Origin of the sequence: Scytonema sp. PRP1, assembly GCF_036697665.2 — a bacterium.
GTDB lineage: Bacteria > Cyanobacteriota > Cyanobacteriia > Cyanobacteriales > Nostocaceae > Kalymmatonema > Kalymmatonema gypsitolerans.
The window spans coordinates 1-57,671 of record NZ_JBAHYJ020000012.1 but is presented as its reverse complement, the minus strand read 5'-3'; the positions used below and the strand labels follow the sequence as shown (position 1 = coordinate 57,671).

Sequence of the window (57,671 nt, the reverse complement as noted above, 5' to 3'; positions counted from 1 at the left end):
ATTGCTCAAAATCCAGCTTGTGAAAAAATTATAAAGCCATTAGCTGTTGGTAAAGATATTCGTAAATGGCAAGTAAATTATCAAGATAAATGGCTTTTATATATGCATCATAATATTGATGTGAAGGAATTATCGCCTGTTCTTGAACATCTGAAACTTTACAAGACACAACTAGAAAATAGAGCTACCAAGCAGAAATGGTATGAATTACAACAGCCTCAAGCACGTTATACTCCTGCATTTGAGAAACCCAAGATTGTATATCAACGTTTTCAGGTGAAACCATGTTTTGCTTACGATGATAAAGGGATGTATATCAATGATGCTGTTTGGGTCATTGCTCTTGACGACCTTTATTTATTAGGAGTGCTAAATTCACAAGCATTTTGGCTAGAAATATCTCGTCATTGTACGAAAATACAAAATGGTTATCAATTACTGCGAGGTAATATCGAGAAAGCTATTATCCCCAACGCCTCTACGACAGAACGCGAAGCAATATCTCAACTAGTCCAAAAATGCCTAGATGCAAAAGGGGTTAACTGTGAAGCATGGGAGAAAGAAATAAGCGATCGCGTCGCCGCCCTCTATGGACTGTAGGACAATATAGAAGAGAACAATCTTGCCTACAGTATTAAGAAATTTTGAGGGAAAAACCATGCAATCAGCTTTACGTATCACAACCAAAGTTTTACCGGGAAACAAAATAGAAATTGAAATTCCCGAAGCTGAAATAGGCGATAGTGTTGATGTATTTGTGATTTTACCAGAAAAAGCTGAACCAAAACGCCGTTCAGCAGTAGATATTCTTAACGAGTTACCAGGGAGACAGCTTTTCAAAACTACCGAAGAAGTAGACAAGTATCTGAAAGAGGAACGGGAATCATGGGAACGCTAAATATTCCCGCTTCTAGCTTGGTATATGTAGATACATCAACTGTTATCTATAGCGTTGAGAAGTTTCCTGAGTATGTTCCACTGCTTGCACCTCTATGGTTAAAACTACAAGCAGGAGAAATTGAAATTGTTAGCAGTGAATTAATTTTGATGGAAACTTTGGTTCTACCTGTGCGAAATTCTAACTCAATTTTAATTAACGCTTATGAACAGCTTTTGATTTCATCTGAAATGCGACTAATTCCTATAAGCCAATCAATACTGCGACAAGCTGCTAATCTTCGGGCTACAAGTAACCTCAAAACACCCGATGCTATTCATGCTGCAACAGGTTTATCTGTTAGTTGTAACCAATTTATTACCAACGATAAAGGCTTTCGTAATGTTCCTGGCTTACCTGTTGTTATCCTCAGTGAAGTTTTAGCATCTTGAACTTAATACAAACCTAACCCCCAACCCATTTCCTACAAGGGAAGGGGAGTAAGAATTAAAGCCTCTCTCAGTATAAAAGCTGCTCCTCTTCCCTCCCCTTTTAGGGGAGGGTTAGGGAGAGGTGGAGAGAGGAATGCAAGTAGATTTTCCTATTTAATAAAAAAATAATGCCTACCCACGATATTATAGACAACCGTAATCAAAAGTTAGTAGACCAAATTAAACGCATTCTCGATTCAACAGAAGCGGCACATTTTGCGGTAGGTTATTTCTTCCTTTCCGGCTTCACCGCCATTGCAGAACGCCTAACGAGTATTAAAGAATTACGCTTGCTCATTGGCAATACTAGCAACCGCGAAACCATCGAACAAATCGCCCAAGGATACCGAAGATTAGAATTAATTGAAGATAAAATCGAAGCGCAAAAATATCATAAGCGCAGTGAAGAAAAACAGATGACGAATGAAACAGCAGCCAATGTCCGTTCCAGTATTGAATTAATGGATCAGACAGATGAAGCCGAGACGCTGGTTAAAAACCTAGTGCAAATGATAGAAGAAAAACGGCTTCACGTCCGCGTTTACACCAAAGGAACCTTACACGCTAAGGCTTATATTTTTGACTACGGTACTGTTTATGATAACAAAGGTAGAGCTTTAGAGCGTCAAGAAAAAGGCATTGCGATAGTAGGTTCATCTAATCTTACCCTTTCCGGCATTAACCATAATACCGAACTGAATGTAACCATCCACGGAAACGATAACCATACAGAATTAACTCATTGGTTTAATGAATTATGGGACGAAGCAGAAGATTTTAATGAAGCGTTAATGAGAGAAATGAAACAATCTTGGGCGGGTTTACCTGTCCGTCCTTATGATGTTTACATGAAAAGTCTCTACGCTTTAGTCAAAGATAGATTAGAAGATACTGCACCAAAAGATTTAATTATAGAAGACGAAATTAGTAAACAATTAGCAGATTTTCAAACAGTAGCTGTTAATAATGCCGTACAAAATATCAGAGATTATGGCGGTGCTTTTGTCAGTGATGTAGTAGGGCTTGGCAAGAGTTTTATTGGTGCTGCAATTGTTAAAAGATTTGAACAAGTAGAACGCGCACGTCCTTTAATTATTTGCCCTGCACCACTAAAAGAAATGTGGGATAGATATGATGAAGTTTACCAGCTAAATGCTCGCATTCTTTCAATGGGGATGTTAAAAGAAGATGACGATGGAGATGTGAAAACATTATTAAATGATTTTAGATTTAAAGATAGAGATTTTGTACTTATAGATGAAAGCCATAACCTACGGAATAATAGCACTCAAAGATACAAAGTAGTCGAAGCCTTTTTAGGTGCTGGTAAACGTTGTTGCTTTTTAACAGCTACTCCTCGGAATAAAACTGCTTGGGATATTTATCACCAACTAAAATTATTCCATCAAGATGATAAAACTGATTTACCAATAGACCCACCTAATTTAAAAGAATATTTTCAATTAGTAGAAAAGGGTGAGAAAAAATTACCAGAATTACTATCCCATATTCTCATCCGCCGTACCCGCAACCACATCTTACGTTTTTACGGTTTTGACTCAAAAACTCATCAAAAAGTTGACCCAGCTAACTTTAAAGAGTACCTAGACGGAACCCGACGCGCTTATGTCATCGTTGGTGGTAAGCATCGGTTTTTCCCCAAACGCGAACTAGAAACAATCGAGTACAGCATTGAGGACACATACCAAGGACTATATCAGGATTTACGTCAATACATGGGTAAACCTCGCAAGCGTCAACTGGTTAAACCACCCACAAACGAACTTAGCTATGCGCGTTATGGACTATGGAATTATGTTTTGAAAGACAAACAAAAGCAAGAACCTTACAACACTCTGCAACGTGCAGGTGCTAATCTACGGGGTTTAATGCGAGTGCTATTGTTTAAGCGCTTTGAGTCAAGTGTTTACGCTTTTCAAGAAACTCTCAAAAAATTATTGATAGTGCATGAAAGATTTTTAAAAGCACTGTCTCAAGGATTTGTTCCCGCAGGAGAAGAAGCACAAACTCTGCTATCGGAAGATTATAACCAAGCAGAAGAACAAGACTTGATGGATGCATTGCAGAAGGTATCTAATAAATATGACCTAGCTGATTTTAACGCAGAAAAATTACAACAACATATTGATCATGATATTAAACTGCTAAAAAATATTTTGGCATTAGTTGAACCAATTACTCCTGATAAAGACGCCAAATTACAGACTCTTATCAATTGGTTATCTAAACCAAATTTAAAAAATAAAAAACGGCTTATTTTTACACAGTACGCCGATACAGCAAAGTATTTATACGAGAATTTAAACCCAGACGGTAAGAATAATGACATTGATGTAATTTATAGCGGTAACAACAAAAATAAAGCACGTGTAGTCGGAAGATTTGCACCTAACGCTAATAAAGAATATAAATTTAAACCAGGAGAATCAGAGCTTAATACGTTGATTGCTACCGATGTTTTGGCAGAAGGTTTAAACCTGCAAGATGGCGACTTAATAATTAATTATGACTTACACTGGAACCCAGTTAAACTAATTCAGCGTTTTGGTCGTATTGACCGTATTGGCAGTGATAAAGATGTCATTTATGGATATAACTTTTTACCTGAACTAGGTATTGAGCGCAATTTAGGTTTGAAACAAAAGCTTAAAAACAGAATACAAGAAATTCACGATACTATCGGTGAAGATGCTGCCATTCTTGATAAAACAGAACAACTGAACGAAGAAGCAATGTATGCCATTTACGAACAAAATGGTAAACAGTTGAGCTTATTTGATATTGAGGATGAAGATAATTTCTTAGATTTAAATGAGGCTGAGGAAATCTTGAGAAAATTACAAAAAGAAGACCCAGGCGAATTCGATCGCATCGCCAATTTACCACATGGTATTCGCACTGCTAAATTCTCCATGCTGAAGGGCACATACATTTTCTGCGAAGCTTCTGACCCTAATCGACCTGATATTAAAGGCTACCAGCAATTATTTTTATTAGATGACAAGGGGAATATAGTCTCTAGGGACATTCCCCGTATCCTGGGTGCAATTAAAGCTGACGATACCACGCCCACTTTGACACTCCCCAAAGATCATAATTCTGCTGTAATGCACGTCAAGCGTCAATTTGCGGAGCAAGTAAAGCATCGCCAAGCGGAAAGGGAATTTAACCAGCGGTTGACTCAAGGACAAAAGTATATTATGCGGGAACTAAGGATATTTTTTAAATCAACTACAGATGAGGAAATAAAAGGTCAGATCAATATTTTAGAAAAAGCGTTTCGCGCTTCAGTGAACCAAGCAATTAACCGAGAGTTAAATAAATTGCGGCGTGATGGTTTCACTAGTCAGGAATTATTCAATCAACTGAGACAAATTTATCGTCAACATAATATGCACGAGTGGCAAGATAATAGTTTGCCTACACTATCTCAACCAATACCCGTAATTGTTTGTAGTGAGGCTTTAGTATGACTTCATCAAATCAGGAGTTGCTTGTGATACTTCACCATTTCCGCAAAACTAAACCATAGTTTTCCCCATTCCTAACCACTCTTTAATCTCCTCAATCAACCAATGGCGTTCCACCGTAGCCAGAGGACTGGAGGTAAATTTCCGTGTCCCAGAATATTCAATTGTCACTCCTCGCGGTGCGGAACCCTGCTGAACTATCTCTTCGTGGACTCTAGTAATCAGTGAAGTTTTTCCCCGACGCCACCAATAGCATAAACCAAACAACTTCCAGCGGATTTCAAAATTTTCCTGGTCAAAGTACAAGTCCGTGTGTCTAAAAGCAGGTAGCACTGTTGCTTGGAATAAGACAAGCAGCAAAGCTAAAAAGGGGAAAATATACAATATCGCAGAATAGCTGAGTCCTGTTGTCGCGAGATTCAGCCACTGGGGCAGCTGCCAGACAAAAGGAGTTATCAACCCGATGAGATAAAATAATTTGAAGGCTTTGGCACCGCGTCTGGGAATTTTAATTTCTATCTTATGAGCAGACTTTTTGATTTGAATCCGACTACCTGTAGGCTTGGGGCTAGTCTGCGGTGGGCTGAGTGCGTGTCTGTTCTTGAGTGCGTCTAGTGCTTGGCGAGCAGTACTGAGCCGTTCTGTAACATTTGGTTCTGTAAGTTTACCAATCCAATTCACAAAACCCGCATCGATACTCACCCTGTCAGCAAATTGGATGCGGGAATCTCGATACGGTAAATCAGCAGGCGGCGTCCCTGTGAGGAGATGAATCAAGGTTGCGCCCACAGCATACAAGTCAGAAGCGGGAACAGCACGACCTCCAAACTGTTCCATTGGCACATAGCCGTAAGTTCCCACAACTGTGAAGGTAGCACCTTCTAATACGGCTTGGTCTTGCACTGCGCCAAAGTCTACCAGGTAAACCCGCTCATCCTGACCCCAAATTAAATTGCTGGGTTTGATATCTCGATGCAGTACAGGAGGGTCGAGTTCGTGCAGGTAGACGAGAATGCTCAAAATTTCCACTGCTATCTTTTCTACCTGTGACTCCCAAAAGCGATGACCCTTATCCAGCAGTTCCTGGAATGATCTTCCGGGAATGTAACTCTGCACCAACCCAAACCAGGGAAATCTCGAATCTGGCTGCTCTTCCAAGACAAAGTAATCTCGATACTTGGGAATTCGGGGATGATCAAGATTTTTTAGCACTTGAGCCTCACGCTCAAACAGCTTGCTTTCATCCCAATGCATCTGCGGGCTGAGAGTGAGCAGCTTGACAACAACTTGTTCTTGGAATTGTGTACCCAAATCTACTGCTAACCAAGTTTGACGACTAGCATCTTGCCCTAATTTTTCTTGAAGTTGATAGCGCTTGCAGAGTAACTGTCCCGCTTCTGCCATAACCTTTGAGCCTAAAACCTAAAGTCCCAACCAATGTTTGATTTCATCCACCAGCCAACGACATGCGTCGTGAGAAAGAGGTGGATTCAATCTACCAAACGAATACTCTTCGACACCAACTGCAAAAGTGACTTCAGCAATTTTATTCTTGCCAAAGCCGCCAGAGTCACTTTTGAAAACTTTGTCAATCTCTAAGACATTTCCTTGCTGTCGTTTGATGCGAAAACCTAGTATTTTTACGTCAATTTCAAATTGCTGATGGTCAAAGTAGACATTTGTCTCCACCAAGACAGGTAAGATAAACCAAGCCGCTAATACGAGACTACCTGTCAACCAAAGCCAATACATCCACGAACTATTGGTCAAAACCGACAACCAAAACAACCAAAATCCGAACCCTGCTACCACAAGCCAATTTCTCGGACTAGTAACCACCTTACGCCAAGGGACAGGAAGTTTAATTTGCAAGCGGCTAGGTGATTTTTTCAGCCAAATACAGCTTTCTGGAAGGCGTGGACTAGCAACTTTGATAGCATTTTGATTAGCTTTGAGAGCCTCAAGCGCCTGTTGAGCGCTCTTGAAACGTCTTTCTAGATTCGGCTGGGTGAGTTGCTCCAACCAACGAGCAAACCCAGGATTGAGCCTGACAAGGTGAGCAAATTGCAAGCGAGAATCCTTTTGAGGTAAATCCGCTGGAGAAATACCTGTTACTAGATGAATTAACGTTGCTCCCAAGGCATAAAGGTCAGATGCTGGAGTCGCCCTTCCGCCAAACTGTTCCAAGGGTGCATATCCATAAGTTCCCACCACAGTAAAAGTGGCTCCTTCTTTAGCAGCGCGATCTTGTACTGCACCAAAATCAACCAAATAAATCCGAGAATCTTTACCCAATAACAAATTGCTAGGCTTAATATCCCGATGCAGCACAGGAGGACTCAAACCATGCAGGTAAATGAGAATTTTTAGGATATTAGCAGCAATTTTGCGAACTTCTGGCTCTGCGAACACTTTACCCTGAGCCAGTAATTGCTTGAGCGATGTGCCAGGAATGTACTCCTGAACTAACCCAAAGTAGAATAACTGGTCATCAAGGCAAAAATAATTGCGATACTCGGGAATGCGAGGATGGTAGAGATGTTTCAAGACCTGTGCTTCTCGCTCAAACAGTCTTAAATTCTCCCACTGCATTTGGTCGCTAAAAGTGAGCAGTTTCACCACAACATCCTCTTGTGTTGACAAATCCTGTGCTAACCAGGTTTGACGACCTGCATTTTCAGCCAGTTTTTCTTTAAGTTGATAGCGATTATCTAAGACCTGTTGCGTTTGCAGCATCGTGTCGCTATTCCTTAACACTTTTGTCCCAAAATGGCACTATGGATCGTCCAGAAATCAACTTCTTGGCTAATGTAGAGACTTACCATACTACATATATAATATTTTGAACTACGCATAGAGTCCTTGACTTTTCAAGAACGCTCGACATATAGAGGAATTTTGCTACTCGAAGATTGATAATCAATGGTTACCCGCGAAGGAAAAGAAACGATGCCATCATATGGAGATATTTTTTAACTTATGTGGTAATACAAATTATCTACTGAGTGAAACAACTCTATTCCGGATTTTCTGTCAAATATTTAGCAAAACTGAGAGATTTAACAGGAAGGAGAGGAAAGGCGAGATAAAATCTGTTGGTAGAATTAAGGTCCATTGATTATACGCTTTCTTAGTATATTTACTTAGCAAAGTGCTAGATAAGTTTTCTATCCTAGTAAATATTATAATTTTTATACAGCTTGCTGTGTTAATTTTGTTGACTAACAACTCATGAAAAGTAGGGTGGGCATTGCTCACCCTAGCGTAAATATGTATTTCAGTTAATTGACAAAAGCTATACTTTGGCTAGTGAAAGTTGCATGAGATATTCTGACTTAATTAAGTTGGCTGCTGTAAGCACTATAGCCATAAGCCAAAGTTTCTTTCATAGCAGATGACGGCTTAAGACTTCTGTTAATCAATTTAGCAAACGGTATGCGGATTCCTTTAATTGTTTCCGGTAGAATAGCATATTCTTGTGTTGGTTCTACAGTGTATTGCGGACACTTTTCTTTCATTCCGGAAGCAGTTAACATGGCTTCTATTTCAGATGCAGAGTATTGCTTGAGATAAACGGAATTTTGCTTTGGACTGAGTCTTCTCACCAAATTATGAATTTTATGAGAAGGACAAGACTTGTTGTGGAAAGAATGATTGAAAACGAACGTTCCACCTGGTTTAAGTACACGAGATATCTCAACCAGCAGGTTTCTAATTTGTGCCTCTGGTATATGCATAAAAACGCAGTTAGAAATTACCAGGTCTACAGAATTATCTTCTAAAGCTAATAACTCAGCAGAAGCACAAATAATAAAAAACTCTGCTTCCGGAAAAAAATCATATTCTTGCTTACACTTGAGTAACCGTCGCAATAAAGATTCAGAAATATCAATACCGTAATATTTCTGACATTTTAAATTTTTATCCTTTGAAAGGAACAAAGGAATCCGACCGTAACCACAGCCAATTTCCAGAATAGAATCTACAGACTTGTTGATAGGAAACTGATTCCAAGTTCCTCCAGGTCTTCCGGTAAGAAGAGTGTAATCTTGTTTAATCGGCGATGTTTCTTCTGCTTGTTCAATCTTTTGGGAACCATAGTATGTCTTACCAATTTTGTCCCATCTTTGTTTTTGTTCAGTACTATTCAACTGTTCGTAGTCTTTAGGGAAATAAATGCCATCCCGCAGTTGAAAGTCATTTAAGCTGATTTTACTGTTTACTGATTGACTCATTCGATTATTCCTCATACATAGTTAAATATGTTGTCGGTTCTACTCTGAAGTCCATGTTAACCGCAAGTAGTCTTAGTAAGCTCACCGGAATGCACCCCACCCCCCAACCCCCTCCCCGCAAGCGAGGAGGGGGCAGAAAATAACTGACTTTTCACGCCATGTGGAAAAATCCACGAAAAACCTAACCCCCTAACCCCCTTCCCTACTAGGGAAGGGGCTAAGTAAAAGCCTCTCTCCTCGTAGGAGAGAGGAATGGAAGCGAGGTTTTCCAGATAAGAGTGAAAAGTAAGCAGAAAATAAGGGTTTTAAAGCGGGTGTGCATTCCGGTGAATAAACTCACCTACCTTTGCACATCAACGCTAGATATAAGGGTGTGAGTGAATTATTCTCGCCTTACAGCCTTACCCTCCTAGTAAAGTTTTTATCTCTGGGTGCCTTTATGGTTAAATAGTATCTTTACACCAAATGTTTTAAATTTGATGGTGGAATAAACATTGGAGGCTGGTATGTCAGAAGTGTCACAAGGCAAGCGAGTGGTGGTTGTTGGTGCTGGTTGGGCTGGTTTAGGTGCAACCTACCACCTAGCAAAACAAGGGTACGACGTGACACTTCTAGAAGCTGGTTCCTATCCTGGTGGACTGGTGGCTGGTTGGAAAACAGCCGCAGGACGTTCAGTAGAAGCGGGTATTCATGGCTTTTGGTATCCTTACACCAATATCTTTTCGCTGATCAATGAACTGGGAATTAATCCGTTTACAACTTGGACTCGTTCATCGCAATATTCTCCCGCGGGGTTGGAAGTTGAATCACCGATTTTTCAGAATTTACCGCAACTCCCGACGCCTCTGGGAACTTTTCTGTATACGCAGTTTAAGCGTTTGCCATTAATTGATCGCCTCAGCGCCCTGCCTTTACTTTACGCGGTTATTGATTTTGATAATTCCGATGAAGCTTGGCGACGTTATGATTTTGTCACCGCCCGTGAATTGTTCAAAGATTTTGGCGTTTCTGCACGACTTTATCGCGAATCTTTTGAACCAATGCTGTTGGTGGGCTTGTTTGCCCCTGGGGAACAGTGTTCGGCTGCGGCAGCTTTAGGAATGCTTTACTATTTTATTCTGGCGCATCAACCTGATTTTGATGTGGTTTGGTGTCGCGGAACTGTAGGAGAAAAAATCTTTCGCCCTTGGGTGGAACGTATTGAAACTGGGGCAAAGGTGCTAGCAAATCGCCGAGTGACTGACTTAATTGTTGATAGCGATAATCGGGCAACAGGGGTTGTTTGTGGTGATGAAGTGTTTGATGCTGATGCAGTAATTTTTGCTGTTGGTATCACTGGCATGAAAAAGATTTTATCAAGTAGCCCTAGCTTGCAAAGCCGTCAGGAATTTCGCAATCTCAGCAATTTGGGAGCGATTGATGTTTTAGCAACTCGGCTATGGTTTGACCGGAAGATCCATATTCCCCTTCCTTCTAATGCTTGTTTTGGGTTTGATACAACCACGGGCTGGACATTTTTTGATTTAAATGCATTGCATGACGAATACCGTCACGAACCTGGGACAGTTGTTGAAGCTGATTTTTATCATGCCAATCAGTTTCTTTCCTTAGAAAATGAGGAAATTATTCCGATAGTTCAGCGTTATTTAGCAACTTGCGTACCAGAATTTCGGGAAGCTAAGGTTATTGACAGCAGTGTCATTCGTCTACCACAGGCTGTGTCTCACTTTGCTCCTGGTAGCTATCGTTCTATGTTACCAGCAAAAACAAGTTTTAAGAATGTATTTATGAGTGGTGATTGGATTGTAAACCGTCACGGTTCATGGTCACAAGAAAAGGCTTATGTTACTGGTTTAGAAGCAGCAAATTTAGTGATTTCTTCTTTTGGAGAGGGTACGCCAGCCAAAATTCTACCTGTGCAAGCAGATGAAGCACACATTCAATTGGGAAGAGTTGTTAACAAAACTGCGCGTCAAATTGGCAAATCTATCTTGCCTCAATTTTGGTTACCATAGCATTTCACGTTCAAAACGTGTTAGCTTTCTTTGTAATGTATTAACCTTTCCTAAAAGAATTTTTGTCTCTTATAAATGCTGCTCATTAACTTTGTCCAACTCTAGCAATACCTTCTGTTCTGAATTTTGAAATCCTCAGAATTTCTTCATTTTTTACAGCTAATTTAGTAGGTGTGTTTCCATTAGGGACGGCTAAAGTCGCTGCTGACGCTTAATCTAGCGTCAGCACTTTTCCATTGTGGACGGCTAAAGTTGTTGCTGACGTTTAATCTAGCGTCAGCAATATTTCTTGTTCACTATGCAACCAAACCTGTTGATAGAACAATACAGTTCAGTTAAGGATTGATCCTCCCTAGCCCTCCTTAAAAAGGAGGGAACTAAGCCCCCTTTTTAAGGGGGTTGGGGGCTCTTAACAAAACTAAACACCACTAACTGAACCGTATTGGCCTATAACACAGTATTTAACTCAACTTATACCAATTCTCTGGAAACTTGCACTAAATAATTACCTCTCTCTTCCGGGCGCGTACTTGGCGTACTTGGCGGTTCATTTTTTAATATTACAGCGCTTTTCATATGCATAGACTACAAACCACATAGTCAGGGCACAGCAATGCTGTGCCCCTACAGCCAACCTGTATTCTACCGAATTGAAAACTGCTGTAAGTGCATCTTCATGGAGAATTGGTATTAGACATCATAGATTAAACACTCAGGCGCGTTTGGATTTTCATCACAGTAGTACTCTAAGGATGTTTTAAACTTTTGTGTTGCCTGTCTATGGGATTTCTCTGCTTGCAATTCTTCGACGATATCCCAGGCTACAGCACAGCCAGCAGAGGCGTTTCCTTGAATATCACAAGTAGCACGGGCTTGCTCAATAGCTTCTAGAATGGCTCGCTCTAAAGGAGTTTGATTTGCGACTTCCCGACTAGCGTCTACAATTTTAGGCATCAAGTTTTTACTTATCCGCTCTTTCGTTGAAGGTTTACAGTTCCAGTTCAGACTTTCTATCCCTGCAACTGACATCTCCAATATATACTCGATTTCAGGATGGGCAGTGTGCAGAACCGTAATCCTTATGGGTTACTTTCCGCCTCACGATTAAATCGGCTCTAAAGAGTGTAACGTTTAAGGTTTCTTAACAGTTGTAACCAGGACTCTAATTTTCATCAATCAAACATTTAATGCTCGCTTGGATAATTTCAGTTCAAAGCGATCGCCCGGTTTTGGTTCTATCACCCGTGTCGCTAAATTATTCTTTTCTAGTAATGAACGAAATTCTTCAATGCTTCCCTTAGTGTGAAGTAAAGAGTTGAGTAATCCCTCAAAAATCACATCACCTCCCGCTGCTGTAGATAGCATGACTTGGGGTTGCAACCACTGAGCAACTTCTAAGGCGTATTTATTCCCTCTAATAATTGAACCAACTAAGGGTAAAGCTGCATCAATTAACGGAGTAATCACGACATCGACGCTAGCAATTTCCTTAAGCGTGGGTGAATGATTCCCATGAGGCTCGTAATAGAGAGTAAAGCCAGTCTCTAATTCTTTGAGAAGATATCCATTTTCCACCAAATTTAGACCAACCAGCGAGCCAGGTGTTGCCTTAATTTCCACACTTTGATTCAGGGTAAAAGTTTCCCCATGAGCAAGTGTTGTGACTTGCGTGTAATTTAACTGCTGTACTACTTTGGCAGCATTGGGAGAAGCGACAACTGGAATATTGCGGTCAAGTTGCTTCAGCGTTGGTGGATGAGCGTGGTCCTCTAAACCCTGAGATAGCAAAATCAGGTCAATGTTCTCTGGTATTGGACGTTCTTGAGGTCGGGAACCTTTGAAGAACCAATCTAAATTACCAAAGGTTAACGAACCAACTAGCCAAGGGTCAACGAGTATTCGTTTCCCTCCGATTTCCAGCAGCCAAGAATTGCTGTCTAACCAAGTTAAATACATAAATTTTTGTAAAGATAACACCTAAATTTATTATGACCTAACCAATGCAACCAATATCCTGAAGCATTCCTAAATGCTTCTTGAGCGGTGCAAGCGTATTTGCAGTCATCATCCCACTCGTGGCGACAGCTGGTAAACCAATACCAGGAAAGGTCGAGTCTCCACAGCACAGCAGTCCTGGAAGAGGTGTGTTAGAACCAGGGAAGAAACCTTTTCCTGCCTGAATTGCTGGACCATATGAACCTCTATGACGCCGCAGATAGCGCTGGTGTGTTAGTGGTGTACCAACTAGTGTCACATCGCAACGCGAGCGAATATCCGGAATAATTCGCTCTAAAGCTTGCCACATCACTTCTGCACGCAATTGTTTTTGTCGTGCATACTCCTCACTCTTCCTGTCCATTCCCTGCCATAAGTCGTAAGGTTCGTTACCTGGAGTATAAACGTGAATAACGTGCTTTCCGGGCGGTGCTAATGAGGGGTCTAAAACTGAGGGAATCGATACCAATACGACGTTTTGAGGCGCTGTAACGCCGACTTCCCAATTATTAACGACTATATAATGACACGCTAGGTCTGAGCGTAATCCTTGTGCATCGATACCTAAATGGAGATGCATGAAGCTATCACACTCAGGTGTGCTGGCTCGCTCTTGGCGAAATTGTTTTGGCACTGACCCTTCTGGAAGCAGCTTGAGCGTATCCCATACCGATGCATTAGAAATCACTGCCCGACGCGCTCTTATCTCTTTACCACCACCCAAACGCACGCCTACGGCACGCTTGCCTTCTACAAGAATTTGCTCAACATGGGCGTTCAGCATCAACCGACCCCCATGTCGTTCCAGTCCCCGGACTAAGGCGTCAACTAAGGCACCACTCCCACCAACGGGATAGTCTAGCACCACACCTGGTCGATACCAATCTGCAAACATAAATGCAACCTCTGCTGTACTCGTTCCATCTGCTGGTAGTCCAGAGAGGAGAAAACAAAGCAAGTCAAGCCAGTTACGCGTAAAAGAGTCTTTGATAACGCCGTCCATAATTCGGCTAAAGGGTCCTGTAAGCTTGCCGATGTCTGCAATATGTGGAAATAAAGATGGGGCAAATCTACTTACAGTCATAACTGCGCCCAAATCAAGACGCAAAGCTGCTGGCGGTATTGCAGTTGCAGCACGCGCTAGTGGTTCCATCACGCGCTGTAACTCGCGCCATTCGCCTATTGCCTCATTGCCACGAAACCGCTTCAGCACCTCACAAAACTGGTCAGCACCAACGGAGGTGTCAAAATCTCCTTCTGGTAGACAGCAACCCCATGTATCATAGGTCATGCAAGGTAACTCCTCGCCAATTGCATCTAGCACTTGCCTGAGAGGATTAGCAGAAGGACTGTAGGATAACCCAGAGTAAAGCGATGGACCTGAGTCGAATTTGAATCCATCGCGCTCAAAAGCATGTGCTGCACCACCCGGGATTGAGTGGCTCTCGCAAACTGTCACATCAAAGCCATACCGCGCCAAAAGAGCTGCACAGCTCAAACCACCAATACCACTACCAATGACGATGACATCTGTCTCTTTATTACCTAAGGTAGATGCTGTTTTAGAAGAAGTTTGGTGTGTCACTGATCGTATCCTGTGCTAATCTCTGTGCTTCAAACGTATTGTAATGCAACGTAACAATTGTTAAGACCGTACAAAAGAATTGCAACTTATGCCAAAAACCCGGTTATCATAACCGGGTTTTTAATAGTGGTGGGGTTATATCCCCTGCGGCTCGTATAGAAGTTCAGTTATAAATGAGTCAACTAATAATATCTACAAGCAGAGGTTTATCTATTCCGGAAAATTGCAACCTTTTTTCTCGCAATTCTCGCAATAGATTATATACACGCTCCAATACATACAAGAATACCTATGCGCGAGCGTCCTGTTGGCAACCATTTGGGATTTTATGCCTTACCAGAAGAGTAAAGTTACTTGTACGCAGTCTAAGAAATTATCGGCTGCTAAGCTGTCTCCTGACTGATTTCTACCGAGGCACAAAATCAGTCACAAGGCAAGAATTATCGATAACCGTACTTTAACGGACGGACACCACGACAGTTGAGAAGATTAAGATGGCTTAACAAATCGTTACGATAGAGACATCGAGAGGGGTAAAACCAAACCTCTCCAAGCTGAAATCAAAGGTGAACGCCATGAATGGCACTATTCGTGTAGGCAATCTCTTCGGGATTCCCTTCTACATCCATCCGTCCTGGTTTTTGGTTCTGGGATTAGTTACTTGGAGTTATAGCAGTGGACTGGCGGCGCAATTTCCCCAATTAGCCGGGGGATTAGCTTTGCTACTAGGATTGCTAACAGCGCTACTGTTATTTTCTTCTGTTGTCGCCCATGAATTAGGACATAGCTTTGTCGCCATTCGCCAAGGAATTGATGTGAAATCAATCACACTGTTTATATTTGGTGGGTTGGCAAGCTTAGAAAGAGAGTCAAAAACCCCAGGTGAAGCTTTCTGGGTTGCGATCGCAGGCCCCTTAGTTAGCCTACTGCTCTTCAGTCTCTTTACAGCCGTTGGTTTTGCTACCGCCCCATCAGGAGCATTAGCAGCGATTATTGGTGTACTGGCTTCAGTGAACTTAGCATTAGCGCTGTTTAACCTCATTCCAGGCTTGCCTTTGGATGGTGGGAATATACTGAAAGCTCTTGTTTGGAAAGTTACGGGCAATCCTTATAAGGGTGTGGTTTTTGCCAGTCGAGTTGGTCAAATCTTTGGTTGGCTGGCGATCGCTTCTGGTTTAGTCCCACTACTGTTATTTGGCAGCTTTGGTAACTTTTGGAACGCCTTAGTCGGTTTCTTCTTACTACAAAATGCTGGTAATGTGGCTCAGTTTGCCAGAGTACAAGAACGACTGACAGGTTTGACAGCAGCCGATGCGGTAACGTCCGATAGCCCGATTGTGTCTGGTACTCTTACCTTAAGAGAGTTTGCTGATGAGCGCATCTTGAATTGGCAAAACTGGCATCGGTTCTTAGTGACTGATGATAACGGACAGTTAGTAGGAGCAATATCTATTAACGATTTGCGAACTATTCCTACTACACTCTGGTCAGAAACTCAAATTAAAGAAGTCATGCGACCTGTTGAAGAGTTTACCACTGTGAAATCCGACCAACCCTTATTGGAAGTCGTGAAGCTACTAGAACAAGGAAAGTTATCTGCACTTGCGGTGATTCGTGACAATGGCGTGCTTGTCGGAATCTTAGAAAAAGCTTCTATTATCAACCTACTCGAAAAAAGAGCACAAGCTAACCCTGCATAATATTTCGATTCAAGACTTTTTCTTGAACCTCCCTCACATAGTCTGGGGGAATTTTTTTTTAGCTCATCGAGTCGCCCCGATTCCTCCGTGTCTTCTTGTCACCCAAGGCGGGGAGGAATCGGCGCTCCGGGATTGGGGATTGGGGATTGGGTTCAAGTCCCAAATCCTAATTCCTTATCCCAATCACTGTTATTAGGGCACAGTACAATCTCCGTCCTCAATTCCTCAAGGATCCCCAGTCCCTAATCCCTAGTCCCCAGTCCCCGTGAATAGCTTATTGTTACAAAGAATCGCCAGTAGAAGCCGTACTCTAACCCAACGGCTAGACTAGAACAACAAGGTAACAATTATAGGAAGATTATGATGAGCGATCGCGATTACACATTAATTATTGATAAAAGCGGTAGTATGTCCACTCCTGACCAAGCCGGTGGTAGAAGTCGGTGGGAGATAGCCCAAGAATCTACACTTGCTTTAGCAAGAAAGTGTGAGCAATTTGACCCTGATGGCATTACACTTTATGTATTTTCTGGCAGATTTAAACGCTACGAGAATGTCACCTCAGCCAAAGTGGCACAAGTCTTTATGGAAAATGACCCGGCTGGCACAACCAATTTAGCAGGTGTCCTGCAAGACGCAACCAAAAATTATTTTCAGCGCAAAGCTGCAGGTCAAACCAAACCCAACGGCGAAACAATTCTAGTTATCACCGATGGCGAACCAGATGACCGCAAAGCAGTATTTGAGGTGATTATTCAAGCGTCTCGCCAAATGGAACGCGATGAAGAATTGGGAATTTCTATAATTCAAGTAGGTTCAGATCCCCAAGCAACCAAGTTTCTCAAAGCTTTAGATGACCAAATGCAAAGTATTGGTGCTAAATTTGACATCTGCGACACAATCACCTTGGATGACATGGAAGATATGAGCCTTGCTGATGTGTTGATGAACGCGATTACCGATTGATTAGTGATTAATCGACAAATGACAGATATAAATACGGAGAATAATAAAAATGCTAGAAAATCGTGACTATACTTTAATTATCGACAAAAGCGGCAGCATGGCAACTTCAGACCAAAAGGGTGGCAGAAGCAGATGGGCTGCTGCACAAGAATCTACCTTTGCCTTGGCGAGTAAATGCGAGCAATTTGACCCAGATGGTATCACTGTTTATCTATTTTCTGGAAGATTCAAGCGCTACGAAAATGTGACATCAAGCAAGGTGTTGCAAATTTTCCAAGAAAATGATCCCTCTGGCACAACTGACTTGGCAGGTGTATTGAAACACGCAACTGATAACTACTTTCAACGGAAGGCTAGCGGTCAAACTCAGCCAAATGGTGAAACTATTTTGGTTGTGACTGATGGTGAACCAGACGATCGCAAAGCGGTTATGAAGGTTATTATTGAAGCTTCTCGGCGTATGGATCGCGATGAAGAACTTGCGATTTCTTTTATTCAAGTCGGTACAGACTTGCAAGCGACTCGCTTTCTCAAGGTGTTGGATGATGAACTACAAGGAGCAGGTGCAAAGTTTGATATCTGCGACACCATCACTATAGAAGATATGGAAGATATGAGTTTATCAGAAGTACTGCTCAATGCTATTAACGACTAATACCATTTCTTTGTGAGGCTGCGCCAAATTTTCTTGACTTCTTCTTTCTTTGTGTCCTTTGCGCCCTTTGTGGTTCGTTTATATTTAGGCGCATCTTCATACAGAATTGGTATAACCATCTTCCTAACTTTTTACTAAATTAAGGAGCAAACTGAATGTGGAGTACTGAGGATTTCATATCATGGATTCCATTGACAAACTCTTAGCTGAACTCAAAGCTGAATATCAGGAACAAAAACCCCAACAACAGCAGCCTAAACCCATCTCAGCAAAACCAATGAGTATGCAGCGAAAATCAGAATCGTTAATAGATAGCCTTTTAGCGGAAGTCAAGGCTGATTTTGAGCAAAAAGACTTAGCTGAAAAATTGCAAAGACAGCAAGAACAGGAACAAGAACGTATTAGACAAGAACAACTCAAGGCTAAAAAATTAGAGGAGTTGAAAAAGCAAGCCAATCTTTGGCTTGCCAAATTAGATCCACTTTCTTCAGAAGGGCTTTGGTTTGAGAGATTTGCTGAAGGATATCCCTCAAAATTAGAGGCGGCAATTGAATATTTACACAATAATGAATAAACGTTAAATTGTAAGCGCTGTCATGAGTCATTAGAGATTATTTATAAAGTAAAAAGAAAATTCTTGTAGGGTGTGTTAGGCGCACCATGCTCGATATGATTTGTAACGAAAAACATGTGAAAAGCGCCTAACGCACCGCCATATAACATAGTCCGTTACGGCGCTTTGCAAGGGCGTACCCTACTTAAGATTTACTTTATAAATCAACTCTTGGTCTTTTGTCCTTAGTCATTACAAAGGACTAATGACAAATGACAAAGGACAGTTTTCACAAAAAAGTGTAATTCTCAAATATTTCGTTTTTTACTATTTATCTGAGATACGTGCTTGACACCCCACTCGTGCATTGCATAAAGAATTGGTTGAAGACTTTCTCCTAAAGGCGTTAAAGAATATTCCACTTTGGGAGGAATTTGTGGGTAAACTTTTCGATGAATAATCCCGTCTTCCTCCATCTCCCTAAGTTGTTGCGTCAGCATTTTTTGAGTAATTCCACCCAAAGCTCGCTGTAATTCGCCAAAGCGTTTCACACCACCCATCAATTCTCTAATAATCAAAACCTTCCAGCGTCCACCAATCACCCTGAGCGTGGTTTCCACTTCACAAGTTAGCCTGCTATGGTTTTCCGCTTCAGCTTTCATAGTTTCTTTTAGGTAAGTACCTTACTTTTAAGTGCCTACTTTCCATGTTAACTTTACATAGCTTAAAGTTATTACGGCTCAAAAATTTAACTATAAATAAAGGGACTGGTTCATAGTTGCGTTTCTGCGTAACTACAAGCCTAATGAGCAACCCCCTATCACTTGTTTACTATTGGGAATTAATTCATGGCAAATATCCTGCATATCGACTCTAGTCCTCGTGGAGAACGTTCTTTTCTCCCGCAAGTTCACTCATGAGTTTGTGACAGCTTGGAAAAACGCCCATTCTGGAGATACAGTCACCTACCGGGATTTAGGTCACAATCCAGTTCCCCATGTAGACGAATCGTGGATTGCTGCTGCTTTTACACCACCAGATGCTCGCCCACCCGAACTGACTAAGGCAATTGAATTGTCAGATACTTTAGTTGATGAGTTTTTGACAGCCGATCGCTATGTCTTTGGTGTACCGATGTATAACTTTAACGTACCCTCTGCGTTCAAAGCTTACATTGACCAAATTGTTCGCGTTGGTCGCACCTTCGCTGTAACAGAGCAAGGCGGCTTCAAGGGATTGGTTGACGGCAAAAAGTTGCTAGTTGTCACAGCTCGGGGCGGTAACTTTTCACCAGGAAGTCCCGCCGCACCATACGATTATCAGGAACCCTACCTGAGAGCGGTTTTTGGGTTTGTTGGAATTACAGATATTACATTCATTAATGTGGAAGACCTCGGCGCGGGTGATGAAGCTCGCGAACAGTCTTTTGCCAAAGCACATGAAGCTATAGCTCAAGCTGTGGCTAGTTGGTAATTTCATGAAAGGGTGCAGCACTTTCGCTGTTGCACCTTTGAATTTAGCGCGGGAAATGGAAAAGTATAGTTTTTAAATAATTTTTTAAACGAACCGCAGAAGTACAAACGAAGCACAAGAGAAGAAGCGACGAGGGACAAAGCAAGCTCACGTTTGTCACAGCTTCGATAGAGGGGCTTCCATTTATTTGTTGCAGTATCTTCTGGGTTATGTATTTGTTGCTACTACCGGGTGCTATATTCCTGTCAGACCTTAAGGCAGATGATTCGTAGACTATATGAGGCACATAAACGTACCAGGTACTCTTAGCTTGTCCCTGGTTAGGCTGAAGTGGTTGGGCGAAAGTCACTTTCCAGTGGTCGCCGCCATATCTTTGAGCATTGCGATCAATTGACGAGACGCGAAACTGCTGACCTGCTTTCACTGCGAACTTGTCTTGTTCTGCGAGGTTTGATGTTTGTGCTCTCCAGTCTTGCTTAAAAGTTGTATTTGTCGTCGCTCTAATAGTGGGTGAGGTTACTGTATTGCCTAATAATTCTACTTGAGGCACATAAACGAACCAAGTACTCTTAGCTTTCCCCTGACTAGGCTGAAGTGGTTGCTCGAAAGTTACTTTCCAGTGGTCGCCGCCATATATCTGAGCATTGCGGTCAATAGAGGAGACGCGAAATTGCTCACCTGCTCTGGCTGCGTACTTGTCTTGTTGTCCGAGGTTTGATGATTGTGCTCTCCAGTCTTGCTTAAAAGTTGTACTTGTCCTTGCTCTGAGAATGACTGAACTTGATGAATCTACTGATAATTCTTCTACATGAGGTACATAAACATACCAGTTAATCTTAGGTTTCCCCTGAGTAGGCTGAAGTGGTTGCTCGAAAGTGACTAGCCAGTAGTCGCCACCATATTTCTGAGTATTACGGTCAATGGACGAGACACGCAATTGCTGACCTGCTTTCGCTAAATACTTGTCTTGTTCTTGTAACTGAGGATCATTTGATTGTAGTCGCCAGTCTTGCTTGAAAACAGTATTTGTCCTCACTCTTAAAGTGCTTGGCATTGATGCATCTCCTTCTATAGCAGTTTGAGGCTTCAGTTATTTATAAATTTATTAGCGAAAATTATGACAATTCAGAGTGAGTGTTAAATGTATCACAAATCGGGTAAGTGTATATCGGTACGTAATAGAATTTAATTTTACGTCTTCCAAAAAAGCTTTAATTTAGTAAAAAAGCTTACAACAAACGCAATTGTTAACGTATAAATGACCCCTTTCAAAAAGCCTGTTAACGGGGTGTTTGTATAATTTAATATGAACGGTTCAAGTTTAGTTAATCTCAAAATGGGCAAAAGAAGATTAGCAAACGCTACATAAGCAATCATCGGATTCTGCCCATTATCAATTAAGAGTTGGAGACAGTTTCGCTGTTTAAAGATGTCTATAAGTATAGTGAAGGTGATTAGGAGAAAGAGTGCGATCGCCGTCGTAATAAAGTAGTAACTCAACGTAGATGGGTCTTTTTTAATCCCTTTCTCAAAAGGTTCAAAAAGTAAGCCAAGTGCCAACCAATAAACGCCCCACTGATAAAATGATTTCAGCAATTTTTCCGTATCATTAGCTGGATTGACAAATAACAACCAGCCCATTGAACAAAGAATTACACTTAGTAAAACCGTTTGCCATACCCATCTTGCCTGTAAGCCAATCAGTAGACTCAAACAAATAGCGAACATCAACACAATGATGCTATAAAAACGTAGCTGACGACCGTTTGATTTAATTTCCTGATCTCCCTTATTTATTTCTGGCATTTTCAGCAAATTGAGAATGAGATCTCCCGTAATTGTTCCAGGAATAACGATAAACAAATACTTGAAATAATCAAATTGAAAAATCCAGGGGACAGGCGATGCTTTCCAAAGCAAAGCAATCCAACTCTCCTTAACAGTAGCCGACAGTCGCAAAGCAATCAATAAGCCTAACAATCCTAGACGTAGCAACAAATTATTCTTGGTAAAAAACCAGGTAAGTGAACCAAACATCACCATATTTGTCAGGACGACTAAAATAATATCGCTCCTGGAAAGAGAAAATCCGCTTCCATCTGGATATCTCAGAAAACAGACGAGGATAATTGCTGCGATGTAAGCACCAAAAGTAATCCATTTTGCGTACTGCCTAAATTTTATGTTTACAGACAACCGAACAAACATAAAAAAGAGTATCACGAAACCCAATAAGGCTATCCACCATGTTTGTTTTGTTGGATTTAGATTGAGCGTAAACGGTCTAATATGTTGAAGGAATATCGCAAATATTCCTAACAAAAATCCTCTTTTAAAAATGTATAATATAACTTGTTTTGTGGTGAATCCTTGAGCAAGGCGACTCGACAGCGCTAAGGGGATAGCTGCTCCCATACAAAACAAGAAAATTGGAAATACAGTATCTACCCAAGTTAAGCCAGGCAGATTAGGATGAAAAGTATGGGTAGGTGGAGGCTCCTGAGCATGGTACATCCAAGCTGGCAAAATCTTATATTTTATAGTGCCTGATAAGACCATTGCTAAAATTGCAAATCCACGCAGTGCATCTAAGGCATAGGCGCGTTTTTCTTTGGCAATAGTGATAATATTTTCGTGCATGAAAATCTCATTTTAGTTCATATTCAACCTCTTGGAAAAGTCAATTTTATGAAAACAAACCACAGATTGACACAGATAAATGATCTGTGTTTTCCTGCGTGTATCTGGGGTTCTAAATATCCATTCATCATACTTTTGCAAGAAGTCTATTGTTTCAGCCGTTATATATTATTTCTCCCATGTCTAAGCCTCAGGATAAAGATTTTTTTTATTTACCTTCGCATTTTTTTTGACTCTTAAATTTATGAAAACCTTCAGCAACTTCTTGTAGCATTTGTTTAAATAATATTTGTCCGTTCATTGGTATACGAGGAATTTCATAGTAGTTTTTTAAACAATCATAATCCAACATTTTATTATTGTATAGATAGCTAGATAAATAATATTTAGAAGCATAGAACTGCACTTGTTTGTTATAAGCTCCATAAGGGTAAGCAAGATGAGATGCTACTTGTTGTTGTGGGTCTAAATCTTGTGTACATTTTCTCAGTTGAATCTGGGCTTGCAATAGTTCCTTAACTAACTCCTGACGATTGAGTGTCGTTAAGTCTTTATGATTTAATCCATGAGATTGAATATCATAAAAACCTTTTTTTAAGCCTTCTCTTAATTCCTGGCATCCTAAGTGAATGGCAGCATTACTTCTCTGCTCTAGAGTACCTGGATTAATAAACAAGACAACTTTTACTTTTTTACCGTATTTCTCTTCAAGTTTAGATAAAATGGGAAGCAATTTTGTGTATACTGTTTTATATCCATCATCAAATGTAATCATGATGGGCTTTTGATTTGAATACTCTTTCGGAATTTTTTTTGTTTTTGTCAAGAAAAAGTCATATAAGTCTTGAGATGTTAAAAACCAATAATTATTATGAACTAAATGCTCTAAAAGTTTCTCTAAATCTTGTTGTGGGTAATGCATATATCTCTGGTCAAACCGAGTAACAGGAGTTTTAGAAGCAATGATGCCATGAAACCCCAAAATAGGAATGACAGGTTCAGTGACGATTAAATTTAGAATAGAAAACAAAATAATAAAAGCTAGAACTAAACGGAAGGAAAAATTTTTATTTGTTTGATTCACTTTGATTAATTGGATTCAGTTGATTTCAGCGCAGACAGAGCTAGATTCTTTGAAAATCTAGCTTGTTACGAATTGTAGTATGGCACAACGAAAGTATAGCGGTTGACAGACGCAAGCGCTTTCTGGTGCCTAGAAATTTCGGTAATGTATGTAAGTTTACGACAGATCAGCTAAAACACCATTGCATACTTTCTCGTGAGGATTGTCAAGAGTCAGCAGTAAGTTTTGATTTTTGACTCTTGACCAACCATTTTAGTTGGACGCAGGGGCAGGCGACTAAGTGCGCTGTTTAAGAACTAGCAAAGTGAGGTCATCACAAACACAATGGCTTCCAATGTGACGCCGAACATCCTCAATGACAAGCTGACGAATATCTTCAGCTGAGCGGTGGCAGTGTTGTTGCACCACATTACAAAGCCGTTCTAAACCATATAGCAAACCTGCAGAATTTCTGGCTTCTGTAACACCATCGGTATAAAGTACCACAACATCGCCAGGATTCAAGTGAATCTGCGCTTGATCAATGAATGGTTCTATGTTAGGTTCTAGTCCAACCCAAAAGCCTAAGTCAATTGTGTCAACTCGCTCAACCTGACCATTCGTGCGAGCAACGATGATTTCTTCATGTTGACCACTACAGCACAAGGTTCGATTCTGATAATCTAGCAAGGTCAGCGTCAGGATTTTGGTTGAGTCCATTCGCTGCACATTATCGTAAATAACCCGGTTTAATACCTGCAAAAACTGATGTGGATCTGTGAGATTGCTTTCTAGTAAAGTCCGAATTGCCGTTTGGACCATAATCACCAATACACCACTTTCCAATCCATGACCGCAGACATCGCCGATTCCGATTTTAATCTGACCGTTACGAGTTAACACGTCATAGTAATCCCCACCGACTTCTGCTGCTGGCTCCATAAATCCTGCAATCTCTAACTCATCGATCTGAGCGAGTTCTTGGTCTTTCGGCAGCATCATCTGCTGAAGTTTACGGGCAATATTTAGTTCAGCATTCAGGCGGAGGTTTTCAGCCTTGAGGCTTTCGTTCAGTTTGACAATTTTTCGATTGGCGGCGGCTAACTGCTCTAGGTATTGAACCTCCTGATCCCGCAACCGCTTCTTCTCCAAAGAAGCTCCAACTCTTGCCTGAAGTAGCACCGGATTGAAAGGTTTTGGTAAGTAATCTTCTGCTCCCATCTCGATGCATTTGACCACGCTGTCAATTTCATCTAAAGCTGAAATCATCACAACCGGAATGTACCGCCACTGCTCATGCGATTTCAGATGTTGCAAAACTTGATAGCCATTCATCTCAGGCATGATAATGTCAAGCAGAATCAAATCATATGATTCAGCTCTCAACTTCTCAAGGGCTTTCTGCCCGTTAGTCGCCGTAGCTGTAGCATAGCCCTGCCGTTCTAGCTGTCGGGAGAGCAAATCACAGTTCATGCCATTATCATCTACGACTAGAATTTTTCCTTGATAAGAAACACTCGGGCGATCGCTCTTTTGTTCTAATGAACGAATCGTATTGACAACTTCCTGCATCGTCGAAGCTGTACTGGAAAGAGGGAGGTGAGTTGGTGTTTGACTTGAATTATCTGCCGTAAGCTGCTCTTGCGAAAAATTAACATTTTCATTGATCAGCATCAGTAAGGATTGAGCAGCCGTGTGAATTTTGGTTAAATCTGGGATCGGGTGAGGAACAGCCTCTTTCAGCAATCGCTCACAGTGATTAATCACCACATTAACTGGGGTCAACAATTCAGCCTGAATAGTATGGCTTAACTCATTTAGATCTACTGAATTCTCTTCTAATTTAACGGGATTGAGAATCGTGTTGATGAGATAGAGCAGCTGTTGACTGCACGTATGGATTTGCTGCAAATCATCTTTAAGATTCGTCTCCTCTAATTCTTCTAACAGCATTTCGCTGTAGCCAATGATGGCATTCATTGGCGTCCTAAGTTCATGCCGTAGGTTCGCCAGGAAGGCACTTTGGGCTGCAGTATCTAGCGGTTGGAAAGCGCGATCGTCACTCATGACTCATGGCGTGATTGAGGGCAACAGTGCTTCGATTTTGCCAAGCAAGCGAGGCAAGTCAACAGGTTTTGTATCATAATCATCGCATCCAGCTTCTAAAGCTCTTTCGCGATCGCTAGACATAGCATGGGCAGTTAAAGCAATCACAGGAATGTCTTTAGTTGCAGGATGCGCCTTAATTCTGCGAGTCGCCTCGATTCCATCCATGAGGGGTAGGCTCATATCCATCAAAATCAAGTCTGGGGCTTCAGAGATTGCCATCGACACACCTTCAGCCCCATCTATGGCGATCGCCACATCAAAATTTCTGCGCTGAAGCCTGCGACACATCATGTCCCGATTCATCTCGTTATCTTCAACTAACAGAATCTTGGGCATTCAGGTTTTTCTCCCCTTTATTAAAGAAAGCTTGCAGACTGAGGTAGAAGTGCTTGGGAGCGTCAAAAAATAATAGAAGGTTAGCAGGTCGGCAGGAGTAAGGCAGCCTGAGTGGCTTTGATAATGGTGTTACGGGGCGACAGACCGTTCAAGATAATATAGGGGAAATTCTCTTTCTATTTTATGTTCTCCCATAACATATGCAAATAATATTAACAACATAGCATTTACAAATAGTACTAACAACTAAGGTAGTTTTTATGTACGGTCTAGTGAATAAAGCAATCCGCGATATGGTGTGTGAGAAATTTGGGGAAGATACCTGGGAAACGATCAGGCAAAAGGCTGAGGTGGAAGTTGACACGTTTATAGGTATGGAGGCTTACCCAGATGACATCACTCACAGATTGGTAAAAGCAGCGAGTGAAGTTTTGGCAATGCCGCCTCCAGAAATTCTTAAAGCCTTCGGCGAATATTGGGTAATTTATACAGCAGAAGAAGGTTACGGAGAGATGATGGACATGGCTGGAGACAACCTGCCAGATTTTCTTCAGAACCTAGACAATCTTCATGCTCGGGTTGGTGTGAGTTTTCCACAGCTCAAGCCACCTTCATTTGAATGCACCGATGTAGCCGAGGAGTCTATGAACTTACATTACCGTTCTAGCCGGCAAGGGCTGGCTCCAATGGTGTTTGGCTTGGTGGGGGGCTTGGGAAAACGATTTAATGTTGAGGTTGATATCACACAGCTTAGAAGTCGGGAAGAGGGAGCAGAGCATGATGAGTTCTCAATCAAATACAAACCCGAATAACAGTAGTGAGATTCCTGCCAATCTCACCCTTCCTCCTCATCTGTTAACCCAGGTGTTCCCGTTTCACCTCGTTATTAACCGGGAGATGCAAATTGTACAGATAGGTAACGTTTTACAGCGCCTTCAGCCTCAAATTTTAGGCAGTCGGCTTGAGCAACAGTTTCAGATCGAGCGCCCGAAAATTAAATTTGATTTTGCTGCCATCATCAAGCAAACTCGTTCTCTATTTCTATTGAAGTCTGTATCCAGTGGAATGCAGCTACAGGGTCAGATGGTTTATGTTGAATCATTGGAAGCGATCTTCTACCTTTGTTCGCCTGTCGTTCCTGATGTCGCTGTTCTCAAACCTCTGGGAATTACGTTCAAGGACTTTCCAATTCACGATCGCATCGTTGACTTTCTCTTCCAACTGCAAGCACAGAACACAGCACTGTCCGAAGCCAGAAAGTTGACAACCGAACTGACTCAGCAACGGGCAGATTTGCGAGAGGCTTTACAAGTTCAAGCGGAACTTGCTACCACCGCTACCAGACAAGCCGAAGAACTAAAACGTATTTTAGAGGATTTGGAGAAGGCTAAAGAAGCCGCAGAAGCCGCTAATCGCGCTAAAAGCACATTTCTAGCGAATATGAGTCACGAATTGCGGACTCCGCTCAATGCGATTATTGGTTACAGTGAGATGTTGCAGGAGGAAATGGAAGATCTAGGCACTGATGACCTAATTCCTGACATCCAGAAAATTCACACAGCAGGCAAACACTTACTGGGGTTAATCAACGATATCCTTGACATTTCCAAGATTGAAGCAGGTCGAATGGATCTATATCTTGAGACGTTCGACATTACTACTATGGTGAATGATGTCGTAGCAACCGTCTACCCATTACTAGAGAAAAATGCCAATCACTTAACAGTTAATTGTCCAGAGAATATCGGCATCATGCACGCGGATGTCACTAAGCTTCGCCAGAGTTTGTTCAATCTCCTGAGTAATGCTGGCAAATTTACTGATCGAGGCACTGTGACGCTAACGGTTAGCCGCGATGTTGATAATGACAACGAGTGGATTCGCTTTCAAGTCAGCGATACTGGAATTGGCATGAGTGCTGAGCAACAGAAAAAAGTGTTTGAGCCGTTCACACAAGCAGATGCCTCCACTACTCGTAAATATGGTGGTACGGGATTAGGGCTTACCATTACCAAAAAATGTTGCCAATTGATGAAAGGTGACATCACCGTGGCAAGTGAAGTGGACAAAGGCAGCACGTTTATTATTGAGTTGCCTGCTATCGTGGAGATTGTTAAAGAAAAGTCAACCAGCCAGAGTACAGTTCTCCCAGAGTTGCCATCACACAATAGGAACACGGTACTCGTGATTGATGACGATCCGATTGCCCGTGACTTAATAGAGCGGTTTCTGAGTAAAGAAGGGTTTTACGTGCTGAAGGCAGCGAGTGGCAAACAAGGACTGGAATTAGCCAAACAGGTGCGCCCCAATGTGATTCTGCTGGATGTCATGATGCCACAGATGGATGGCTGGTCGGTGTTGAGTGCTATCAAAACACAGCCCGAACTCGTCAATATTCCTGTGGTAATGGTCACTATCGTCAGCGAGAAAAATAAGGGCTATGCCCTTGGTGTTTCTGATTATTTGCTCAAACCAATCGACCGAGAGCAGTTGGTCGTAGTACTGCAAAAGTACACGTCAAACAAAGTTCCTAATACTGTACTCGTAGTCGAGGATGACACAATGACTCGTCAAATGCTGCGTCGGCAACTGGAGAAAGAGGGCTGGCAAGTTACTGAAGCGACCAATGGGCGCACTGCTCTCTCTAGCATCACAACCAATCAACCAGCATTGATCGTATTAGATTTAATGATGCCAGAAATGGATGGCTTTGAATTCGTTAGCGAGTTGCGTAAACATCCCCAGTGGGGAACGATTCCGATTGTTGTGACAACTGCAAAACAGCTTACACCAGAGGACTGTCAGCAGTTAAACGGAAATGTGGAGAAGATCTTTCAAAAAGGTTCTTACGACCATAAAACTTTCTTAACTTACGTACGTCATCTGATTTCAGAGGCGCTGATTCAGCACAACGGCAGGACGTGTTACTAAGTAGTCAAATCATTGTATCCGTACCTTTCCCATTGATGAAAGCAATAAATAAAAAGCCCCTGCGTTACGGACAGGAGCTGCCTGACAATCTTATCCCAGATACTATTGCAACAAACTCTGAGGTTTTTCTGAGGTTTTAGCTAAAGCAGCAAGAAGCCTCACGCCTACGCGATAGGGAGGCGTTGAGATGAATTGCGAGTGAGTTGACGACAGTCTCCCTCCCTCGCTGTCGCATTGGTCGGGAGACATGGAGGAAACGAACTTCAGATTAATCTTCTGGTTGATTTTGTCCTTCAATATATTTTCGCAGCGTGGACACGGTAACTCCGCCACAACTTGCAACAAAGTAAGAACCGTTCCAAAAAACATTTTTGTTGTAAATTTTCTCTAAATGCTCTGTAAATTCTTGACGCAACTTTCTAGAAGATATAGTTATGCGATTGCGCAGTACCCTTTGGGCGATCGCTTTCCCAGAAATTATGTTTTCTACCACCACTTCCCAAAACTTTTTAAGTAGCATTACTTATTGACAAAGAGACTAGTTTTAACTTATTCAGGGACGATACGATTATGCTAAAGAACAGAGATTCAAGCAATATGTCTCAAACCTTTGGAAATTTCGTTGAGGATGAATCGTCTAGTCCAGAGTATTTAGTGATAGGGTTTTCATCCAATTCGATTCCCTTGAAGCAACTGTGGCGAAACAATGGATTATCTGCCAGCTTTGTTGCCGACTTTTTGATTCCCTTTTTTCCTGTCGTTGAAGATGAGCCAGATGCCCTGAAGCAGCGCAATAAGGTGATTGGTGCTGTGCGCTATATTACAAACGAACTGTTAGAAAATGCCATGAAGTTTAGCGATGAAACCTCACAGTATCCCATCAGTATCAAGCTTGATTTAAGGCGCGATCGCCTTGTTTTTCGGACAACCAATGCCATCGAGCCGCAACAAATTTCATCATTTCAAGCTTTGATTCAAGATCTGCTCAGTTGTGACCCCAACGAGCGATTTATCTATCAATTGGAGAAAAACACACAAGAAGGTTGTAGCAGTTCTGGGCTGGGCTTGCTGACGATTATGAATGACTATGCGGGAATACTGGGCTGGAAATTTGAGACAATTCAGCAAGACCTTCCTATTGCAACAGTCACGACGACAGTGCAGTTACCGCTATAACGTATGTATAAGTGGACGACTGAAAACTATGACAGAATCGGCTGAACTTGAAATCAGAGATGATGAATACCGTGTTCGTTACAATTCAGAGACGCAGACTGTGACGTTTCAAGGAGAGCTTCAGCTTAACGGCATGGAGGAGTATGCTCCGATTGTAATGCTACTCGATAAAGTTGTGAATCAAGAGCCGTCTGTTTTAACTCTGGATTTACGGAAGCTAGAGTTTTTAAATAGTTCTGGTATAAATGTTTTGCTCAGCCTAGTAATTAAAGTGCGTAATAAACAAACGATTCAGCTGGTTGTCGAAGGTTCAGAAACGGTATCTTGGCAAAGTCGATCGCTCAACAACATTCGACGGCTCATGCCGACAGCACAGCTTAATATTGCTTAAGCTGATTTGCTCAATGCCTTATTGATGTAAGCTGTTACGCCTACAAGTTGCACAATTGAGAGTGAGAGAGTAAGGGAAGGCGAGAGTGAGCGAAAGGATTTGACGGTTTTCTTTAAAGTTAAAAAAATGCATTTTATAAACGCAACAGCTTAGTATTGTTCAATAATATGAATCAAGACTTTTTGCCTGAAGGAGAAATTGAATCCCTTACGGCTCAAGTGAACCGCAGACAACAGTTGTTTGGTGAGGTTGAGCAACTGAATTTGGCGATCGCCCAGATGAGCCATAGACTAGAGACTTTACAGAGGGAAAAGAACGATTTAGAGATTTTACTGCAAGCCGCCACAGAACACGGCGATCAACTCTTAAGCGATTTGCAACGGCAAAAAGGCGATCTAAAAATTCTGTTAGAAGCGACTACTGAGCATTCTGATTCCCTCGCTCTGGAGTTGAAACACCAGGCACAGGAAGAGCGACGGCAACGAGAGGAACAGTTTCAATTGATTACGGAAGCAACTCCTGTAGGGCTGGCAATTACTGAGCTTACCAGTAGCCAATTTTTGTATGTCAATGAGCAAATGGGAGCGCTATTAGGGCTTTCGGCTCAAGCTTTGCTAAAGTGCCAAGCATCTGAGTTTTACATGAATGTGAGCGATCGCCAGCAAGCTATATCTGAACTGACAAGTAAGGGACAATTTCAAGGAGAAGTGCAATTTCGACGAGCGGATGGAACCCTGTTTTGGGGATTGCTCTCGTTGCGTCCCTTTCGGTTTCAAGGCGCAAATACCCTGCTAATTGCCCTTTATGACATTGATGCTCGCAAGCAAGCTGAAGAAGCCCTGCGTCTAGCGGAAGCCAAGTATCGCGGCATTTTTGAACATGCGGTTGAGGGCATTTTTCGCTCGAGTCCCGATGGGCAATACATTGAGGTCAATCCCGCGATGGCAGCCATGTTTGGCTATGAGTCCCCTGAAGCCATGACGCAGCAAATCGCCGATTTATCGCAGCAAATTTATGCAAACCAGGGCGATCGCGATACCTTCAAGCGCCTGATGGCAGAACAGGATGAAATCAAAGATTTTGAATATCAGGCATATCGACAAGACGGCAGTTTATTTTGGGTGTCACAGTGGGCAAGATCTGTGCGCGATGCTCAAGGGCGTTTGCTTTACTATGAAGGCAGCTGCGTTGATGTGACGAAGCGTAAACAAGAAGAAGCTGCTCTCAAGCAACAGTTGCAGGAACTGAAAACTGAAATCGATCAAACAAGGCGAGCGCGTGAAGTGGCTGCCATTACTGAAACAGACTACTTTCAACAGCTACTAGAGGAGGCAGATAGTTTACGCTTGCATGAAGAGCTTTAGTATCGATTCGATTGTCATGCCTCAAATTATTACATATCTGCGATATGATGAGATCCGGCTTAAACTCTTCTTAAAGAGGGAAGCATAGGATATACAGATCTGCTATAAAACCGATCAAATCGATCCAAGATGGTAAATGGCAAAAATTGTTTCCATTCATTCGTTCCGAGGTGGCACAGGAAAATCCAACACAACCGCTAACTTAGCAACCACGATCGCGGCTGCGGGTCATCGAGTTGCTGTCATTGACACAGATATTCAATCACCTGGAATTCATGTGTTGTTTGGCATGGCAGAGAAACCACTCAACCATACGCTGAATGATTATCTCTGGGGAAATTGTGCGATCGCTCAAACGGCGCATGATGTCAGTCCGGATGCAGTGAAACAGGCGAACGGTAGCGTGTTTCTGATTCCATCCAGCAGCGAAGCCGGAGATATCACCCGCGTGCTGAAAGAGGGCTATGATGTGCGGTTGCTCCGCAACGGATTGCGTGACTTAGTGAAGGATCTGAACCTGGATTATGTCTTTGTAGACACTCATCCTGGTTTGAATGAAGAAACATTGCTATCTATTGCCATTTCCAATGTTTTGCTGGTAATATTGCGTCCTGATCGCCAGGATTTTCAAGGAACGGTAGTCACTGTTGATTTAGCGCGTAAGCTGCGAGTTCCTAAAATGTTGATTGTCGTGAATCGAGTGCTGCAAAACTCAGATGCCCAGGAAATCCGGCGGCAAGTTGAAGCGAAATACGAAGTGCCCGTGGCAGGCGTTCTGCCCAATTGTGACGAAATGATGCAACTTGCCAGTAGCGATATCTTTTGTTTGCAGTATGTTAATCATCCCCTAACTCAAGTGATTCAGCAGATCGCCAATCAGGTGATGAGCTGACTTTACTGATTGCGTTGATTTTTCTGCAAGCACGGCAATGAGGCTGGAATTCCAGCCCAAGCACTTCCTTAAACACGGCTTTGAACCATGTTTGCTAACACGTCCGAAAAGCTAATGCACCGAGTCAGATGGTCAATGGCGCTGGCTTGGTTATTGCTCATCGCATCGCTGTTCTATGACCCCATTTCTCCCTGGCTCACCGATCCCAACCATCTGGGACTGCTCCAGATTCACTCAGATGATTGTGTGATGGTGCAGGGCGAGTGTTTAGAGAAAACCCCTTATGCTTTAGGAGCACCCATCTTTTGGGGAGCGATTATTCCCCTGGCGATCGCCATTCTGCTGATATTTGGGCATGAACTCTGGCGACGGATTTGTCCCTTGTCCTTTTTCTCTCAAATTCCTCGCGCGTTGGGACGGCAGCGACAACAGCGACGCAGCGATCCAAAAACGGGCAAAGTTCGCTATGAATTAGCCAAAATCCCGAAGCAGTCCTGGTTAGCTCGCTATCATCTCTACTTACAATTCGGATTATTGTACTTGGGGCTGTGCAGCCGCATTCTCTTTATTAATGCAAATCGGCTCGCACTCGCGATATGTTTGATTTCGATCATTCTAGCTGCAATCCTGGTAGGCTATCTTTATGGTGGCAAATCTTGGTGTCAATATTTCTGCCCAATGGCTCCCGTTCAAAGCATTTATGCTGAACCACGGGGATTACTCACCAGCACAGCCCATGAAAATGATCGCCAGATGATCACGCAATCCATGTGCCGCAGCGTCACCCAAGATGGAAAAGAGCAGAGCGCTTGTGTGGCTTGTCAAAGTCCCTGTATTGATATTGATGCTGAACGCGCTTATTGGCAACGCATTACCACTCCTGAACAACAGCAACTTTACTATGGCTATGTGGGGCTTGTCATTGGTTACTTTACCTACTACTACCTGTATGCAGGCAACTGGAATTACTACTTCTCAGGGGCTTGGGCATACCAGAACAATCAACTCGCCACATTGTTCAGCCCCGGATTTTATTTGTTTGGTCAGGCGATCGCAATTCCCAAGCTGCTAGCCGTGCCTCTAACGTTGGGTGCTTTTACAATTGTGGGCTACTGGTTAGGACGGAAGTTAGAGAAACACTACAAAGCATATTTATTACGTCGGCAGCAATTTCTCAGCCAGGAACAGGTGCGGCATCGAATGTTTACTCTCTGCACCTTTGTGGTCTTCAATTTCTTTTTCATATTCGGCGGACGTCCCTTCATTCTGTTGCTGCCCGTTCCCATCCAATACCTTTATACAATTGGTCTTGCCATTGTCAGCACGCTGTGGCTGGCTCGTACCTGGGAACGAAGTTCCAACCGATATTCCCACGAAAGCCTTGCCCATCGTTTGCGGAAGCAGTTGAGTCACCTGAAACTGGACGTATCTCGCTTTCTAGAAGGGCGATCGCTAGACGACCTTAATGCAGAGGAGATTTATGTGTTGGCAAAGGTTCTACCTGATTTTACGAAGGAGAAGCGCCTACACGCCTACAAACAAGTTCTGCAAGACTCCATTGAGCAAGGATATGTCAATGTCAGCAGTTTAGAAGTGCTTCAACATCTGCGCCGTGAACTTGCCATTAGCGACGACGAGCATCACAAAGTTTTGGTCGATTTGGGCATTGAGAATCCAGATTTACTTGATCCCAACAAACAGCGTAGCCACGAAGACTGGTTACGACTCGAAAGCTATCGTGAGATTCTAGAAACAACGCTAAACCTGTGGCAACGTCGTCCGGCTAGAGGGCTAGGAGCGGATTTGCTCGATGTAGTGGGGGGTAGACGATCGCTCGATTCCATTGAAGATTTATCGCTTGAGAATACTCCTAGGAATAAAGAATTTCTACAAACCCTCAAACGAGAATATGCCATCACTGCTGAAGAGGAAGAACAAATTTTGAAGTTTTTGGACAAATAGATGTGGAAGCAGGGCAATTCTTATTTCGTCAAGGTGAGCAGGCTGACTCCCTGTTCATAATCGAGTCATATCAGGTTCGGTTGATTACTTATCATTCCTAAAGAACCCCACCCCGCAATCATCTGCGCTTAGGCTCCCTGCCCCTAATCCCCAGAGGGGACCCCGAGTTCCCCGCATGCGGGGAGGGGATAAAGGGGAGCCAGCGCTGCAGGAGGGTTTCCCGACCTAGGCGACTGGCGTGTGGGGTGCAGTCAACGTGGAAATCATAACTAATTAGCCGAACATGATATCAGGACAAGTCTCAATTTTGCTAACACGAGACAGCCACCAAGACTTGAGAGTGCAGACGATCGGATCGGGCAGCTTGGTTGGAGAAATGGATATGTTTCTAAAACAACCTCATCCAATGTCAGCTAAAGCAGATGTTTCCAGTACCGTATACTGCCTCTCAAGTAAGGCACTCAGTCAGATGCAGCGAGAAGCACCCCAAGCGGCGATCGCTTTTCAAGAAGCAATTAATTCTTTATTGGCTGAGCGGTTATCTCAAACGTATCAGGAAATTGATCGACTATTGCATTAGAAGTGCATTGAGTACAGGTACAGTGCGGGGCTTCTGTCGGAACGAGCTAAATCTGCCACGCCTTGAGCCATTTATTCACAACTGTGTTGAAGAATTTTTTCACCTGATGCTGGCGACGCCACCTGTGGAAAGCAAGTTCGTATTCTTCGCCTTTAGTTTGAAAAGTATTCCAACCATCAAGACCGGCTGCCAAGCCACAGCAAAGTAAAATATATAGTGACCAGGAAAGACCGCCCCCACTGAGTAGATCTAGGGACAGCAAAAAGGCATTAACAATTGCATAATTGCCAAAACGCTTCTTGAACCTACCTTGACGATGAGCGTTAAAAGCTTGCCGTTGTTGTATTTCTCCCAGTTGTTCCAGCCAGTCTCGTTCGGCTTGTTTGAGTGTCTCTGGGGAAATTTCCAATTCTGCGGCAATTTCTAGCAATTGCTCGTAGGAAAATTCTTTGTCTTTGTCGTCAGCTTGACGGGCGATCGCCAGATGGAGAATTTGCTGTATATCTTCTTGGCTGTAAGTCCTTGTCACTCTAGTCTCAAAAGCCGCCATAATTCTGTTTCTTTTATTTTTTTCAATAAAAAGTTCTGTTTTGATGCATTGCCACTGTGCGATGCCACCAGCAATGTTGCTACTATTTTTAGACTAGCAAATTATAGCTAATGATGTGGGTCGTGGGTTATTGGTCAGGGCTTAAGCTGTGGCGTTCTGTGTTTCTTTGGCGTCGTGCCATAGATTTATCGTTAAACTATTCTAGCTCACAACGCTTATCTAATTTCCTCGCTTAAGCTATTGTGCCTTTAAGAAAGCACAATTTGGGCGGGCAGGATGCCCACCCCACAAGAATTTCATTTAAATATGCTATGCAAATTATAGGATTGTTAGCTTGAATCCCACGGATTCCATCTGTGAGGAGCCAACTGTGTTCTGCCCAAGCTGAGTTCTTCTTACAAAATTTCATGAACTGAGTGATAAGAAAAACCCCGCCCAATCATTTGACAGTGCGGGGAGTGCTGTAATTGGTATCGCGACATCTACTTACTTCTCCGTTTCGGTTCATGAGTTTTACGCAGAATTTCCGATTTCTTTACAAAAATTCATCAATATGAGAAAACGATAGCGGGAACGAACCGATTCGCGCTCATAAAATTGGTAATAGTTATATGATGCGTTACGGCTTGCGCCTAACACATCCTACAAGAAATGTTTTCCAGCTTATTCAGGTTGTGGCTTTTGAAAAGCATACACATCTTTTATAACTTGTACCCAACCGTCAGACACAGATTCGAGAATGCGATCGCCCTTTTCCTTTGTTGCAACTGTGGGATCTCCTACCACTCCACTTTTGCTTAAATCCCGTGTCGCCCATCCAAAGGACAACTTTCCCTCGATACTCAGCAAACTTCCTTCTGGCTGTTCTGGGGGATACTCAGCAACAGCGGCATCCATCTTCACTTGTTCCGGTAAAATCGCCAGCATAATGCTAGTTTCAGCATCGCCTGCATGGATACCTAATTGTTTTTCCTTGGGCGTCAGTAATTCCCAGGTAATATGCGGCACTCGCCAGGTGAAGAGGGGAAACACTAAGAAGTCGCTGTACTTGATATGCAAATCCCGCGCCACAATCTCTATGACTTGGGGTTGTCCGCCGTGGGAGTTCATCAACACCAGTTTTCTAAACCCAGCACGGTACACACTTTCTGCAACTTCCATGAGAGTTGCGATGAGAGTTTCGGCGCTTAGAGTTATCGTACCAGGAAAGTGCCAGTGTTCGTTTGATTTACCGTAATAGAGATTTGGCAGGGCATATGCTGGAATGCTGGAGTCTAGCTTTTCCAAAGCTTTTCCCAGAACCGCCACACCAATTGCAGCATCCACAATTAACGGTAAATGGGGACCATGTTGTTCAATTGCTCCCACTGGTTGGATAATTACCACATTTTCCTTGTTTGGCATTGCTTGGATGTCAGTCCAAGTGAGGTAAGGAAAAAAGCGTTTTGGGGGGATAAAGCTGTGCATATATTTACCAAGGTTTGGATCACACCTTGCTGATTTTACAAAAGCCATGAGAACCAAAGCCAGATTTTCTAGTGTTTCATGTGATTAATGATGCAAAGTTTTCATCCTCATAAAAAATCCCAAGTTCGTCACACAGACGCGTATAGAGATTACCTTTGGGGAACGCTGCAACCGCTACACGCGCCGTTTCATCAGTCAAATGTTAAGTAATATTTCGCCAACAGTATCAGCAATAGCCAAATGGGAACCATAAGACAAAGAAGCTGATGTTTGTTTTGGTTTCAAGCTAATCAACGTATCATTATAATCTTTGTCAATTTATGAAATGTTTGTCCAAAGCGTTAATCGCAGGTTCAATGCTGGCTCTGACGCATTTGCTACCAGCTTTAGCAGTTCCAACAGCACCCGAATATACCCAAAGACGAATAACGCAAAATGTTTATGGAGCAGCTTTTACTTCAAGTGGATCTGTAGACCATCTTCAAAGCTCATCCGTAACACCATATCCTTTAAATAAGACGATGTGGTTAAATTTTCCTCCTCAGCCATCAAATCCTGCTGCATTTGAATGGGTAGAACTAGGTGGCGGAAAAGGTTTAACTGCAACTTCTATTGCTTTGCCAAATCCACAACTAAATGAACAATCATACTGGGCAGGGCATTATTTCACCTACCAAAGGTTTGATTCTAGTAGAAATAGATGGTATTACGAAGGTCGTATTGGCAGCGCAAATCCAACGGGTAGTCACAGGTATAAGTTAGAGCGGGTTTTGTCGGAAAATAACAAATGGTGTAGCTACGTAGATAATGTAGGCGCTTACTGCATTACAATTGCTGGAGCTAATAACTACAACAGTGCAGTAAATACAACTATCGGTATTGAATCTCAAGACAACCAGCACTCTTTTACCAATGGCACTGGAGCATCAAATATTTGGACATATCCAACCAACGCTACGGGATTTCAGATTTTTGGTGGTACAGCAGTCAATATAGATAACAACAATCGTGGATGGTATTCGCAATGGTTCCCTCTGCAAAATGGGAACAATGGTATAGGTTTCTACAATCAGTAGTTGGTAATACAAATCTTTCAAAATTTATGAATAAAACAGCAATTGTGATCGCCTTTGTAGCAGCTTTATCTATTCCTGGTGGTTTTCTATTAGCACAGCAAGCAAAAGAAAACCCACGTCCTGAAGAGTTGAATGTACCGGGTGAAATTGAAACATACTCTGGAGGTAAAGCCCCAGCTACTAACTATTTGTATCCTGACAACAGCACCAAATCTGAATCTCAACTTACCAAGAAAGAAAACGCTGTAGGACAACTCAAAAAAGGTTTGAATTTAAAGCAAACTAAGTTGATGAAGTATTCTCAATACCTGCAAAATAAGAAACAGCGCGGTGGCGATATTATTGAAAACTTGCAAATTCATCCGAACAGGTTGGTGTGGGTATCAGAAATTGACGCACCCGAAGGATTAGAAGTCCCACAGAAAAACGGCAATCCTGCTAAGTTCCGTAAGTCCGAAATCATAATAGTTACTGACGCGGAAACTGGAACGCAACTAAGCACTGACATTATCGAACAAATCTAAGCTAAGTGTGGTTTGTAGTGGTCTATCGCATCTGACTTTTCACGCCATATGGAAAATCCACGAAAAACCTAACCCCCTAGCCCCCTGACCTACAAGGGTTGGGGAAAAAATCAAGGTTCCTCTCTCCTACAAGGAGAGAGGTTTTCCTATTCAGAAGTGAAAAGTAAGGTCTATCGCATTTTTAAAGGCTTCGTAATGAGTGCTGTCTTCGCTCACAAACAGTCTAGGACTAAAGTCCTCACTACGAACTTATACAACCATCATAATTAATGCGATGAACCAGTAGTCAGAGCGTTAGTCCTCAATTTTGATATTTCTTAACTGACTACAGATCCCGCAAAGCTTGTCTGGGAAATGACTAAGTGTTGAACTTCTTTAAGCTATTTAAAATACAAAATCTGCCTGAGTATATATTGTATAATACGCAAAAAGCCTAACCATAACCGGATATTTCCTAGATACATTAGAAAATATCAACCAATTAGCACATACTGACGAGAGAAAACCCAATGGTTGAAAAAAATGGAGCTATCCGCACCCTATCAGTTGACATTGGTGGTAGTGGTGTCAAAGTATTGGTTTTGGATATTACAGGAAAACCTTTGACTGAACGGGCGCGAACAGAGACACCGCAACCTCCAAAACCGCAGGCTGTGATTGATGCAATTGTAGGGCTAGCAGCGACTCAAGGTGAGTTTCATCGTGTTTCGGTAGGTTTTCCGGGTGTGGTGCGCGCGGGTGTCACAGAAACAGCCGCGAACTTAGATCCAGAATGGATCGGGTTTGATTTGGCAACAACATTGTCAAAGCGTTTAAACAACCCTGTGCGGGTGATAAATGATGCCGATATGCAGGGTTTGGGGTCAATTTCTGGTAAAGGCGTAGAATTGGTGATTACGCTGGGTACAGGTTTTGGTTCCGCTTTGTTTGTAGATGGTAAACTGGTGCCGAATTTGGAAATGGGGCATCATGAATTTCGTAAAGGGGAGACTTACGAAGAACAGCTAGGACGTGCAACCTTGGAAAAGGTGGGTGAGAAGAAATGGAACAGGCGCTTACAAAAGGCGATCGCATCTCTGGAACATCTGTTCAATTACGATTACCTGTATATCGGCGGCGGTGAAGCAGTGAGAGTTCATATCGAACTGCCGTCAAATGTCAAGATTATTCCCAATATTACTGGTTTATTGGGTGGCATTGCTTTGTGGAAAGATTAAGTAACTCAAGTATTTTATAGCACGGCAACCGCTCTGCGTTCCCCTATCAGCCAACGTACATCCATCAAGGCTTGGGAATGGACGCCAGCCGATACGTAACTAATTTTCCTGTTTTAATTTTTGCTCTAGTTCGTCAAGTTCCTGAGCGACTTTGTCACGTTCAGCATCAGCTTCTTCAATTTGCTTGTCCAGCCTAAAAACGACTAGTACAGCATTTCATTAATTCGTAACGTTTTTAAACGCAGAGGAGCGCTGAGGTAAACGCAAAGGTACACAGAGTCTTCGTTCAAGTTTTCGCTATGAACTTATGGAATCATGTAGTTAGCACCAGTTTTCGATAAAACAGCTTTGCTTTTATCACACGATTCGCGTAAAAAATCTTGTTTTTATAAATATTTAACATGGTAACAGAAGAGCAACGGCGTCGATTAGAACAAAAAAGAAACTCGCTTGAGCAATTGTATAAACTCCAAAGTGAGAAAGTCGAAAGGATACGAGAAGCTTTGATTACTGAAACTGATCCATCACGTAAGTTTCAATATGAAAAGCAGATTCAAGAAGAAGAGTGTATGCTTAAGCAATATGATGATAAGTTATCTGAAATTGAAAATAAGCTGCAACCTGCACCACTCCCAACAAAGTCTGATCCTAAAAAAATACAGCAAAAAATATTGATTTTGGCAGCAATTCCGCAACCGCATAATTTACGTTTAGACAAAGAGATGCGGGAAATTAGAGCAGCGATCGAACGGGCAACAAGACGAGATTTCTTTGAAATTGATGCCAGAACTGCTGTACGTTCTCAAGATATTCGCAGGGCTATAGCAGAAGTACATCCCCAAATTGTTCATTTCTGCGGTCATGGCATGGAAGATGGTAGCTTGGTGTTAGAGGATGATGCAGGAAACCACAAACCTGTATCACCAGAAGGGTTGGCTGCATTGTTTAAATTGTACGCTGAATCTGTGAACTGTGTACTGCTAAATGCCTGTTATTCAGAAAAACCTGCAAAGGCAATTAGCCAATATATTAACTATACAATTGGGATGAACCAACCAATTCAAGACCAAGCGGCGATTGTATTTGCTCAGGGGTTTTATGATGGTCTAGGGTATAACAATTTAGACAATAAAGATATTTTTCAAAGAGCTTTTGATGAAGGTATAGTTGCTATTCAAATGGAAAATATTGCACATGGACAAATACCAGTTTTAAAGAAAAAGCTTGGATGAAAAAAAGCTAAAAAATAGCGAGTTTCAAATCGTTTCATGAAAATTAACTACCCTTCAGAACCCCGACTTCTCTAAGAAGTCGGGGATCTTGTTTGTCACGAAGAAGATTGTTGCTGCGCTGCTTGCTCCACTTCTTCTACAGTCAATTCTAACTCCCGTGCCACTTGTTCCACAGTCAACCCCAATCTTAACAACAGAGGTACTGTTCTGAATTTTTCCCGACGGACACCTTCCTCAAACGCTTCCCGATAAAACCGTGTTTGCTTTAATTCATTCAAGCTAAACATTATCTCTATCTTCTCTCGACTTATTGATTGGAAGATTGCTGTTGCGTTGCCTCTTGCACTTCTTCTACAGTCAATTCTAACTCCCGTGCCACTTGTTCGACAGTCAACCCTAATCTTAACAACAGAGGTACTGTTCTGAACTTTTCCCTACGGACACCTTCTTCTACTCCTTCTTGCTTACCTTCCTCAAACGCTTCTTGATAAACGCGTGTTTGCTTTAATTCACTCAATCCAAACATTGCTTCTATCTCCTCTCGACTCATTGTCGGAAACTTGTAAATTAAAATCGTCTCTATCAATTGTAGTAATTGCTGCTGTTGCTGTTGTGAACTTATCTCCTGTTGAGTTCTATCTATCAACTCCCTTGCTTTCTCAATTGCTGTATCTTCATTCTCAATCACTAACTTGACAGTTGCAATGGAAATAGGTGACGATACAGCCTCACCTAATTCATCAAGGTAGATACGGCTAACACGCTGACTGGAAAAGAATTCACGATAATGTTTAATATCTGCTGTATCTATACTCCTAGTGGGATATAACACAGCAGCACGCCAGTCATTTTGTGGTTGATTTTGCCGTAGGTATAAAAAGATTTCTGCAAACAGTCGAGCGTAAATTTCCGCGTCTGTTTGAAACTGAACTTCCACAAAGTAAAGCGGGTTATCACCTTCTTGTGTAGGAAGAAATACACCATCAATTCTAAAAGCTGTTTGCTTGACTTCAACTGATGAAAATTGATAAGCATCGACAAAATTCTGGACTTCAAAGGTTGCTTGATACGGTTGTCACTACCCAATGGTTGGGTAGATAACAGATTTGGAACTTCTAATTGTAAAGTTTGTGGAAATCCCTTGTCCTTCGCGCGATGGGTTCCTTTTCCTTGCAATTTTCTGAATTGAGCCTTTGCCTCCTCTTGATTACCATAGGCAAAGCTCGCCATACCACGAGCATATATCAATAGCGACTTAAATTCTTCCAATTCGCTCAGCGGTTCTGCTATTGTTTCTACCAATGAAGCCATTCGCATGACTTCCGGTCTATCCTTCTCATCTAATTGCGAGAATGCGAATGCCAGTTCACGAGCTGCCTCACTAGGTCGCGTATGTGCTAAAGCCATCCACCGCTGAGCTTGGGCAAAGTCTTGAATATCGGGATCATCACTCCATAGCTGCTGGCGTACATAGTCAAGTAAAAAGTCCGATAATTCATTAATCCGCTTTTGACCAAACTTTTCATCTTCTTTCAATCGACTCAGTAGCACATTTCGCACTACCACATCCATCTCGTAAAGTTCGTGCCCGACTTCATCACACAGGTTCGAGCAGTATACCTTGGCGTCCAATCTGATTGGCAGTTGCTTCCAAATCTAACTCTGTCGCTGCTCCCTCACGTACTGGGCGGCGCAAGTAGCGGCAAATCTGTTTCATTTGCCGTTCAGTTACAGGAAAATACTCGCTGGTCAGAATGAGGCGACTTTCAGGAATTTCCTCATTTCTACTGGTAGCTTGCAGCACTGCTTGAGCTACTTGTACCTCATCTTTTATCGTTTGTGTCAATTCTAAAGGTAGAGCGGAAGCAGACGGACTTGGAGTTGGTTCGAGAGGGGCGATACTGTGACTAATCGGCTGTTGAGGCTTCTGTTGAAATACCCAGCGCAAAAGTACATACCCACCATACCCACTACTTCACATAGGTAGCCGGATCGCTAATGCGTGGGATTTCCTCATCTTTGATGATGCGACCTGTTGCAGCCAATTGGGCATCGCGTAAGCGGCTCACCGCATCGTAAGTATACAGACCATCCTTTGCCCGGCTGGTAGACTTAATGTACCAAGCCTCAATCGGCAAACCAAGTTCGTAAGCCACAGCACGAGCCAACCTTGTCTTACCACATCCCGGTTCCCCCTTTAGCAAAAGTGGTCGTTCGAGGTAAATAGCCAGGTTAACAGCTTCTATCAGGTCTTCATTCGGTAAGTAAGGATACAACACCTGCCCAGTTACATCTCGTTCTCCCGCCTGTGGCTGTGCTTTGCCAGTGTACTCTAGTTGTTTGGGAGTTAAATTTTTAACCATCTCTCCCTTTCTTCATACCAATTGAAGCCACACAGGTCGCAGATTTCCGATATTGCTAGTTCTGGAACCCCATTATCACTGTTGTCTAAAATCACCTGGGCTAGATCTTCGATCTGATTAATGACTTCAACCAAAGGCAATGTGTCGAACTCAGTCTCAACTGTCTCAATCCAGTCAGTCAGAACGCGATCACAAAATGGAGTAATCGTTGGTAGTTTGATAGGAATTTTCGGTTCCCAAGTTGGCTCTAATTGTTCAGCGAACATCGTATCCTGAGAATCCACACAGCCTTCATAATCCACTAAAAACATCAGTAACTGGAATTTTGTTTGGGATACAACGTCTCGTGCTTGACTTGCAAATGGCAACCAAAAGTCGTGGAGTAGCTCTTGCAAGTACCCTTCTGGCATACAATCCACGCCATGGAAAACAAGGATGACATTCTGTGTCTTCCACCAGTGAAAAACTCGTTCAGCAATATCTGGGGGTGAGTGTTGTCTCCCCAAGCCAACACAACCGCCAAGTTCGCGCCACAAAGCGCTAATATCTCTTCTGCGCCCGATGCGGTCAAGTTGAATTCGTACCATTTTACCCATAGTGCCAAACCGCACATGCTGCCTGACTAAGCGATTTAGCAACCAACGTTGTCCGTAATCTAGCGATCCGTGAATTAGGAAAGCCCCTATTGACTCTGCTTTGAGAAATTTGAGGAATGAGCGCACTTGCTCCCGGTAGCCTAATTTGAGCAAGGCACGGTATAATTCTTCACTGCAAGCTATTGCCTCTACATTTTCAATCAGCTGTGCGATTTCACTTCGTTCGGCTTCAGCTTCCTCTATCTGCTTGTTCAAAGAGAAAATACCTGCAGCATCTGTTGCAGTCACCTTGGCTTGCCTTAGAAAAAGAATTTTCTCTTCTAGCAGGTTAAGTAATTTTTCCAGTTCTTCACGTTTATTCATGTACGTCTTGAAGAGTAGGCATCACTCAGTCAGTTGTTGTGGGCGTTTGCAGTAGCTGCTCAATGCTTTTAGCTACTATATGGGAATTGGCTGTTACAGATTCTCCGTGTAAACATTGCCCCTTCAATGAGACAACAGGGTCAAGTTTTCTGTTAGTGCCTTTAATAGAGGCAATTGCTAGACCACAAGATTCAGGAAATACATACAATCTTTAGCGTATATTTATGTAATACATTAGTATTAATCATGAATTATGCGAAAAACAATGACTAGCACCCCAAATGTCATCGTTATTTAGTCTGATTCTAAGATTTATCTTAATCTAAGCATTCCCACAGTGCCCCATGTCACAGCCATACCTGCAATTTCTGAACTTAAACCTTTGACTGAATTTGAATGCAAAGAGCTAAAAAAGAAATATTTTTTTACAAAACACTGTCGAAGATGACAACAAACCAATTTGGACTATCAAAGCCTTCGACATGACAGGAACACAGGCGGGCGATCGCCCAAAGCACCCCTACTCTTTAGAAATAAACCACTGCTCACACCTGCGAAAGATGAACATTGGCTTAATAAAGCTTAATACAGAAGGGAGAGGGTACGGATGATAAATCATGCAATTAAAGCCAATTAATCAGCAAGTTGTTGCCATCGTTGGGGCTTCCAGTGGTATAGGAAGAGAAGCAGCGCTAAGATTTGCCCAACGCGGTGCAAAAGTCATGGTAGCTGCACGCAGTGAACCAGGGTTAAAGTCTTTGGTAGAGGAAATTCAAAGCTTTGGCGGTGAAGCAACATATGTTATTGCGGATGTCAGCGATTTTGAACAAGTTAAGGCGATCGCAGACAAAACCGTAGCGCTATACGGAAGATTGGATACCTGGGTTCATGCTGCGGCTACAGGTGTACTTGCTCCTTTTGAGAACATTACACCAGAGGAGTTTCAACGCGTCATTGATGTCACCTTGATGGGACAGGTACATGGTGCAATGGCGGCACTGCCCTATCTCAAACAAGAGGGACGCGGGGCGTTAATTCATATTTCCTCAGTGGAAGGTGTACGTGCTCTACCACTGCAAAGCCCTTACTCTGCTGCCAAGCATGGTGTAGAAGGTTTCTTAGAAGCACTGCGCGTTGAGTTGCAACACGAAAATTTGCCCATCAGCGTTACATCAATAAAACCTTCGGTGATTAACACGCCTTACTACAACAAGGTTCGCACCAAACTAGGGGTTAAGCCTACAGGCATACCACCGTATTATCAACCCAGCATTGTTGTTGATGCCATTCTCTACACGGCCGAACACCCCACTCGTGATTTTATCGCCGGGGATGTAGGCAGAATTCTGGATGTGTTGCAGCGCCTTTCACCAGAACTTGTAGATTCCATATTGGCGGTTATCGGCATTCCGGGACAGCGCACCAACGAACCAAAGTCAGAGGACGCACCAGACAATCTTTTTGCACCCGCCATCCCAGAGTACGACCGAGTTAAGGGAGACTTTGACCATCTGGTGATACCAACTTTCTTGGATTGGTTCGATATGAATCCACCCGTGAAGTGGGGTGCGGTTGCTTTTGCGGCGCTGGGTGTTGCAGCGTTACTTGGCGGCTGGCGTCCTGGGAATGATGTTTGATATTAGGGATTTCCAAGAAATAAATTATCGCGCCTTGTGGGATGGGATTGGGGAGCGTCCTATAAACTGGGCGGGCAAGGATGCCCACCCCACAAGAAAAGTTCCGAACTGTGTTATCAATAATGATCAAATTACTGTCAGGGTTAACTGTTAATCTTCCCGTGCTTTGGGCAGAGGCACAAGTTCCAAAGTAAGCCCATACTCCACCAGTTGCTATAAATGTAGTCAGGCATACTTGCCATTTCCAACTCTTACGTCTGATAATCATTTCAATGTATACCTCCTAAAAAAGGGTATGTTGGCAGTAAGCCCATCCTGAGAAGCCGTTAAGTCGAATCAGTTAGGGCTGATTAATCAGTGGTTTTTGAAGCATGAGTACACCCTACCGTAACTTTTACAGCGCTGATTCTATGATGAGACCACAAATCCTACGGCGGCATTGCCCGTAAAACCCTAGGCGATCGCCATTTAAAATGTTGGTGAAGAATACCCACCTCAATCAAAAGCTCTGTAAGATGCACCAGCACAGTGCGACGGGTGGGCGATCGCATCCCTGGATAGCAATTACTTTAACTTTATTTAAAAAGGAGATGTAGCCTACTCTTTACCTTCTTATGGCAAGAAGACGGTCTGCAATCAAACTGTTCCTCAGTTCTTTTTAATTAGTTCTTTGGAAGTCTTCATCCTCAATGTTTGGTAAGCAGGGGTTTGAATTCCAGGGCAAACGCCGGAATGTCAATAAGAATGTCTCAATTTTAATAAAGTCCAAAATAATCGCAGTCAACGCGAATGCTGATTGACTAAAGTTTAGGCGATCGCGCCCAGTTCAGTCGTATGCAGGGCGATCGCCTGAAGGGCAGTGGGCAGAGTCCAATGGCTTTGACTTGTGTGAAAATCACTCAAAGGATAAATTCTTATTGTTTTGTTAATACATTAACTAAGGTTTTTGTCAAGATTAATGAGATGGGTTTGGCTTGGTTTGAATCCTCTTTTCATTGATTCTCCTTGCCCTCTTAAAGTTTTGAAATTTTACGAAAAATTTTGCAAAAAAGTTTGCTAACTTAAATTAATTATTTATAATTAGAGGAAATTATTCAAATTTTGAAAGCTTTTTCTTGTGAAGAGTTTGGGTTTTGTATTGTAAAAAACATTTGTCTTGAAAATAAACATCATGTTCTCAATCAAGAGTCAAAGTATTTTCAATCAAAGGATTTGAATATATCTCTGCTGTAAGTGACAGACGAAGGATTATTAGATGGTTCTTAATCATCTTATGATTAGCTAAGTCACACTTGTCATATGAGATTTTACACAAATGATGCAAGACGGCTGCCAATACATTTCGGTTAGTGATGTTTCCGCTCTATGAGATCCCCCAACCCCCTTAAAAAGGGGGCAGATGGTTCCCCCCTTTTTAAGGGGGGCTAGGGGGGATCAAGTACTATCCGAAAAGTATTGAGACGGCTGCTACACACTTCTTATCTGCAAGTTAAACGCATATAGGCTGAAAATTTTTAACAATCTACCGATGAGAAAATCTCACAACAAAACATAAAAATTTTTCAGCATAACTGCCTGATTTTCATTGCAGACATCCTTGAAATTTAGCAAAGGAAAGCTAAAGATGGTTATTTCTTTAACCAAGCAAAGTCAGCGTACATTATTAGCCTTAAAGCTACGAGATATGGTGTTGGCTTTACTGCAAGAGATGGTAGCTGACTATGACGAAAAGTGGGGTGGAGGGAAAATGTCCGCCGCACCTTATGATGTTGCTTGGGTGGCTATGGTACGGGAGCCACATAATCCTAAACGGCTAGCCTTTCCAGACTCTTTCAACTGGCTTCTTAGGTATCAATCAATAGATGGTAGCTGGGGTTATCCACCGCAGACAATAGTACCTACCCTGGCAGGTCTTTTAGCCTTGCTGAAAGCCCCACAGCAAACTGAATCAACTCGCAATGCTGCTAAGCGTGCAGAAGCTCACCTACGCACTGCCTTAAGACAATGGTCAATTGCTAATTACGAAAGCGTTGCCTTTGAAATTTTAGTTCCAAAACATTTGGAAGAACTGGAAAACTTAGGTGTGGTGTTTGAGTTTTCAGAGAAGGCTGAACTGTTAAAAATTTATCACCACAAGTTGAGCATCTCCTCCCCAGAACTCCTTTACAGTGGCAAATCTGGCTTGATTCATTCTGTAGAAGCTTTCACCCCTTCTGTTGATTTTCAGCGCTTAAAGCCACTGCAGATAACCAACGGTAGCTATGGCAACTCACCTGCAGCTACTGCTGCTGTTTTGATTCATAGTCCACAGTGGGATACGGCTGCTGCTGATTGGCTAACACATTTATCGAATCAGGCTCGCAGGGCTGGCGATCCGGGTGCTATGCCCAATGCTTATCCGATTGATGTTTTTGAGGGATCTTGGGTCTTATACAACCTTGTCAAAGGAGGAGTCGATTTCAAAGATGAAGCTTTTCGCTCAGTTGCAAAGAAGTTATTAGTCTGGTTGCAAGAAAGCTTAACCCAGAAGGGAGCAAGCATCAGCCGATTCATAGGAATACCAACAGACTCAGATGATACCGGAATGGTACTAGCAACGCATAATTTGTTGGCTGACAAAATAGGAATGAAAACAGTTTCAGTGGACTGTTTACAGAACTTTGAGCGCGACACTTACTTTACTTGCTTTGAATTGGAAAGAGGTATTTCTTTAAGCGCCAACGTTCATGTGCTGGCAGCTTTATTAAGCGTACCCACTCCCCCTGATTGGGTTGTGAAAAACAACACTATTAACAAAGTGATTGACTACCTCTACAGCACAAGGAACAGTGCTGGTTACTGGGAAGATAAGTGGCACTTGAGTCCTTTTTACGTTACAGCAATTGCAACGATGGCTTTAGCACAACACCCATCCCTATCCGTACGAAATCAGTTGAAACCTACAGTTGAATGGGTTTTAACAACTCAGTCAGCAAAAGACGGTGGTTGGAGCATGAATGGCAGTGGATGCTCAACGTTGGAAGAGACAGCTTACGCTCTGCAGATTTTGAATACTGTTAGGCAAAAACCACTAGAAAAAACACTACCAACAACCCAATCAAGCTTAAGACAAGCTATTAGAAGGGGCGTGGACTACTTATGGCAGCATTTCGATGAATTGAGTTCTACTACAGAAATAGTCGGAAATTCCAGATTACCTCGTCTATGGCGGGGTAAAGAGTTGTATTTGCCTTCACGGGTAGTATTTTCGGCAGTGCTGGCGGTGCTATGTCAGGGTTTTGCAAGCGAGCAGACTGTTGCTGGATAGCCTAGATCAACAAAAATAGGGAGAGTAGTAAGAACATGGAAATCAAAGAAGTTGAACAACAGGAAACTTTAAAAAACGCAGATATAGCACGTGAGCAGCAAAACAATCAACCATCTCGTTTTGACTCTTCCCCCACCCCAAAAACCTGCCCTGTCGTGCGTGGATATCCCTTGGTTGGTGTCTTACCCGAGGTATTGCTTAATCCTCTGCGGTTGTTTCAACGAGCAGTTAAAGACCACCCAGGCGAGATAGTCGCACTGAAATTAGGACCTATCCAAGCTCATTTAGTCACTCACCCTGACCATGTTCAGTACGTATTGAACGATAATTGGCAGAATTTCGGCAAGGGTGAGGTCCTGTGGGAGGCAATGCGGCAAGTGGCAGGTAATAGTTTGGTTACGAGTCAGGGCGAAAGCTGGTTTCGCAGTCGGCGCTTAATGCAGCCCATGTTTACAGCCAACCAAGCCAATGCTTTGACGGAACTTTCAGTCAAAATCATTGCTTCGGAGCTGGCACGTTTTGAAAAAGCAGCAGATGGTGGAGCAATCGACATGGAAAATGAAATGGCGCTGCTCACGCAAAGCGTTACCCTAGGCGTGATATTCAGTTCGAGTATCGACCGCTCTAGAGCTGAAACTTTGGTCGAGGCGCTAAAGGTTCTCATGCAAGGACTCAGCCGTCGTTTGTTCCTTTGCTTTCTCCCCAAGCAGTTCCCGATACCAGGAGAGAGAGCTTTTCGCAACGCCATCCAAACCACCGACGATACAATTCTCACTATCATTCGCACTAGACGCCAGAGTGGTCTTAACCACGGCGACCTGCTTGAGCGGTTGCTGCAAGCCCGTGATGAACAAAGCAAGACTGGGATGAACGATCAACAACTGCGGAACGAGAGCGTCGTGCTTTTCCTTGCTGGCTACGAGACGACGTCTACCACACTGACATGGATCTGGTATCTGCTTGACAAACACCCGGAAGTGGAGCGCAAACTTCGGGCAGAGATTGACGCTGTCATTGGCAAACGCCATCCCACCTCTGCCGACGTTGTTAAACTGCAGTACACCAAGATGGTCATCCAGGAAGCTATGCGGTTCTATCCGCCAGGCTGGTTCTTGACGCGAGTCGTCCAAGCGGATGATGTTATCGATGGTTATGCGCTCAAAGCAGGGACTACGGTTTTGCTGTGCCAATATTTAACCCATCGTCTGCCCGAGTTCTGGGAGCGACCGGAAGTTTTCGACCCAGAACGATTCGCCCCAGAACACTCTAGGCAGCGACATCCCTACAGCTACTTTCCATTTGGTGGTGGACCACGCTATTGTATTGGCAAACATCTCGCCCTTTTGCAAACACAATTGACTGTCGCCATGATAATGCAGAAGTACCGACTACGGTGTGTCCCTGGACATCCTGTCGAGGCGTTGCCTGGAATCACTCTCCGTCCACGCTATGGTTTACGAATGATTGTGGAACCAGTTTGATGTGGGTCGTATCAAATTTAGGATTTTTAGAGGTAAAGTCATGGCAATTCAAAATACAGCAGTTAGGGTGAATGTGTCTGAACCCTTTGACTGGCGCGCTTTTGTCAAAAAGCACAAACCAGGTCAAGATTCTGAGCTTCAACGCCAGCGACTAAGCATGTACCAAAGAGTGCTTCCCGAACTGGAAAAGTGGTCTACTGTATCTGGGCTTAATATTGCGGAGTGGTCTGCTGTATACGGGTATGATTTGGCAAAGGGACGCGTGAACTCTAGTGCTTACTATGGAGTTTGCGGCGTAGAGTCAATAGATTATGACCTTTCATTGCTTTTGGCGAAATTCTGTTTTTGGCTATATGCCCTCGATATACGCCTTGATGATAGTCCCTCAATCAGTTCTCTTGATGCTCGAGCAATGGAGATTATTAGTCCTTTCAAAGACCAACTGATTCAGCAAGGAATCTTAAATTTCACATCAGACCTTCCAGTCGTTCCGAACAAGGAGGAGGATAATAGCATAGACCGGAGAATGGCGCAGGCACTGTCGGAGATTTACTTAAGTTTAAAACAAGTTTGTAGCACAAGGCTCAGGAGCAGCGATCGGGAATTCTGCCTATCGAACTTTGTTAACGAACTTGCTGCAGTCATCAAAGCAATGCACTGGGAGAGGAAGCATAGTCTTGTGTTTCAGCAAGCCGATCCCCTGAGCCCTGCTCAAGATTTACAGATCACTGTGGAAGAATACTTAGATCTGGCACGCATCACAACCTGTTACCGGGTCGCAGCATCGTCTGTAGTTGCCTTTGAAACTGCTCCGTCAGCAACCTGGGTTCAGTGGGAAGAAGCAATGAGATATGGTGCCAGAATAGTACGTCTTGCGAACGATTTAGCGACTGCATTGCGAGAAATGGAGGAAGGCAAAATTAACGCAGTCTCAATAGTCCTGCGTGATTTAGGATTCAATCCGTTCGCCACCTATAGCTTGGACAGTCCCGAAATTCGGGAAGCTTTACGTCTACTCAAAGAACGAATGGAAGTGGAACTGATTCGATTCAACCAACAATTAAAAGCTTTGCCGCTTTCTGGTCCGCTTGCCCACAACGTACTTGTCAATATGGCATTTACCGTGGCTATGTATGAAAAAGGCGATTTTGAAGCTGAACTTCCTTCCCAAGCAAAAAAGAGCTAACACTTATTTAGAGAAACTTTTCTCGTTACAAGGCAGAGCCTTGTAACGCAATTTCTAGAGGCTCTGCCTGCAATATTTTAACGGGAGGCAGAGCCTCCCAAAATGCTTTCCCCGCCTGAAGGCTGGGAACGAGTCGGCACAAAAGTTTGGTCTTAACAAGGGTGCCATTCGGCGGAAGCCCTTACTACTAGCCTTAGGCAATAATATTTAGTTAAGGGTTATTTGTAACAATTTCATGCGTGTAATGAAAGTGCATGCACTTTCATTACATTACATAGGTTAAACGGTAACACCAAGCCTACTGCCAATTGCCCACCAAAACATAAGATGCCCAGTAATAAGGATGAGGAGGTAAAGCTCTCATTTCTTCAAATGGGGGCTTTGTCTTAAGCGACTGTATCAAAGACAATTGAGCCATCCTGAGGGCATCTAATTTTTTCTCTCCTGGTTTTTTTAAGTCTTGGTAAAATTTACCCATCACTTCAGCCGTGGAAGCATCTCCCACAGGCCAGAGAGTAGCGAGAGTACTGCGTGCGCCAGAACGCACGGCAACTCCTGCCAAACCTAAAACAGCACGTTCATCACCAGTGGCGGTTTCGCAAGCACTCAGCACGAGTAGTTCCAAGTTGTTTTCTGCTTCTCTCAATAAAGCACTTAACTCATTGATGCTGATACTTTTTCCATCTCCTGTAATAATAAAGTTTTTTTCGGGATTTGAACTGAAAAGCCCATGAGTCGCTAAGTGGACAACAGGAAAATTAAATTTCATCTGGTTTTGAATAGTTTTTGCCGTAAATTCTTGATTAAGAAGCTTCATAGAAGAAGGAAACGCTTCTTTAATATCATTTAATTCTTTAGGCACATTAGTCAGTGCAGGAAAAATCTCTTCTTGTACTTTAATTTGCTCACTGACTCCAGCTGCTAAAACCTTAAGCTGTTTCTGCTTGATTAGTTTAGAGTCTACGAGTTGTAAACTTGGAACCAGAGCAACGTTATATTTTTCAATCAGATATTGTTGACCATCGTAGAGTGCAGCCATTGGCACTCTCTGCAATTGACCATTGGGTACAAAGACTAAAGTTTTAATTTTATTAGCATTTAACTCTGTCTCAAAAGGTTTGATTAACCACTGATAAACCTGTCCAAAAATTGGTAAAAGTCTCTGGATATTTTCTTTTAACTCCTGCGGATCTGGGTTAGAAGTGGATAAAATGTTGCGAGCAGAAGTATTCACAGTTACGTTATCTAAGTTATCATAAAGCCGATCTAGAATGTCATTAACTTGTTCCTCACTGATAGGAATTGCAACTTCTTGCAAAGGTTTTCCTGGTAAAGACAAGATAACTTCTAAGCGCTCTTTCAAAACAATAGGATAGATAACAGCTGCTTGGGGATCTATATCATCAATCTGCACCGCAATATCCGTTTCCTCTGAACAGGGGTCTTGAAAAAAGTTGTCTAATTCTGCTAATTGTAGAGACTCGATAACTCTGCGAGCAAACTCTAAACGGCTTTTAGGCTTGTTCCCCTCAACTTGTTCCTTTTTAATGCTAGAGTTCGATACCACTAGGGCATTTAACTCACTTGGACTAAGTTGTGATTTCAAAAGTAAATCTGCTAGTTCTAGATAGACAGGTTTGACCTCTTGGAGAAAGTCAAATTGGACATCTCGATTGTTTGCGTTTAAATCGCTGCGCAGAGACTGAAGAGTGTTGAAGGCAGCTGTGTAAGCAGTAATTGCTCCTTTTGTATCTCCTTGTTCTCTGAGTAAACTGCCTAACTGAGATTGCCAAACATAACTAATTTCCCGTGCATCCCCTGTGATATTTTGTCCCGGAGCTAAAACCAGAGCTTGCCGAGTCAGTTCAATTGCCCGACTTAGCTGTCCCTGTTCATGGTATAATCTAGCGAGATAACCGAGAGCATAAGTTTGTGCTCGCCTGTCTTGCAAGGTGACAGCGTCTTGCAGCGCGGCGTTCAAAATCGGTTCAACCTTGTCTATTTGTTTGCTTTGGATTAAACCTTGAGCAAAGTTAATCTGAGCGTAGATTGCTGCACGATTTGGGGAAAGACTGGCAAGAGTGGATTCAATTTGACTTTGCAAAGCTTGTCGATCTTGACTCAACCTCACTTCTAACTGGGACAAAAAATCCTTTCCCCGTTGAATCAACTGAGATTCTCCAAACTTAGACCAAGAAGCGATACGCCGATTCGTTTGCTCTTCCCACCATTTTTGGAGTTCTAGTAATAGTTTAAAGTGATTGAGCTGTGCCTGAATTTTAGGAATTGGCGAAGCTGATGTCACCGTTGCTGCTTCGACGTAGTTATTAAAAGCTTGTTGGTAAGGCGCTAAAGCAGCTTGCTGAGATTTGCGGTCTATAATGTCAGTAACCACCTCATAGTCCCAACGGTCTCGTGTTTGCTTTCCGATCGCGCGTTCAGTGTTGCCTAAACTCAGCAAAACAGCACTTGACTCTGGTGATTGTTTCAGGACTGACAAACTCAACTGCAAAACTTTTTTGGACTGGTTCAACAATCCCTGTCTTCGCAAAACTTCACCGAGGCTACGCAAGCCAACAGCTTGGGTTGGCGAAATAGAGTTTCGCTGTTGAGAGTTTGTGAGGAAGTCATCTATTTGTGCTTGACTACAGCTTGGGTTATTAATGGCAAAAGCTTCGAGTAAAGTCTTGCACGCTTTGGGATATAATCCTAAATCTTGAAGAGCTTGGGATTTGTTGATCAGGCTCTTAGTTATCCCCTCGCGATCGCCCATTCGCTTATAAGCTTGAGCTGCTTGTTCCCACAACTTTGCTGCTTCATCAAATTTTCCGGCATTGTAGCGTTGTTGACCTTCTCGTGCCAGTTGTAGCGCAGGGCTAGAAGAATTCGGGATTTTCTTCGGGTAGGGTGCCTTTTGGGCATATTCCGAATTTTGCTCCTTGACTCCTGCGCGGCTTGTATTCGACCAAGTTGAAATACTCAGCGTGAACACCAGTCCAAACAAGACTAGAAGGATAAAGACAAATATACGACGGTATTTTTTAATAATCATATCAATTGCAGTTTAAAATCAATCTTATGGTAGTTTTTAATTAGGTAAAATATCGGTTGCTTGTAGGGGGCAAAAGCTTTGCTCATACGTGTCTAAGGCAAGAACCTTATAATTACCTTGCCTTGTTCCCAGTCTTTTTCTTGTTGTTTGCCTTGTTCCCAGTCAGAGACTGGGAATACCATTGGGAGGCTCTGCCTTGCTTACTTGCGGCACCGCCCCAAGCGCATTTCCTGCTTAGACCTGGAAACGAGATTTTCTTGTTGTTATATTGCCCACAATTTTCGTACAACCCCACCCCGGTTTTGTCTTGCGCCAAAACCGCCCCTCCCCTTAATAAGGGGAGGGGATTAAGGGGTGGGGTCAAACCAACGTGGGATAAAGGTTGCCTTGTTCCCAGTCTTTGGCTGGGAATACGATTGGGAGGCAGAACCTGGCTTACTTGCGGCACCGCCCCAAGCGCATTTCCAGCTTCGACCTGGAAACGAGATTTTAGAATTGCCTTGTTCCCAGTCAGAGACTGGGAGTACCATTGGGAGGCTCTGCCTTGCTTACTTGCGGCACCGCCCCAAGCGCATTTCCAGCTTCGACCTGGAAACGAGATGTTAAAAGGGTTTTGGCTTAAGTTGACACAGATGAGCAATGCTGTCCTCCTACCATGTGGTTTGTAGTCTATGCAATTGAGAAGCGCTGTCATTCCCCATTCTGGTTTCAAAACGGTCTGTACTCCAGTTGAAAATACACGCCATTTTCTTGCCATGTCCTTTTTGTCGAATTAATATCTATTAAAGGAATACCCCAGTCTAAGCGAGCCGTGAAGTTGTCCCCCATCTGCCAGATGAAACCGAATCCTACACCTACTAAGGTATTAGGGTCTGGAGTGTTTCCATTTGTGTTCCAGCCAATGCCAAAATCGATGAATGGTGCAAACTGTAAAGTTCCTTCCACCTCTGGTACTCGGACAATGGGCAGCCGTGCCTCTACAGAAGCAGAAATACCATTGTCAGTGAGCAGAGCATCCTGACGATAACCCCTTACACTTGCTTGACCCCCCAAGCTAAACTGCTCTCGAGAAAGTAAAGAATCACCTGCCAATTGGATGTTGGAACGGACTAACAAGTTAGGACCAATGGCAGGCTTACCTGTTGCTTCTCCTAAGCGCCGCAAATACAGCATTTGCCCCCGCCAAACGAAAAATTGACTATCTGGTTCGCTGCTGTTAACAGTGGCATCAAAGGCACCGATGCCAAAACTAAATTCAGAACGAGCAGCTAAAACATCTTGACGGCTCCGTTGCAGCCATTCTTGACCAAAGTTCAACTCGGAAATACGGGTTTTTCCATTGACATCTGCTCCTGGGAACAAAGGAAAGTTAGCTCCTAAAATGGAAGAATCACTTTCTCGCCTAGCTGCCGTGAAACTGAGGGCAAATTCTTGGCTGCGTTCTGGAGTGGCTGTTTGAATAATTGGTTGGCGAAAGGTGAGTTCAAACTCGCGAGAGTCTACCTCGATGTCCAAATTGTTGAAAGGCGGTTCAACGATGTTGTTGTTGCTAATCCGGTAATCAAAGCGTAGCGTGCCATTACGGGGATTGATGGGTAAGGTGTAGCTGCCCTCAAACCTATTGCTGCCATCGGTATTAATGTAGGCAAAACTCAACTGATCTCCCAGTCCTAGGAGGTTAGCTTCCGATATCTCGACACCGCGTTCAAAACTGCCAACGCCAGGGTTGCGGTTATTATCAATCCTGAATTCGGTGACAAACGTTTTCGCTCCCCTTAACCGTCACCTCTAGGGAATCTGCACCAGGTTTCGTTCCAGCTGTCAGTTCAGCATCTAAGCTTTCAATTAAGGGGTTCAGTTGCAGCAATTGCAGTGCTTCTTGTAGGCGGTTGATGTTGAGGGGTTTTGAAGCAGCTAAAGCAATGCGACTGCGAACATAGTTTGGATTCAGCCGCCCTTTGGCAATATTCACCTTAATTTCTTCCAGCCTACCTTCAAGTACCTGAATTTTGACGGTACCTGATTGAATTTCTTGACTGGGTATGTAGGCACCTGAGGTGATATAGCCCTTTTTAGGATAAAGCTCAGTAACTTTATTAGCCGCTTGCAGGAGTTGGTCAAAAGTGATGGGTTGCCCTAT

The 57,671-nt window shown here is 42.9% G+C and carries 48 protein-coding genes and 3 pseudogenes (1 of these 51 running past the window's edge); 26 read left to right on the top strand and 25 right to left on the bottom strand.

Annotation, left to right across the window (positions count from 1 at the left end):
• From V5G28_RS01490 to V5G28_RS01475, 4 genes are all read left to right on the top strand, one after another.
• Positions 1 to 600 carry the 3' end of an Eco57I restriction-modification methylase domain-containing protein gene (locus V5G28_RS01490; RefSeq protein WP_332992359.1) on the top strand. The gene continues 2,397 nt to the left of window position 1, outside the view, so the window shows 600 of its 2,997 coding nt (coding positions 2,398–2,997); its start codon lies beyond the left edge, outside the window; the stop codon is at positions 598 to 600.
• Between the two features lie 58 nt (positions 601 to 658).
• Complete coding sequence (locus V5G28_RS01485; RefSeq protein WP_041032216.1) at positions 659 to 898, top strand: hypothetical protein; 240 nt, start codon at positions 659 to 661, stop codon at positions 896 to 898.
• Positions 886 to 1,329, top strand: coding sequence for a type II toxin-antitoxin system VapC family toxin (locus V5G28_RS01480; RefSeq protein WP_332992356.1), 444 nt, complete (start codon positions 886 to 888; stop codon positions 1,327 to 1,329). The genes V5G28_RS01485 and V5G28_RS01480 overlap by 13 nt, the downstream gene beginning before the upstream one ends.
• A gap of 167 nt (positions 1,330 to 1,496) precedes the next feature.
• Positions 1,497 to 4,862 carry a helicase-related protein gene (locus V5G28_RS01475; RefSeq protein ID WP_332992354.1) on the top strand — a complete coding sequence of 1,122 codons (3,366 nt, stop codon included), beginning with the start codon at positions 1,497 to 1,499 and terminating at the stop codon, positions 4,860 to 4,862.
• 48 nt (positions 4,863 to 4,910) lie between these two features.
• On the opposite strand, the gene V5G28_RS01470 is transcribed toward V5G28_RS01475, so the two are convergent.
• The 3 genes from V5G28_RS01470 to V5G28_RS01460 form a co-directional block, all read right to left on the bottom strand.
• The gene (locus V5G28_RS01470) at positions 4,911 to 6,263 is read right to left on the bottom strand and encodes a serine/threonine protein kinase (protein WP_332992352.1); all 1,353 of its coding nucleotides are present in this window, start codon (positions 6,261 to 6,263) and stop codon (positions 4,911 to 4,913) included.
• An 18-nt stretch (positions 6,264 to 6,281) separates the two neighbouring features.
• Positions 6,282 to 7,595, bottom strand: a complete 1,314-nt coding sequence (locus tag V5G28_RS01465; RefSeq protein ID WP_332992350.1) for a serine/threonine protein kinase — start codon at positions 7,593 to 7,595, stop codon at positions 6,282 to 6,284.
• Between the two features lie 599 nt (positions 7,596 to 8,194).
• Positions 8,195 to 9,094, bottom strand: coding sequence for a class I SAM-dependent methyltransferase (locus V5G28_RS01460; RefSeq protein WP_332992348.1), 900 nt, complete (start codon positions 9,092 to 9,094; stop codon positions 8,195 to 8,197).
• Between the two features lie 506 nt (positions 9,095 to 9,600).
• Here V5G28_RS01460 and V5G28_RS01455 point away from each other — a divergent pair.
• Complete coding sequence (locus tag V5G28_RS01455; RefSeq protein WP_332992346.1) at positions 9,601 to 11,109, top strand: hydroxysqualene dehydroxylase; 1,509 nt, start codon at positions 9,601 to 9,603, stop codon at positions 11,107 to 11,109.
• Between the two features lie 690 nt (positions 11,110 to 11,799).
• Here V5G28_RS01455 and V5G28_RS01450 read toward each other — a convergent pair.
• From V5G28_RS01450 to V5G28_RS01440, 3 genes are all read right to left on the bottom strand, one after another.
• On the bottom strand, positions 11,800 to 12,063 hold the full coding sequence (locus V5G28_RS01450) for a Calvin cycle protein CP12 (RefSeq protein WP_332992344.1): 264 nt from the start codon (positions 12,061 to 12,063) through the stop codon (positions 11,800 to 11,802).
• A gap of 222 nt (positions 12,064 to 12,285) precedes the next feature.
• Positions 12,286 to 13,065, bottom strand: a complete 780-nt coding sequence (locus V5G28_RS01445) for an MBL fold metallo-hydrolase (protein WP_332992342.1) — start codon at positions 13,063 to 13,065, stop codon at positions 12,286 to 12,288.
• Between the two features lie 37 nt (positions 13,066 to 13,102).
• Entirely contained in the window at positions 13,103 to 14,689 is a 1,587-nt protein-coding gene (locus tag V5G28_RS01440; RefSeq protein WP_332992340.1) for a phytoene desaturase family protein, read from the bottom strand.
• Positions 14,690 to 15,264: 575 nt separating this feature from the next.
• Here V5G28_RS01440 and V5G28_RS01435 point away from each other — a divergent pair.
• The 4 genes from V5G28_RS01435 to V5G28_RS01420 all read left to right on the top strand — a co-directional run bounded on the left by V5G28_RS01435 (position 15,265) and on the right by V5G28_RS01420 (position 18,584).
• Positions 15,265 to 16,389, top strand: coding sequence for a site-2 protease family protein (locus V5G28_RS01435; protein ID WP_332992337.1), 1,125 nt, complete (start codon positions 15,265 to 15,267; stop codon positions 16,387 to 16,389).
• Positions 16,390 to 16,749: 360 nt separating this feature from the next.
• On the top strand, positions 16,750 to 17,355 hold the full coding sequence (locus tag V5G28_RS01430; protein ID WP_332992335.1) for a vWA domain-containing protein: 606 nt from the start codon (positions 16,750 to 16,752) through the stop codon (positions 17,353 to 17,355).
• A gap of 49 nt (positions 17,356 to 17,404) precedes the next feature.
• Entirely contained in the window at positions 17,405 to 18,010 is a 606-nt protein-coding gene (locus V5G28_RS01425; protein WP_332992333.1) for a vWA domain-containing protein, read from the top strand.
• A gap of 181 nt (positions 18,011 to 18,191) precedes the next feature.
• On the top strand, positions 18,192 to 18,584 hold the full coding sequence (locus V5G28_RS01420; protein WP_332992331.1) for a salt stress protein, Slr1339 family: 393 nt from the start codon (positions 18,192 to 18,194) through the stop codon (positions 18,582 to 18,584).
• 287 nt (positions 18,585 to 18,871) lie between these two features.
• Here V5G28_RS01420 and V5G28_RS01415 read toward each other — a convergent pair whose 3' ends face one another.
• Entirely contained in the window at positions 18,872 to 19,225 is a 354-nt protein-coding gene (locus V5G28_RS01415) for a winged helix-turn-helix transcriptional regulator (RefSeq protein WP_073634745.1), read from the bottom strand.
• Positions 19,226 to 19,411: 186 nt separating this feature from the next.
• Here V5G28_RS01415 and V5G28_RS01410 point away from each other — a divergent pair.
• A pseudogene (locus tag V5G28_RS01410) lies at positions 19,412 to 20,036 on the top strand (FMN-dependent NADH-azoreductase).
• A 43-nt stretch (positions 20,037 to 20,079) separates the two neighbouring features.
• Here the strand turns inward: V5G28_RS01410 and V5G28_RS01405 are convergent.
• The 5 genes from V5G28_RS01405 to V5G28_RS01385 all read right to left on the bottom strand — a co-directional run bounded on the left by V5G28_RS01405 (position 20,080) and on the right by V5G28_RS01385 (position 26,184).
• Positions 20,080 to 21,090 carry a hypothetical protein gene (locus V5G28_RS01405; protein ID WP_332992327.1) on the bottom strand — a complete coding sequence of 337 codons (1,011 nt, stop codon included), beginning with the start codon at positions 21,088 to 21,090 and terminating at the stop codon, positions 20,080 to 20,082.
• Positions 21,091 to 21,227: 137 nt separating this feature from the next.
• Entirely contained in the window at positions 21,228 to 22,676 is a 1,449-nt protein-coding gene (locus tag V5G28_RS01400; protein ID WP_332992325.1) for a DUF5009 domain-containing protein, read from the bottom strand.
• Between the two features lie 208 nt (positions 22,677 to 22,884).
• Positions 22,885 to 23,760 (bottom strand): polysaccharide deacetylase family protein, encoded by an 876-nt coding sequence (locus V5G28_RS01395; protein WP_332992323.1) that lies wholly within the window; start codon positions 23,758 to 23,760, stop codon positions 22,885 to 22,887.
• Between the two features lie 276 nt (positions 23,761 to 24,036).
• Positions 24,037 to 25,806 (bottom strand): SpoIIE family protein phosphatase, encoded by a 1,770-nt coding sequence (locus tag V5G28_RS01390; protein ID WP_332992320.1) that lies wholly within the window; start codon positions 25,804 to 25,806, stop codon positions 24,037 to 24,039.
• Positions 25,807 to 25,809: 3 nt separating this feature from the next.
• Positions 25,810 to 26,184, bottom strand: a complete 375-nt coding sequence (locus V5G28_RS01385) for a response regulator (protein WP_332992318.1) — start codon at positions 26,182 to 26,184, stop codon at positions 25,810 to 25,812.
• Between the two features lie 260 nt (positions 26,185 to 26,444).
• Here V5G28_RS01385 and V5G28_RS01380 point away from each other — a divergent pair, with 260 nt between their 5' ends.
• Both V5G28_RS01380 and V5G28_RS01375 read left to right on the top strand, forming a co-directional pair.
• Positions 26,445 to 26,996, top strand: a complete 552-nt coding sequence (locus V5G28_RS01380) for a heme NO-binding domain-containing protein (protein ID WP_332992316.1) — start codon at positions 26,445 to 26,447, stop codon at positions 26,994 to 26,996.
• Positions 26,962 to 29,115, top strand: coding sequence for a response regulator (locus tag V5G28_RS01375; protein WP_332992314.1), 2,154 nt, complete (start codon positions 26,962 to 26,964; stop codon positions 29,113 to 29,115). The genes V5G28_RS01380 and V5G28_RS01375 overlap by 35 nt, the downstream gene beginning before the upstream one ends.
• 268 nt (positions 29,116 to 29,383) lie before the next feature.
• Here V5G28_RS01375 and V5G28_RS01370 read toward each other — a convergent pair.
• A pseudogene (locus tag V5G28_RS01370) lies at positions 29,384 to 29,548 on the bottom strand (IS200/IS605 family transposase); the annotation flags it as partial.
• Positions 29,549 to 29,685: 137 nt separating this feature from the next.
• Between V5G28_RS01370 and V5G28_RS01365 the strand changes: the two are divergent.
• The 6 genes from V5G28_RS01365 (at position 29,686) to V5G28_RS01340 (ending at position 35,480) form a co-directional block, all read left to right on the top strand.
• Positions 29,686 to 30,291 carry a slr1658 superfamily regulator gene (locus V5G28_RS01365; RefSeq protein WP_336229436.1) on the top strand — a complete coding sequence of 202 codons (606 nt, stop codon included), beginning with the start codon at positions 29,686 to 29,688 and terminating at the stop codon, positions 30,289 to 30,291.
• Between the two features lie 28 nt (positions 30,292 to 30,319).
• A complete protein-coding gene (locus V5G28_RS01360; protein WP_332992311.1) occupies positions 30,320 to 30,682 on the top strand; it encodes a SiaC family regulatory phosphoprotein in 363 nt (120 codons plus the stop codon).
• A 167-nt stretch (positions 30,683 to 30,849) separates the two neighbouring features.
• Entirely contained in the window at positions 30,850 to 32,046 is a 1,197-nt protein-coding gene (locus tag V5G28_RS01355; RefSeq protein ID WP_332992309.1) for a PAS domain-containing protein, read from the top strand.
• 136 nt (positions 32,047 to 32,182) lie between these two features.
• The gene (locus V5G28_RS01350; protein ID WP_332992307.1) at positions 32,183 to 32,938 is read left to right on the top strand and encodes a MinD/ParA family ATP-binding protein; all 756 of its coding nucleotides are present in this window, start codon (positions 32,183 to 32,185) and stop codon (positions 32,936 to 32,938) included.
• An 87-nt stretch (positions 32,939 to 33,025) separates the two neighbouring features.
• Positions 33,026 to 34,900: a 4Fe-4S binding protein gene (locus V5G28_RS01345; RefSeq protein WP_332992305.1), complete on the top strand. Its 1,875-nt coding sequence runs from the start codon at positions 33,026 to 33,028 to the stop codon at positions 34,898 to 34,900.
• Between the two features lie 283 nt (positions 34,901 to 35,183).
• Complete coding sequence (locus V5G28_RS01340) at positions 35,184 to 35,480, top strand: cyclic nucleotide-binding domain-containing protein (RefSeq protein WP_332992303.1); 297 nt, start codon at positions 35,184 to 35,186, stop codon at positions 35,478 to 35,480.
• 46 nt (positions 35,481 to 35,526) lie between these two features.
• On the opposite strand, the gene V5G28_RS01335 is transcribed toward V5G28_RS01340, so the two are convergent.
• Both V5G28_RS01335 and V5G28_RS01330 read right to left on the bottom strand, forming a co-directional pair.
• On the bottom strand, positions 35,527 to 36,030 hold the full coding sequence (locus V5G28_RS01335; RefSeq protein WP_332992301.1) for a 2TM domain-containing protein: 504 nt from the start codon (positions 36,028 to 36,030) through the stop codon (positions 35,527 to 35,529).
• Between the two features lie 663 nt (positions 36,031 to 36,693).
• Positions 36,694 to 37,497, bottom strand: a complete 804-nt coding sequence (locus V5G28_RS01330) for a creatininase family protein (RefSeq protein WP_332992297.1) — start codon at positions 37,495 to 37,497, stop codon at positions 36,694 to 36,696.
• Positions 37,498 to 37,853: 356 nt separating this feature from the next.
• Here V5G28_RS01330 and V5G28_RS01325 point away from each other — a divergent pair, with 356 nt between their 5' ends.
• The 4 genes from V5G28_RS01325 to V5G28_RS01310 all read left to right on the top strand — a co-directional run bounded on the left by V5G28_RS01325 (position 37,854) and on the right by V5G28_RS01310 (position 41,546).
• Entirely contained in the window at positions 37,854 to 38,573 is a 720-nt protein-coding gene (locus tag V5G28_RS01325) for a hypothetical protein (RefSeq protein ID WP_332992295.1), read from the top strand.
• 26 nt (positions 38,574 to 38,599) lie between these two features.
• Positions 38,600 to 39,097, top strand: a complete 498-nt coding sequence (locus V5G28_RS01320) for a hypothetical protein (protein WP_096563901.1) — start codon at positions 38,600 to 38,602, stop codon at positions 39,095 to 39,097.
• 509 nt (positions 39,098 to 39,606) lie between these two features.
• The gene (locus tag V5G28_RS01315; RefSeq protein WP_332992293.1) at positions 39,607 to 40,314 is read left to right on the top strand and encodes an ROK family protein; all 708 of its coding nucleotides are present in this window, start codon (positions 39,607 to 39,609) and stop codon (positions 40,312 to 40,314) included.
• Positions 40,315 to 40,715: 401 nt separating this feature from the next.
• Positions 40,716 to 41,546 (top strand): CHAT domain-containing protein, encoded by an 831-nt coding sequence (locus tag V5G28_RS01310; RefSeq protein ID WP_332992291.1) that lies wholly within the window; start codon positions 40,716 to 40,718, stop codon positions 41,544 to 41,546.
• A gap of 95 nt (positions 41,547 to 41,641) precedes the next feature.
• Here the strand turns inward: V5G28_RS01310 and V5G28_RS01305 are convergent, their stop codons facing one another.
• The 5 genes and pseudogenes from V5G28_RS01305 to V5G28_RS01285 all read right to left on the bottom strand — a co-directional run bounded on the left by V5G28_RS01305 (position 41,642) and on the right by V5G28_RS01285 (position 44,868).
• Positions 41,642 to 41,833, bottom strand: a complete 192-nt coding sequence (locus tag V5G28_RS01305; RefSeq protein WP_332992289.1) for a hypothetical protein — start codon at positions 41,831 to 41,833, stop codon at positions 41,642 to 41,644.
• 20 nt (positions 41,834 to 41,853) lie between these two features.
• Positions 41,854 to 42,579: pseudogene (locus V5G28_RS01300) on the bottom strand (Rpn family recombination-promoting nuclease/putative transposase); the annotation flags it as partial.
• Between the two features lie 564 nt (positions 42,580 to 43,143).
• Positions 43,144 to 43,494, bottom strand: coding sequence for a hypothetical protein (locus tag V5G28_RS01295; protein WP_332992287.1), 351 nt, complete (start codon positions 43,492 to 43,494; stop codon positions 43,144 to 43,146).
• Between the two features lie 22 nt (positions 43,495 to 43,516).
• Complete coding sequence (locus V5G28_RS01290) at positions 43,517 to 43,909, bottom strand: AAA family ATPase (RefSeq protein WP_442994194.1); 393 nt, start codon at positions 43,907 to 43,909, stop codon at positions 43,517 to 43,519.
• Positions 43,894 to 44,868 (bottom strand): hypothetical protein, encoded by a 975-nt coding sequence (locus tag V5G28_RS01285; RefSeq protein ID WP_332992285.1) that lies wholly within the window; start codon positions 44,866 to 44,868, stop codon positions 43,894 to 43,896. The genes V5G28_RS01290 and V5G28_RS01285 overlap by 16 nt, the downstream gene beginning before the upstream one ends.
• A gap of 617 nt (positions 44,869 to 45,485) precedes the next feature.
• On the opposite strand from V5G28_RS01285, the gene V5G28_RS01280 reads away from it, so the two are divergent.
• The gene (locus V5G28_RS01280; RefSeq protein ID WP_332992283.1) at positions 45,486 to 46,505 is read left to right on the top strand and encodes an SDR family oxidoreductase; all 1,020 of its coding nucleotides are present in this window, start codon (positions 45,486 to 45,488) and stop codon (positions 46,503 to 46,505) included.
• Positions 46,506 to 46,933: 428 nt separating this feature from the next.
• On the opposite strand, the gene V5G28_RS01275 is transcribed toward V5G28_RS01280, so the two are convergent.
• Positions 46,934 to 47,056 carry a hypothetical protein gene (locus tag V5G28_RS01275; protein ID WP_332992281.1) on the bottom strand — a complete coding sequence of 41 codons (123 nt, stop codon included), beginning with the start codon at positions 47,054 to 47,056 and terminating at the stop codon, positions 46,934 to 46,936.
• Between the two features lie 1,073 nt (positions 47,057 to 48,129).
• Between V5G28_RS01275 and V5G28_RS01270 the strand changes: the two genes are divergently transcribed.
• Genes V5G28_RS01270 through V5G28_RS01260 form a run of 3 tightly spaced genes read left to right on the top strand, consistent with a single transcriptional unit; the run spans position 48,130 to position 52,479 of the window.
• Positions 48,130 to 49,812: a hypothetical protein gene (locus V5G28_RS01270; protein WP_332992279.1), complete on the top strand. Its 1,683-nt coding sequence runs from the start codon at positions 48,130 to 48,132 to the stop codon at positions 49,810 to 49,812.
• Between the two features lie 35 nt (positions 49,813 to 49,847).
• Complete coding sequence (locus tag V5G28_RS01265; protein WP_332992277.1) at positions 49,848 to 51,293, top strand: cytochrome P450; 1,446 nt, start codon at positions 49,848 to 49,850, stop codon at positions 51,291 to 51,293.
• Positions 51,294 to 51,333: 40 nt separating this feature from the next.
• Entirely contained in the window at positions 51,334 to 52,479 is a 1,146-nt protein-coding gene (locus V5G28_RS01260) for a terpene synthase family protein (RefSeq protein ID WP_332992275.1), read from the top strand.
• Positions 52,480 to 52,777: 298 nt separating this feature from the next.
• On the opposite strand, the gene V5G28_RS01255 is transcribed toward V5G28_RS01260, so the two are convergent.
• The 4 genes from V5G28_RS01255 to V5G28_RS01240 all read right to left on the bottom strand — a co-directional run.
• On the bottom strand, positions 52,778 to 55,531 hold the full coding sequence (locus tag V5G28_RS01255; protein ID WP_332992273.1) for a CHAT domain-containing protein: 2,754 nt from the start codon (positions 55,529 to 55,531) through the stop codon (positions 52,778 to 52,780).
• Positions 55,532 to 55,643: 112 nt separating this feature from the next.
• Positions 55,644 to 56,243: a hypothetical protein gene (locus V5G28_RS01250; protein WP_332992271.1), complete on the bottom strand. Its 600-nt coding sequence runs from the start codon at positions 56,241 to 56,243 to the stop codon at positions 55,644 to 55,646.
• Complete coding sequence (locus V5G28_RS01245; protein WP_332992405.1) at positions 56,240 to 57,274, bottom strand: ShlB/FhaC/HecB family hemolysin secretion/activation protein; 1,035 nt, start codon at positions 57,272 to 57,274, stop codon at positions 56,240 to 56,242. The genes V5G28_RS01250 and V5G28_RS01245 overlap by 4 nt, the downstream gene beginning before the upstream one ends.
• On the bottom strand, positions 57,270 to 57,671 hold a 402-nt coding region (locus tag V5G28_RS01240), incomplete at its 5' end, for a POTRA domain-containing protein (RefSeq protein ID WP_336229433.1). The genes V5G28_RS01245 and V5G28_RS01240, both read right to left, overlap by 5 nt.

Bases quoted from the DNA above. Each gene is read 5' to 3' on its own strand.
- V5G28_RS01485 (WP_041032216.1), top strand. From the start codon at position 659: ATGCAATCAGCTTTACGTATCACAACCAAAGTTTTACCGGGAAACAAA.
- V5G28_RS01480 (WP_332992356.1), top strand. From the start codon at position 886: ATGGGAACGCTAAATATTCCCGCTTCTAGCTTGGTATATGTAGATACA.
- V5G28_RS01475 (WP_332992354.1), top strand. From the start codon at position 1,497: ATGCCTACCCACGATATTATAGACAACCGTAATCAAAAGTTAGTAGAC.
- V5G28_RS01470 (WP_332992352.1), bottom strand. From the start codon at position 6,263: ATGGCAGAAGCGGGACAGTTACTCTGCAAGCGCTATCAACTTCAAGAA.
- V5G28_RS01465 (WP_332992350.1), bottom strand. From the start codon at position 7,595: ATGCTGCAAACGCAACAGGTCTTAGATAATCGCTATCAACTTAAAGAA.
- V5G28_RS01460 (WP_332992348.1), bottom strand. From the start codon at position 9,094: ATGAGTCAATCAGTAAACAGTAAAATCAGCTTAAATGACTTTCAACTG.
- V5G28_RS01455 (WP_332992346.1), top strand. From the start codon at position 9,601: ATGTCAGAAGTGTCACAAGGCAAGCGAGTGGTGGTTGTTGGTGCTGGT.
- V5G28_RS01450 (WP_332992344.1), bottom strand. From the start codon at position 12,063: ATGCCTAAAATTGTAGACGCTAGTCGGGAAGTCGCAAATCAAACTCCT.
- V5G28_RS01445 (WP_332992342.1), bottom strand. From the start codon at position 13,065: ATGTATTTAACTTGGTTAGACAGCAATTCTTGGCTGCTGGAAATCGGA.
- V5G28_RS01435 (WP_332992337.1), top strand. From the start codon at position 15,265: ATGAATGGCACTATTCGTGTAGGCAATCTCTTCGGGATTCCCTTCTAC.
- V5G28_RS01430 (WP_332992335.1), top strand. From the start codon at position 16,750: ATGATGAGCGATCGCGATTACACATTAATTATTGATAAAAGCGGTAGT.
- V5G28_RS01425 (WP_332992333.1), top strand. From the start codon at position 17,405: ATGCTAGAAAATCGTGACTATACTTTAATTATCGACAAAAGCGGCAGC.
- V5G28_RS01420 (WP_332992331.1), top strand. From the start codon at position 18,192: ATGGATTCCATTGACAAACTCTTAGCTGAACTCAAAGCTGAATATCAG.
- V5G28_RS01415 (WP_073634745.1), bottom strand. From the start codon at position 19,225: ATGAAAGCTGAAGCGGAAAACCATAGCAGGCTAACTTGTGAAGTGGAA.
- V5G28_RS01405 (WP_332992327.1), bottom strand. From the start codon at position 21,090: ATGCCAAGCACTTTAAGAGTGAGGACAAATACTGTTTTCAAGCAAGAC.
- V5G28_RS01400 (WP_332992325.1), bottom strand. From the start codon at position 22,676: ATGCACGAAAATATTATCACTATTGCCAAAGAAAAACGCGCCTATGCC.
- V5G28_RS01390 (WP_332992320.1), bottom strand. From the start codon at position 25,806: ATGAGTGACGATCGCGCTTTCCAACCGCTAGATACTGCAGCCCAAAGT.
- V5G28_RS01385 (WP_332992318.1), bottom strand. From the start codon at position 26,184: ATGCCCAAGATTCTGTTAGTTGAAGATAACGAGATGAATCGGGACATG.
- V5G28_RS01380 (WP_332992316.1), top strand. From the start codon at position 26,445: ATGTACGGTCTAGTGAATAAAGCAATCCGCGATATGGTGTGTGAGAAA.
- V5G28_RS01375 (WP_332992314.1), top strand. From the start codon at position 26,962: ATGATGAGTTCTCAATCAAATACAAACCCGAATAACAGTAGTGAGATT.
- V5G28_RS01365 (WP_336229436.1), top strand. From the start codon at position 29,686: ATGCTAAAGAACAGAGATTCAAGCAATATGTCTCAAACCTTTGGAAAT.
- V5G28_RS01360 (WP_332992311.1), top strand. From the start codon at position 30,320: ATGACAGAATCGGCTGAACTTGAAATCAGAGATGATGAATACCGTGTT.
- V5G28_RS01355 (WP_332992309.1), top strand. From the start codon at position 30,850: ATGAATCAAGACTTTTTGCCTGAAGGAGAAATTGAATCCCTTACGGCT.
- V5G28_RS01350 (WP_332992307.1), top strand. From the start codon at position 32,183: ATGGCAAAAATTGTTTCCATTCATTCGTTCCGAGGTGGCACAGGAAAA.
- V5G28_RS01345 (WP_332992305.1), top strand. From the start codon at position 33,026: ATGTTTGCTAACACGTCCGAAAAGCTAATGCACCGAGTCAGATGGTCA.
- V5G28_RS01340 (WP_332992303.1), top strand. From the start codon at position 35,184: ATGATATCAGGACAAGTCTCAATTTTGCTAACACGAGACAGCCACCAA.
- V5G28_RS01335 (WP_332992301.1), bottom strand. From the start codon at position 36,030: ATGGCGGCTTTTGAGACTAGAGTGACAAGGACTTACAGCCAAGAAGAT.
- V5G28_RS01330 (WP_332992297.1), bottom strand. From the start codon at position 37,497: ATGCACAGCTTTATCCCCCCAAAACGCTTTTTTCCTTACCTCACTTGG.
- V5G28_RS01325 (WP_332992295.1), top strand. From the start codon at position 37,854: ATGCTGGCTCTGACGCATTTGCTACCAGCTTTAGCAGTTCCAACAGCA.
- V5G28_RS01320 (WP_096563901.1), top strand. From the start codon at position 38,600: ATGAATAAAACAGCAATTGTGATCGCCTTTGTAGCAGCTTTATCTATT.
- V5G28_RS01315 (WP_332992293.1), top strand. From the start codon at position 39,607: ATGGTTGAAAAAAATGGAGCTATCCGCACCCTATCAGTTGACATTGGT.
- V5G28_RS01310 (WP_332992291.1), top strand. From the start codon at position 40,716: ATGGTAACAGAAGAGCAACGGCGTCGATTAGAACAAAAAAGAAACTCG.
- V5G28_RS01305 (WP_332992289.1), bottom strand. From the start codon at position 41,833: ATGTTTAGCTTGAATGAATTAAAGCAAACACGGTTTTATCGGGAAGCG.
- V5G28_RS01290 (WP_442994194.1), bottom strand. From the start codon at position 43,909: ATGGTTAAAAATTTAACTCCCAAACAACTAGAGTACACTGGCAAAGCA.
- V5G28_RS01285 (WP_332992285.1), bottom strand. From the start codon at position 44,868: ATGAATAAACGTGAAGAACTGGAAAAATTACTTAACCTGCTAGAAGAG.
- V5G28_RS01280 (WP_332992283.1), top strand. From the start codon at position 45,486: ATGCAATTAAAGCCAATTAATCAGCAAGTTGTTGCCATCGTTGGGGCT.
- V5G28_RS01275 (WP_332992281.1), bottom strand. From the start codon at position 47,056: ATGCGATCGCCCACCCGTCGCACTGTGCTGGTGCATCTTACAGAGCTT.
- V5G28_RS01270 (WP_332992279.1), top strand. From the start codon at position 48,130: ATGGTTATTTCTTTAACCAAGCAAAGTCAGCGTACATTATTAGCCTTA.
- V5G28_RS01265 (WP_332992277.1), top strand. From the start codon at position 49,848: ATGGAAATCAAAGAAGTTGAACAACAGGAAACTTTAAAAAACGCAGAT.
- V5G28_RS01260 (WP_332992275.1), top strand. From the start codon at position 51,334: ATGGCAATTCAAAATACAGCAGTTAGGGTGAATGTGTCTGAACCCTTT.
- V5G28_RS01255 (WP_332992273.1), bottom strand. From the start codon at position 55,531: ATGATTATTAAAAAATACCGTCGTATATTTGTCTTTATCCTTCTAGTC.